Origin of the sequence: Streptomyces sp. WM6372, from assembly GCF_001279655.1 — a bacterium.
GTDB lineage: Bacteria > Actinomycetota > Actinomycetes > Streptomycetales > Streptomycetaceae > Streptomyces.
Map to the genome: position 1 here is coordinate 1 of NZ_LGDB01000182.1, position 57,671 is coordinate 57,671.

Below are 57,671 nucleotides of genomic sequence, written 5' to 3' on the forward strand. Positions count from 1 at the left end.
TCGCCACCAGGTACGACAAGACCGCCCAGGCCTACCAAGCAGCCGTCACCCTCGCATCGCTCCTGATGTGGGCGTGACACTTTGACGACAACTCCTAGGTCGCCAGCGGCTGCCCCCTCCGCGTCATCCGCATACGCCTCGCCCCCGGCGAGGGCTACGTAGCCCCGACCGAATACCTCCTGCACGACGGCTCCACCGAGGCTCAAGACCAGCCCTCGGCGGCCGCGTTCTGGCTCGGACACTGGCCCCGCGGCATCCTGCCCTCCCTCTTCTAACACTCCCGGATGCCCCCTCTCGAACACCGCGAGAAGGGGGCATCGTGGCCTGCCCGCTCCAGCCCTCCTAGCGCTGCGGCACATCGCGTCCGCGGCAACCTCACCCTCCTCCAGGCCACCGCCGTAACCGACCGCTGGGACACCACCTACTACGGCCGCCTCTCCGGTTTTCTGGACGCCCCAGCCCACTTCGCCGCTGCTCTGGCTGCCTCGGGGATCGGCTCTCCTTCACGAGTTGATGGCCCGGGTTCAGGACAGCGGCTCACGCTGGTAGAGGGCTGGTGGGACACTGCCCGGGAGTTCACCGGTTACCCCAACGTCCACTGGGTTCCGCGCACCTATGCCATGGGCTCGTTGTACGCCGGGAACGATCTGCTGCTGGTCCCCTCGCAGGTCGAGGATGCCTTTCCGCAGGTGATCGTGGAGGCCGGACTCCACGGCGTCGCCACGATCGGCTCGTCCCGGGGCGGCATTCCCGAGGCTGTCGGGGACGGCGGGGTAATTCTTCACCCGGACGACGTGGACGCGTGGGTGAAGGCGATCGAATCCGCTGACCGGTTCTGCCTCGGAGCGAAGGCACGCACGCGCGCGGTTCCGCTGGTACGTCCGTGCCTGCCCGAGCTGGCTGCCGTCGGGCTGATCCCGGCGGCAGCTACCGGTTAGCGCGCCGCATAAGCCGCTTGGACCTCATCAGCGCGGCTCGTCCACCAGTTCAGCAGTGCCTCGTCCGTCAGGAACATCTCGCCGAAGGTGGGGTCCTGGCGGTCGAGGTAGAACTCCAGCTGCCAGAAGTCGGTGAGCCGCTTCCACCGCAGCCGCTTCACGGCGTCGGCGAGGTCCCCCTCCGCCAGATCGAGCACGGACCGGTAGCCGGCGCAGAACGCGGCGATGCGTTCGAAGTCGAAGACGCCACCGACCCCGAACTGCACCTGCGCGGTCCGCGCGACCTCCTCCCCGTACGTCCGGACACCAAGCCGGTCCCAGTCCAGGACGGCCACCACCCGACCGTCCTGGCGCAGGAGGTTTCGGTACTGGAAGTCGCCGTGCGTCCACCCATACGGGCCGGCCGGGATTTCGCCGTCCGGCCGTGCACCAGCATGCCGCGAGAGGAGACCTCGCCGATCGTGCAGGGCCTCGGTGGCGGCCTTGTCGAAGTCGGTCACCGGGTCGGCCGGAAGACGGCTCAGGAGAGTGACGGCTGCCCGATCGGCCTCGGCCGCGTCGCGGACCTTCGCGGTCGGCGCCTGCTCCGGGACGGGGCCTGGGCCATGCCGATGCAAGCCCTCGTGCAGGCGGGCCAGGAGAGCCCCGAGATCGCGGGCCTCGTCGAGCGTGAGGTCGGTCCCCTGCACGTGCTCGCCGTCCACCCAGGGCAGGACGCAGTAGCCGTGACCTCCGACCTCCGCCACGAGCTCCCCTCCCTCGGTGGGCAACGGCGCCGGAACGGGAATGCCCTCACGAGCCAGGTCCACCAGCACCGCAAGGTTCCTGCGAACCTTGGCCAGGGGCACGTCGGTGATCTCCTTCAGCGCGTACAGCCCGGCACTCGTCTCCAGCCGCCAGTTCCGATTCATCAGACCGTGGGCAAGGAACACCCGGCCGTGCACCTCGCCAAGGCCGAACACGTGGGACAGGGTCGGCAAGGCCGCCACCAAATCATCTTCTCGAGTCGTTTCCGTCACCTCCAGCACGGTACGCCGACGCCGAACCGCGCATCGCAATTCGTCACCCGCAGTCGGGAACCGGCCGCATCCGCACCGGTGCCTAGACCCGCGCTCAACATCTGCACTCGGCCGGATGCTCAGGCTTTGCCAGGCACATGTCGACGTGGGCGGCCAGACCACCGCCGTGAGGTGCGTTCCCAAGAGCGGGGGCGAGTCCCGGACGCTCGCCCACATCGTTCGAGCCGAGCGCTGGAACCCCTCAGGGGCCCGCATCAGAGGTGGCGACCACCCAGCTGACCTTCGTCGCAATAGACGCCGAAGGCTAGGCCCCGCCCCCGTCCCCTCTCACGTGAACAGCCCTGCCGCCGCCACCCTCGTGACCAGTGCAGCCGAGGCTGTCAGCCGGGTTCCGGCCGACGCAGGGTCCGGTAGGAAATCCATGGTGCTGTCGTGTCTCCTTCCCGTAAGGCGGTGATGCGGCGTCGCCACTCGGCGCGCATCCGCGGGTTCGGCCCGAGGAGGGGGAGCACGACCGTGAGGACGTTGAGGGCGTGGACCCGGGCGAGAGCCGGGAGCCCGTCCCAGGAGCGGGGATCGAAGCCGTAGGCGTCCACGAGGTGCTGGTAGTCCGTCAGGGAACGGCCGTAGCGCAGGCATCCCATGAGTTCGGCCACCAGATCCCATTCGGGCGGCCCCACGCACATGAAGTCCAGGTCGCACAGGACCGGGCGCCCTCGCGCGTCGCGCAGCAGGTTGCCGATGTGGGCGTCGCCGTGGATCACCGAGCGTGGGAGTGTGAAGCGCACCTGCGGTAGTTCCTCCCCCAGTCGGTCGGCGAGGTGGTGCAGGTAGGCGAGTTCCGCCGCCGGCACGTCCTGCGGAGCCCGGCGCAGCCGGGCCCGGTCGACGGCCACGGGATCCCAGTCCGGGAGCGGGTACGCGGGCGGGCGCAGGCCATGCACGCGGCGCAGCGGGCCCGCCAGTTCGCCCGCTCCCGGCGGGTCGTCGTGCGGCTGGGGGAGGTAGTGCCAGAACGTGACGAACATCCTGTCATCCGTAGCCACCGGCTGGGGGCCGGGGAGACGAACGAGCCGGACGGCTGGTACGCCCTCGCGCTCCAGCCAGTGGGCGAGGGCGACCACGCGGGTGACGTCGTCAAGGCCGAGCTGCGGTCCGGCGATACGGGCGACGACGGGAGTACCGTGCAGCCGGTAGACGGCGTTCACGGTGAGGTGCATCAGCTGCGCCCCGGCCGACGGGAGGCCTGCCACCGCGCAGGCCTCGTCCAGTGCACGGCGGAACACCTCGGCCGTGTACGCCTCCGGCCGCACCGTCAGCCCGCCGCGAGGTCTCGACGCTGGAGGATGAACGGACCGAGGACGAGTAGGTCCATGGGGGTGGTCGCGAAGCACGCGACCGCGTCGCGGGGGTGGTCGGCGATGGGGCTCTCGGCCACGTTGAAGCTGGTGTTGATGACGACGGGGACGCCCGTCTCCCGCTCGAACTCCTTGAGCATGCGGGCCACCAGCGGTTCGTCGTCGTCGGCAATGGTCTGGATGCGGGCGCTGCCGTCGACGTGCAGGGCGGCGGGGATGCGCTCGGCCCAGCCAGGCCGGACCTGATGGGTGAAGAGCATGTACGGGCTGGGCACCGGTCCCTCGAATATCTCGGTGGCGCGTTCCAGCAGGACCATGGGGGCGACCGGGCGGAACTGTTCGCGGCCCTTGATGTCGTTGAGGCGTTCCAGGTTTCCGCGGTGACCGGGGTGGGCCAGGATGCTGCGGTGGCCCAGAGCCCGGGGGCCGAACTCGCTCCGCCCCTGGAACCAGCCGACGACCTTGTTGTCGGCGAGGGCGCGTGCCGCGACGGCCGCCACGTCCGGCGGGCGCGAGTAGGAGATCCGGTTGGTCTGCAGCCAGGCTTCGGTCTCGGCGTCGCTCCAGCCGCGCCCCAGAGCGGCCGTGGTCATGTGCTTGACGGGGTCGCCCGCGGCCTGGGCGACGTACAGCGCACCGCCGAGCGCGGTGCCGGCGTCGCCGGCGGCGGGCTGCACCCACACACGCTCGAACGGCCCCTCGCGGGCGACGCGCGAGTTGGCCACGCAGTTGAACGCGACGCCGCCTGCCATCGCGAGGTCCCGCTCGCCGGTGGCCCGGGCCAGCCAGCGCGCCAGGTCGAGCACGACCTCTTCGAGACGGCGCTGGACGCTGGCGGCCAGGTCGGCGTGGTGGGACTCCATCGCGTCCCCGCGCCGTCGGCGGGGCATCAGCTCGTCCAGGCCGAGGGGCTCGACCACGAACGTGCCGTCGGCCTGCGCGCGTACGCGTTCGCGGAACCGGCGCAGGTAGGCGGGTCGGCCGTAGGCCGCGAGCGCCATGACCTTGTACTCGTCGGCGCACCGGCGGAAGCCCAGGTGCTCGGTGACGTCCTCGTAGAGGAGGCCGAGGGAATGCGGCAGTTGCTGGCTGGCGAGGACCGTGAGGGAACCGTGGTCGGCGCGGCCGGCGAGGTGGGTGGCGATCTCGCCCCGGCCGTCGAGGACGAGGACTGCACAGCTGTCGTAGGGCGCCGCCAGATAGGCAGAAGCGGCATGGGCGAAGTGGTGGGGAACGAAGGTGACCTTGGCCGGATCGAGGTCGGGGAACATCCGGTGCAGGAATTCCGGAGCCGTCTGGGCGTATGTCTTGTGCACCTGTTCCCAGAAACCCCGGGGTTCACTCGTGTCCGGTTCCGGCACGAGTGAGGGCTCGTACGAGTAGACCACGGCGTCGAGATCACTCATGCGCAGTCCGGAATCGGCCAGGCAGCTCGCCACGGCCAACTCCGGGATTTCCCACCGGTTGAACGGAACCGGCGTCTTCCGCGCCTTCTTCCGTGTCAGTCGCTCCTCTTCCTGGGCGGTGACGATCTCACCGTCAACGACCAGAGCAGCGGCCGGATCATGGAAAATGGCATTGATCCCCAGAATTTTCATGCGCTCCCCTTCGTGCTTCTAGTGCGCCCCCGAAGTGCGCCTTACACGGGGTCGTCTGCTGCTCGTACTGTAAATGATCGCGAGTGCGTGACGTAAGGCCATGAATGCCAACAAACAAGACATATACCCTTGGGGTGATTCGTGCGAATACGGGATGTTTCAGCGGCCACGCGCATCCTGCCGACACGTGAGAAACAGCAAATGGGCGCCGGCGCCCTACTCGACTCCGTGACCAACGTATTCATTCGCGTCCGCAGCGACGATGGCGTCTGCGGCTATGGCGAGGCAGCCACCTGGAATCTCTTCTCCTCGGAAACGCCGGAGGGAATATGCCAGGTGTCCGAAAATCTCATCGGCCCCTCCCTCGCAGGGCGGGACGTTCTTGATCTGAACGGCTGCCGTTCGGTTTTGGACAGGGCCATCGTCGGAAATCCGGCAGCGAAAAGCGCGGTCGAGACGGCGCTTTACGACCTCGCCGCGCGCAGTCTCGGTGTCCCCGTCTACACCCTTCTCGGCGGACTTCGGCGCCACGACCTCGGCCTTTCCTATTCCGTTTCGGCCCAGGACGTCGCGCTGGAGGCCGACCTCGTCCAGGCCCGGTATGAAGAGGGCTACCGCATCTTCAAGCTGAAGACAGGGGTGAGGGACTGGCGCACCGACGCCGCCCGGATCGCGTCCCTGGCCGGCCGGTACGACGACGTGTCGATCCGGCTGGACTTCAACTGCGCCGGAGACCCCTTGGCCGTGCACCGCCTCCTCGGAGCGGTGGCGGACGTGCCGATCGACTACGTCGAACAGCCCTTCGCCCCCGAGCACCACCAGCCGCTGCGCCAGCTGCGCCGGTCCTTCCCGGTCCCCCTCTGCGCGGACGAGGGATGCCGCACTCCCGCCGACGCGCGCGCTCTGCTGGCGGACGGCTCCTACGACCTGATCAGCCTCAAGGCGGGCAAGCTCGGGGGCTACGGCACGGTCGGGCAGATCGCGGCCGCGGCGGCACTCCATGGGGTGTACGGGTATGCCGGGGCCTTCGAGGAGTCCCGGCTGGGGACGACCGCGGCGCTGCACCAGATGCTCACGCTGCCTCTTCTCGCCGATGGCTGCGACTACTACTTCTCCCTCGTCATCCTCGATCCCGAACAGGGTCCGCACGGCGGATTCGAGGTACGGGACGGACGCCTGAGCCTGCCCCGCGAACCGGGACTCGGCGTCACCGTCCCCGACAGCTGGTTCGACTGACACCCCCGCAACCCACCACCTCCGCCGCCGTAGCGACCTCATCCAGCGAAAAGAGGGAAAGTCCCGTGATCGCTGCCACGCACCACGACCTGCCGCTCGTCCGCCTCGCTGCAGGCCTGGGCGCCCGCGCCGGCCGGGCCGGCGCCTTCTCCGCCGACTTCGCCGACTTCGCCGTCGGTACGCGCCGGGTCAGACTGCTGAGCGACGACCCGGCCGTCGTCGGCTACGCCATCACCGCCCTCCGGTCGGTCCACGTGACCACGGCGGGTGCCGGGGCCGGACCGGTACCCGACGCGGTGTGCCTGGCCGTGCTCGCCGACCCGCCCGAACTGGCCCGGCTCACCGCCTCTGACGGCGAAGACACCGAGCCGCTGTCCCTCCACGGTGGCCGCTGCGGCACCTCCGCGACGCTGAGCGCCGCCGACGGGTTCCGGGTGGTGCGGATGCAGGGACGCGAGGACCGCTTCGTCACGGACACGGTCGCCCGGACCGTGCTGTACGCCGGCCAGTGCGGCGACCCCCACGGTCTGCGGGAACCCGCCCGCCTCGTCGCGGCGCTGCTGACCGCGCTCGCCGCCCAGGACGGGCCGGTCCTGGCGGGAGCGGCGGTCGGGTCCGCCTCGGGCGCCGCGCTCCTGCTCGACACCGGCGGGGGAACGGCCGGTGCCGTCGTCCCGCTGCTGCACCTGCACGGCGCCGCCCTGCTGTCCTGGTCGTCCGTCCAGCTCACGGCCGACCCGCGGGACCCGGACCGATTACGCCTGCGTCCCCTTCCCGCGGGGTGCGACGTACCACTCTCCGTACTGCGAGCCTCCCCCGCGCTGCGCCGGCACGTTCACCTGTCCGCGCTCCCGGCACTGGCCGCAACCCAACCCCCCGCCCGGGGCAGCGGCACTCGGGACACGGACCACCCAGGCCCGGCGGCGGAGTTCACCCCCGACGAGCTCGCCGAGGCCCTGGGGTGCCGAACCCTGGAACAGGCGCCGCCCGCGCTCCTCGTAGGGCTCCGGGGAACCGACCCGCAGGCGGCGCTGCACCGGGCGGCCGCCGTGTCGGCCGCCCGCTACCCGGCCTGGCACGGCATCGGCGCCACTCCCGGAATTCCCCAGCACGCCCCCCTCCTCAAAGAGGCGGCGACGCTCCCGTGGACCGCCGCCGACGGGTACGACGACGCCTGCGCCCGTACCGTGGCGGCCGCCCTGCGGCAGCGGCGGCTCACCGACGCCGTTCCCGACCTGCCCGACGCCGCGAACTGGCCGCGGGCCACCATGACCGGCCGCTGGGTCGCCGTCATGGAGCACCGCCGGTTCGACCGCGGCATGCGGCTGGAGCGGTGGCAGACCCGCGCGGTGCCCGCCGGCAGCGTGCACGAGCTCATGACCACGCCGGCGCCTCCCCCCGCGGGCGGCGACCGCGTCGACGAGGTGTCGTACCTGGGCTTCGCCGAGTTCACCGGCGGGCTGCTCGCCGTCGGTGACGCGGTGCACGCGGCGGACGGAGCGCTCCTCGGGCACGTCCTCGGCTTCGACGACACCCACCTTCCCAACCACATGAACGTGGTCCTCCTGTCCGGGGACCGCCGCACCGGCCGGCAACACGGACTGCCCGCGGGCGGCGGGCTGCGCGTCACGTCGCCCGTCGACGCCGCCGCGGCCGGAACGGGAGAGCGCCGGTGAGCGGGCAGCGCCGCACCGGCGCGCCGAACCCCGGCGACGGCAAGGACGTCCGGGCGGTGTGCGTCCGCTGCGGTACGGCCCGCCCGTACGCCGTCGCCGAACCCCGCTGCGCCTGCGGCGGGCTCCTCGATCCCGAATACGACCTGGCCACAGCGAGGGTGCGACAGGACGCCGAGACTCCTTCCGAGCGGTACTTCGACCTCCTGCCGCTGCGGCGGCCCGAATCCGCGCTCCACATCGGCGACGGCAACACCCCGTGCGTCCACGCCCGCGGCCTCGGCGCCCGGCTGGGTCTGGATCACCTCTACCTGAAGGACGAGACCCGCAACGCCACCCGGACCACCAAGGACCGGATGGCCGCGTGCGTGCTCGCGGTCTTCCAGGAGCAGGGCGTCTTCGAGTTCGTCGCCAGTTCCACCGGGAACAGCTCCACCTCCTTCGCCTGGGGCCTGCGCCACATCGACGGTATGAAGGCCCACCTCTTCGCCGGGCGGGACTTCCTGGACCGACACCAGTACACCGATCACCCGGGCGTGGAGCTGCATGTGATCGACGACGACTTCGTGGCCGCCGCCGCGGCGGGGCGGGCCTTCGCGGCCGAGCACGGACTCCTCTTCGAGGGTGGTTTCTTCAACTCCGCCCGACGGGAGGGCCTGAAACTGGCCTACCTGGAGGCGTACGACGAGATGCCTCTGCCCCCGGCCGTGGTGTTCCAGGCGGTCAGCAGCGGAATGGGCGTGTACGGAGCACACAAGGGTGCCCGGGAGTACCTGGCGATGGGCCGGCTGCCCGCCCTGCCGCGCTTCGTCTGCGTCCAGCAGGACAGCTGCGCGCCCATGTGGCACGCCGCCCGGGACGGCAGCGACCGCATCCAGCCGCAGCACATCCTGCGTCATCCACGGGGGCTCGCGAAGGCGATCCTGCGCGGCGACCCGACCAACACCTACCCCTACATGAGGGCGATCACGGACGACACCGGCGGCCGCTTCGCGGCGGTCTCCGACGACGAAATGATCCGGGCACGCCGTTGGCTCGCCGAGGACGAGGGCATCGAGGTGTGCTTCGCCGCTGCCGCGGCCCTCGCGGGCGCCGCCCAGCTCGCCGACCGCGGCGAGATCGGACGCGACGAGCCGGTGCTGGTCAATCTCACCGGCGGCGAACGGGACGAGCAGGCCGATGACTGATGCCCCGCACGACGTCCGCAACCTCCACGACGCGGAGCGCCGGCACCGCATCCGGGTCCGCGCCCTGAGCCTGAGGCTCACCTCGGTCCGCGCCGTACGCCGGGCCCGCTGGGGCTTCCTGGGTTCCTGCCTGTCGGTCTCCGACCTCCTCGCCGTACTGGTCGAACACCTGCGGCTCGCCGGCGACGGAGCGGAGACCCCCGACCACGACCGGCTCGTCCTGTCCAAGGGACACGCCGCCCCCGCCCTGTACGCCGCGCTCACCGGGTGGGAGGGGGACGGGACGTACGCACAGCTGGGCAGCCCCTACCAGGGCCACCCCAGCCTGCGCTTCCTGCCCGAGGCCGGGATGACCACCGGCTCCCTGGGCCTCGGGGTCGCCGCGGCGGCCGGCCTCGCGCACGGGCTCGCCCTGCGGGGCGGCGGCGGACGCGTCGTCGTCGTGACCGGCGACGGCGAACTCCAGTCCGGCATCGCCCTGGAGGGCTACCAGTGGGCCGTGCGGGCCGGGCTGGGCAACCTGCTCGTCGTCGTGGACGCCAACGGATACCAGTCGGGCGGAGCGACCCCCGCCGGGATGATCACGCGGCGGATGCTGGAGTCGACCGCTCCCTCCTTCTCCGCGGTCGACGGACACGACCTCACACGTCTCGACGCAGAGACCGGACGGCTGCTCGGCAGCGGCACGGGCCCGGCCGTGCTGTGGGCCTCCACCGTCCGCGGCAAAGGCGTCCCCACCCTGGAGGAGAAACCGGTACCGATGAGCTGGCTACCCGACGACGACACGCTCGCCCGCACGGAACACGCGCTCGCCTCGGCCCTGCGGGCGGCCGAGGAAGCCCAGGAACCACCACGGGACCGCTCCGGTTCCGGACGGACGATTCCCGGGAGGACCCTGTGAAGCGCACCGTAGCCGACGTCCTGGTGGATGCCCTGCGGGCCGCGGGAGCCGAGTCGTTCTTCGGCCTGCCCGGTGAGTCGACGCTGCCGTTGTACGACGCGTTCCGCCGGGCGGGCGTACGCCACGTCATGGCCCGCAGCGAGACCGCCGCCGGGTACATGGCCGACGCGTGTGCCCGGTACACGGGGAGAGTCGCCGTCGCCGACGCGCCCGGCGGGATCGGCTCGCCGCTGCTGCTGCCCGCCCTGCACGAGGCGTACAACAGCTCCATACCGCTGGTCGCGCTGACCAGCGGTGTGCCCCTGGGCCAGGAGGACCGGTGGCCTACGGCGGCCTGCCGCCACCAGGAGATGTTCCGGCCGTGCGTCAAGGCCACCGTCGCCGTGCCGGACGCCGCCCGGCTGCCCGAACTGGCGGCCCGCGCGGTGCGCCTGGCGATGCGGGGGCGCCCCGGCCCGGTCCACCTCGACGTGCCCTCCGACGTGCTGGCCGACCCCGCCGCCGCAGAGCCTGTGGTGACGGACGGGCCGGCCGTGCCCCCCACCACCTCCCGGACCCGACCCGGTCCCGCGGCCCTGGCCCAGGTCGTCGACCTGCTCACCAGGGCCCGGCGCCCCCTGCTGGTCGCCGGGGGCGGTGTCCACCTGTCCGGTGCGTACGAGCAGTTGGCGGCCCTCACCGAGGCCTTCCGCGTCCCGGTGGCGACGACATTCAACGGCAAGGGGGTCATCTCCGAGACCCACCCGCACAGCCTCGGCGTCATCGGCGCGAAGGGGTCGGCCGGGGCCAACGCCGTCGCCGAACGCGCCGACCTGGTGCTGTGGGTCGGCAGCAAGGCCGGGGACAAGTCCACCGGCTACGGGCGGCTGCCCGGTCCGGACGCGGTCTGCGTCCAACTCGACATCGACGAGGCGGAACTCGGCCGGATCCTGTCGCCCCGGTACGTCCTGCACGCCGACGCCGCCACGGCCCTGGAGGATCTGGCGGGCGCCCTGCGCGCGTCCGGCTGGCAGGGCGCTCCTGCCTGGACCGGATCCACCGGCGCCCTGATCGACGAGCCCCAGGGCGACGCCACCCCCACCCCCGGCCGGCTGATCCAGGCCGTGGAGCGGATCTGTCCGACCGACACCGCGCTGATCGCCGACGCCTCGCGCGCCTGCAGCTGGGCGGGGGCGCACTTCCGCTGTCGCAGCGCGGGCCGCTCGGTCATCGCACCGCGCGGCAGCGGCAGCATCGGCTACGCCCTGCCGGCCGCGATCGCGGCAGCGCTCGTACACCCCGGACGCACCGTCGTGGGCGTGGGCGGCGACGGCGGATTCGCCCTCTCCTGCCAGGAGATGGAGACCGCGGTCCGCACCGGCGCGCGCCTGGTCTTCGTCCTCCTCAACGACAACGCCTTCGGGTTGCTCAACCGGGTCGCCTCCGTCGGACTCGGGCAGGCGGACCTGCTCGGCTCCTTCACACCCACCGACTGGACGGCCGTGGCACGGGGCTTCGGCTGGCAGGCGCACACCGTGCGGGACGAAGCGTCCTTCGAACGGGCCCTGAAGACCGGAATCGAGGCGGACCGGCCCACCCTCCTCAATGTCCTGCTCTCCTCCGACGCCGCCTCGCCGGACTTCCAGATGTACGCCGAACGACACGCGGTCAGGAGGTGAGCGCGCTGTCGGCCACCGACGAAAGCCAGCTGGAGGCGTTCACCCACGCCTTGTGCGATGAACTCCTGCGCGGACCGGACCCGTTCGTGATCATCACCTGTGATGCCACCCTGTCGTTCCGGCTGGGTGACTTCGCCCGGCGTCACCCCCACCTCGTGGTGGACGTCGGGGTGGCCGAGGCGACCGCCGTCGCCGCCGCGTTCGGCATGTGGCGCGCCGGGTTCAAGGTCGTCGTGGCGGGCTTCGCCGCGTTTCTGTCGTTGCGCGCCCTGGAACCGATCCGCTCCCTCGTCGCCCTGCACGGGGCGGACGTCACCTTCCTGGCGGGCATGACCGGACTCAGCGCGGGCCGCGACGGCGCCCAGCACCACGCCACCGAGGACGCCGCCCTCCTGCGCGCCGTGCCCGGCATCGAGGTCGTCGCCCCCTCCGACGCGGACAGCGCGCGGGCCCTCGCCGCCTACTGCGCCGGCCGACCCGGACCGCGCTGGGTCCGGCTGGTGCGCCGTCCCGTACCGCTCGGGCAGACGCCGGACCCCGCCCACCCATGGAGCCCCGTCCGGCGGCTGACGCCTCAGGTCGGGCAGGTGCTGCTGTGTGCGCACGGCGCCCTGTGCGAGCAGGCACAGCAGGCGGCCCGGATCCTGATCGAACGCCACGGCATCGCCGCAGCTGCCCTCGAGGTCGGCCGCCTGTCCCCCACGCCCCGGGAACTCTCCGCCGCCCTGGCCGGGTTCCCCCTCGTGCTCGCCTGTGAGGACCAGTACCGCCCGGGCGCGCTCGCCTCCGCTCTGGACGAGGTCCTGGCGGAGGCGGACGGCCCTCGCTCCCGCGTCGTCCGCTGCGACCTCACCGCCTCGCCGGGCTCCGGCGACTACGCCGATCTGCTGTTCGCGGCCGGTCTGACCGCCGAACAACTCGCCTCCCGCGCCGTGCGGGCCATCTGCGAGACGAAGGACACGGCAGTACGAGAAACCCCGGAACCCCTACGGATCTCAGGAGGAGACGAATGATCCAGTGCGCGATCGTCGGAAGCGGATGGTCGGCGGGACGGCACGCCCGGGTCCTGCGCCGGGTCGAGCAGTCGCAGCTGGCCCGGGTCGTCGTCGAGCCCGGCACACCCACTCGGCTCCCAGCCGACTTCGGCGGCGTGGCGGCCACCGACCGCCTCGACGACGTCCTGACGGACCCGGAGATCGACGCCGTGGTGGTGTGCACGCCGCCCGACACGCACCTGGAGATCGCCGAAGCGGCCCTGCGTGCGGGCAAGCACCTGGTGATCGAGAAGCCGGTGGGGCTCGCCCCGGACCACATCCGGCCGCTCGCACACTTGGCCGACGCCCGGGGACTCACCGTCATGGTGCCGTACCACTTCCGTTTCGTGCCGCCCCTGCAGCGGCTGCGGCTCCGTGTCGCCGCGGGTGAGCTCGGCACCGTCGCCCACGCCTACCACCGCATGTACAGCCTGCGGGACCGGGAGGGCGCATGGCTGTGGGACGACGCCCGCAGCGGCGGCATCATCCTGGAATCCCTGGTGCACGGGATCGACCAGATCATCTGGATGCTGGGCGAACGGCCGCGCTCCGTCGCGGCGATGACGCACTCGGGCCGTGGCGGTGTCGCCGACGCCGCCACGGTGCTGATGCGTTTCCCGGGCGGCGCCGTGGGCACGGTCGAGGGCTCGTGGATCAGCGATCCCCACATCCCCTTCGGCAGCCTCGACATCGTCGGCTCCGCCGGTTCCGCCGCCTTCGAACGGGGCCGCTTCAACAACCGCCACTTCCGCGTCGAGACGGCCACGGCCGCCGCCGGTGTCCCGGCGCCGCACGCCGACGTACTCGCCGACGACGACGCCGGGTTCGTCGCCCTGCACGAGCACTTCGCGGAGTGCTGCACCCACGGCAAGCCGCCCCGCGCGGCCACGCTCCAGGAGGCCCACACGGCCGCCTACGTGGCCGTCACCGCCATCGAGGCGGCCAGGACCGGGCGGGAGTTGCCCCTCACCGACCTGTGGCAGGACGGTCCCTGACGAAGACGCGGCTCGGCCGCAGTCGCACCGTCACCCGCTGGGCGTCCGGATCGTCCGGGTAGGTGCGCCCCTTGTAGCGCATCGACAGCCTCTGGATGAGGTCGTCGGCACCTTTCTCCTGGAAGGCGACGGTGCCCTCGACGGACACGTACGAGTTGGGGTTCTCGCGCGGATACACCAGCAGTGTCGCGCGGGAATCCTGCTCCAGGAGACGGTACTTGAGCCGCTCGCGCAGGGTGCTGACCACGATGTCGTCCCCGTCCGTGGCGCACCACACCACCGAGAGGTGCGGCGGTCCGTCGAGCCTCGCGATGCCCAGGACCGCGAAGGCCCGGTCGTCGATCCACCGGCGCGCCGACTCCGGGATTGCCTGGTTCCCCATCGCTTCGCCTTCCGTCTGCCCGTCGCGCTGTGCGCGGCCGGCGCCGTCACTTGCGTACGGAACTGCGCTGAAAGCCTGCCCGACCACGCGTCCGGCCGCCAGAGCGCCCCCGGCCCGCCGACAGCACGTCGGCGTCGATCCGGTCCACCACGACCAGCAGCGCCAGGGCGCCGAGGACCGCGACCAAGGCGGCGGACAGCAGCCCGGGCACGAACGATCCGGTGAGGTCCTTGAGTACGCCCACGATCACGGGAGAGGCGATGCCGGCGATCCCGGAGAAGGTGTTCTGCAAGCTCTGCAGGGTCCCTGCCAGCGGCGTCCCCGGTGGTGAGATGTCCGCCGGAATCGTCAGCAGCACGGAGGTGGCGAACGACACCCCGGCGAAGGACAGTGACAGCAGCGCGAGCGCCGCCCCGGCACCGGGCACGACGGCGGCCGCGCCCACGGAGGCGCCCACCAACAACCCGCCGGCCCCGCAGCTCTTGCGCGCGAACGTGAGCGTCCTGCCGCGCCGTACGAGAAGGTCCGAGGCCCACCCGCCGAGCCAGTTCCCCACGATGGCGGCGAAACCGGGGAGCATGCCGAAGAGCCCGAGCTGGAGCAGGGTGAACCCGCGGGCGTCGACGAGATAGGAGGGGAACCAGGTGATGAAGAAGTAGATGACGTAGGACTGTGCGATCACGGCGAGCACCGTGCCCCAGACCGTGCGGTTGCGCAGCAGCTCGCCCCAGCCGGGCGTGGGCGCGGAGGCATCCGCCCGAACGGCTTCCGGGACCGGACCGTCCTCCTCCTCGTGGATGTGGCGCAGCTCCGCTTCGCCGACCCGCGCGTCTTCGTCCGGCCGGTCGCGGAAGAGCCTCCACCAGAACAGGGCCCAAACCAGCCCGACGGCTCCCGCGAAGACAAATGCCCCGCGCCAGCCCACGGCTGCCGTCAGCACGGCGAACAGCGGAAGGGTCACCAGCGTCCCCACGCGCGCCCCGCTGTCGTACAGCCCGCTCGCGGTCGCCCGCTCGGCGCGCGGGAACCAGTACGCGACGCAGCTGGTCCCCGCGGGGAACATCGCGGCCTGGGTGACGCCGAGCAGCAGGCGGGAGGCCAGCAGCCAGACCCAGCCGGAGGCCAGGCCCGTGGCGGCGGTGACCAGGGACCACGCCACGGCGGCGACGGCCAGCACGCGGCGCGGCCCGAATCTGTCAACCATCCGCCCGCATGGGATCTGGAACGCCGCGTACGTCCAGAAGAAGGCGCCAAGGAGCAGTCCGGACATGCTGTCGTCCAGGTGGAACTCCTCCTTCACCACGGGGAGCGCCACCGACAGGCTGGAGCGGTCCACGTAGTTGACGACCACGGCCAGGAACAGCAGGACGACCACCTGCCATCGAACCCGCGTCGTCGTCGGGGCGGTCCGAGCATCGCGCGTGCCGTCCGTCTCACGCAAGGGCGGGTCCTTTCACACCGGTGGTACCTGCGTACGTGCGTGCCGCGGCTCCAGGCTCCTCTCGCAGTATGGAGGTGCCCGGAGGGCGGAGCACCGCGAATTCAGGACAGCGGGATGCTGCGGGCCGGGCGTAGGCTCGGCGCGGTGGGCGGGGGGATCTCCAGCAGACCCTTGTCGGCGGAGCCGGCCGCGGTATCGGCGCCCACCGGGGTGGTCGTCATGGGGCGGGCGGCCGCGCAGCGCTGCTTCTCCGCCTCGGCCATGGGGCCGGTTCGCTGGAAGATGCGGTCCGGAACGGCGCGTGAGGGCGCGTCGACCACGGCGTGCAGCCGGTAGTCGTCCCTCTTGTTGACGAACCAGCCTTCGACGCGTTCTCTGCTGGGCTGCAGTTCCACCCAGCTGACCTCACCGGGCTGGATCTTCTCCACCACCGTCCGCTGGTCGCTGCTGAACCACTGGAAGGGCCGCTGCCAGGCGATCTCGTAGCCGAGGGCGAGCTGCCTGGCCAAGTGGCTGTCGGCGAGCCGTTTCTTGTCCTCCGTGCGATCGCCGGTGGTGGGCAGCCGGGCTGCCGGTTCGAGCAGGAGGTTCGCGGCGGCGTAGGTCTGGGAGATGCTGTCGTGGCCGCGTTCGGTGTAGGAGAGGACGCGGCTGTGTTCCAGGGCGTTTCGAGTGCAGTTGACGAAGGCCTCACCGATTACCCGGGCCCGGTCGTAGTAGCGGAAGGAGTAGCGCGGGTCGGGCCGGAAGGTGCAGATGTTGTCACCGTTGCAGTTGGAGACCGCGACCGTGAGCGAGGCCTCGCGTTCATTGTCCTTGTACGCCTCGGCGGCGCCGAGGGCGTACTTGTCGACCGTCTTGTCCACGGGCGGCGGCACCTCGACGGCCCGGACCCTGGTGACCATGGGTGAGCAGGGCACCTGGGAAGCGGCGCTGGCGATCCTGGAGGTGAAAGTGAGCACCGGCTCGTTCTCGTCCGCGATGAACTCATAGGTGCGCTCGGTCCAGCGCCCCCGGCCGGGCGTGCCCTTCGTTCGGTCCGGGTCGGGCGCGGTCCGCATCTCCCGGACGGGCCCGCCGGATCCCTGCACCGTGTAGGGCTGGCCGTCGGCGACCTCGTCGCGGGTGCATTCCTGGGCCACGGCGGGGCTGTCCTCGTAAGTGACGGTGACCTTGGACCCGGTGCGCACCCCGCGCAGCCGCTGCCGGAGGGTGTTGCCGGACTTGGACAGCCCGACGCCGGCCGCCCCGTCGGCCCGGCCGGAGGCGGAGGGGGAGAAGCGCTGGTTGAGCCCGGTCCAGTAGGCGAGGCCGACGGTGGACCGCTCGCCGGTGAAGGCGGGTGCGGTGAAGTCCCCGTTGAGGACCGGGACGTCGTTCTGTGCCGCGGCGGCGCCCACGGCGTCGGCCGCGAGCAGCGAGGGGAGCAGGAGGCCGGCCGCGGCCAGGGCGTGGAGGGCCGGACGGATGGAGCGGTGCATGACGGCGGGCTCCTCAGCGGGACCGGCGGGTGCCGTGTACGGGATGGGCGTTGTCCTCGTCGGGGGCGGTGTCGCCACCGGGGCGCTTGCGGCCGCAGAGGTTGTCGGGCACCGCGTACGTCTGGGCGATGAAGCGGCTGGTGTTGATCATGGAGGGGCTGTCCACCGCCACGTCGGTGATCTTCTTGCCCTGGTCGGTGACGAGGCTGCCGACGACCCGCCGCATGGCCGCGCTCGCGGCGAAGACCAGCATGTCGTAGGGCTTGACGGTCGTCCGGTAGGTGGTGGTCTCGGTGTTGTCGGTGGTCCAGGACCGCGCGTAGGTCGCCTTGAAGGCGGTCTCGAAGGCCTGTTTGGCGCTGGTCGAGCCGGTTTCCTTCGATCCGCTGGAGACCGTGTTCCTGGTGCCCTTCTCCGAGGTGGGACCAGTGTTCAGGAAGGGGGTCTTGTGGCCGTTGGAAGATTCGTCGGCGAGGTTTGCCGTGACCTCGCCGGTCGCGGTGACCGTGCCTTCGACCGTGGCCCGGCCCGAGATCTCCCCGCCGATGTTGTCGGAGCTGCTGGTGCGCAGGGTGACGGTACGGTCCACCGTCATGGGGTCGGTGGTGCAGTTGACGACGGCGTTGCCCAGCGAGGCGACGGCGGTCGCGTACTCGCGGGTGCGGGCGGTGTCGATCTGGAAGGAGCAAGCGTTGCGCGTGCTTCCGCAGTACTCCAGGATCTCCTCGATCCGTGTCTGGCGGTCGTCCGCGGTGCGCGCGTGAGCCACGGGCAACCTCCCCGGCCCCTGCCGGGCACTGCCGTCGGCGGCGGCCGGAGCGGGCGCTGAGGCGAGGCCAAGTGCGAGCACGGGCAGGAGCAGGGCACCACGGCGCAGGAAGTACGTGGTCATCGGAAGTTCCCCTCCTCAGGGGCTGTGGGCCGCTCAGGATCCGAGGTGGGAGCAAAGCTGTGTGGCAGGGAAGGGGGCCTGACCCTGTTCTGCGGCGCCGCCCGGCAGGGAACCCGGGAAGTTCGCGCAGGTGGTCGTGACGGCGGCGGTGCCGTTGTCGGCGGGTTCCGGCCGGAAGGCGGTGATGGTGTCTGCCATGCCCTTGATGCCGGCCTCCTCGCGCTCGCCCTTGCCGGCGAGCTTCTCCATACACGCGGCGTTGCCGGCCGGGCACTCGGCGATCTTGCTCCCGACGGCCTTGATGTCCTTGCCGGTCTGCTGCGCGGCCGCCTGGTTCGCCTCCTGGCGCGCGGCGATCCGCTCGGCGGCCTCGGCGTTGACCTCGACGTCGCTCTTGCCCTTGGTGCCCGCCCGGTCGCACACCGAGGCGGGGACGGCGAACGTGTCGGCCATGAAGGTGCTGTTGTTGACGGTGGACGGGCCGTCCACGACGACGTTGCGTGCACTGAGCCCGGTGCCGGTGGTGAGCGTGCCGGCGATCCGCTGCATGGCGGCGCTGGCGCCGAAGGCGAGGGCCTCGCCGGACCGGACGGTGGTGCTGTAGGTGGTCGTCTCGGTCTGCTCGGTGGTCCAGCTGCGCTGGTAGGAGAGCTTGAACGCGCCTTCGAAGGCCGCCTTGACGCCGAGTGACCCGCCGACCTTCCCGCTGCCGCTGACCCCGGCCTCGGCCCCTACCGTCGCATGGGGGCCCTGTTGTTTGTTCGGGGTGACGAACTCCCCCTTGCCCTTCGCGTCGACCCCGGCGCTCACTTCGCCCGAGGCGTTGATCTGGCCCTCGACGGCGAGCTTCCCCGTGATGTCGCCGCCGAGGTTGTCCGTGCTGCCCGTGCGGAGGACGATCTGCCGATCCACCCTGATCGGGTCCCGGGTGCAGTTGACGACGGCGTTGCCGAAGGATTTGACGGCGCTGTAGTACTCGCCGGACGCGGCGGCGTCGATCGTGAAGCGGCAGTCGTCGCGGTGCTTGGCGCAGTGCTCGCGGATACGGGCCGGCGAGGGCAGCGGCGTGTCCCCGTCGAAGGCCTGCACCGCGGGGAGCGGGGGTGCCTTCTTGGGCACGGGGGCGGCGCTCGCCGGAGCGGAAAGGGACACGGGCACGAGCATGAGCACGAGGAGTACGGCGAGTGCCGCTGCCCTCGGCATGGCGGTGCGCCGCGCGTGGATCTTCGTATCGGTCACGGGTTCATCAGCTCGCAGACACCGGTCATCAAGGGCGCCCCTCCGGAAGACGTGAGGCCTGCGGGCAGTTCGGCTGCAAAGGCGGCGCACGCCCCGTCCACTGCCGTCGCAGCGTTGTCGGCCGGTGCGGGCTTGAACTCGTCCAACCCCTTGCGGGCCTCGTCCAGGCCCTTGCGTTCCTCGGTCCCGGAACCGGCAAGGCCGGTCATGCACTCCTTCGAGCCCGGCCGGCACTCCTCGACCTGCTTCTTGGCCGCCGCGATGTCCTTTTCGGCCGTCTCCGTGCCCTTCTCGACGCCCTTGCGGTCGGCCTCGACATCGTCGCGTTCGGCCGGGGCGGCACCGCAGGGCTTCGGCTCGCCTCCGGGGCAGGGTGGATCCTCGTCGTCGGGGGCCGGCACCGACCGTGCGAGGGGGACGGGGGCCGGCGTGGCGTGTGCCCACGGGGCGGGGCCGCAGACGGCAGCCGCGGTCAGGGCCGACACGAGGAGGAGCAGCGGACGGGACGGACGGATGCGGTGGCGCATGGCCTTCTCCGGGACGGCGAATGGGGGGTCGGCGCCACAGCCGGGCGCCTACGCCAAGTATCCGGCTCGATTACGCATTGCGATCTCCGCTGGTCGGGTCACCGTCCGGGCTCACCACTTTGGCCGATCTTGACCTCAGCCCATCAGATTTTTCGGATCCACAGCCGCTTGGGCGAGCCGGACCACGACGGACACCGCCGTCCGGACCTCGACACGGCCGGACCGCCCGCACCCCGAAGGAACGACCGGGTAGCAGCACCGACCCCACGGGCGCGCACCGCACACCCCCGCGGCCGACGGCCGGACAGCCGCACCATCGCACTCCACGGTCCGCCACGCCGCCGGAGGTCGACTTCACCACAACAGGCCAGCGCCGCACCCCTTCCCCACAACCCGTGCGGCGGACGGGCACACGAGTGGGTTCGGCGATTCCAGCTCGCAGATATCGCCTAATTCAGACAATCTGCCTATATCTCCGATGTCCGTGACGGTGTCCCCCGGACATCGCCACGGGTGACGCACGCCCCCGGAGTAGCCCAAGTCCCGGAGTCCCTGGAGGCCGTGCCCGGAACGCGGCCCGGCCCCCGCCACGGCCTCCACCCTGCGCCTCACCGAAGGAGCCCCCATGGCCCGTCCACCCGGCCGCACCCTGCTCAACCGCACGCTCGCCGCAGTCACCGTCACCGCCGCCATCGCCGCTCTACCGGCCACCGCAACCACCGCCGGCGCCAACGAGGGCCAGCCGACCGTACTCGCCTGGGGAGCCGGGCGAACCGGCCAGCTCGGCAACGGCACCCTGGCCGACAGCCTCTCACCGGCCTCCGTGACCAGCCTCTTCCGGGGCGACGTGACGGAGATGTCCGCGGGGGGCACCTCCTCGTCGGACTCCTTCGTCCTTGCCCTCACCGACAAGACCGTCAAGGCCTGGGGGCACAACTCCTCGGGCCAACTCGGCAACGGCGGGCGCTCCAACCAGACCGTGCCCCTCACCGTCCCGAGCCTCGGCGGCATCAAGGCCGTCGCGGCCGGCGGCTCGCACGCCCTGGCGCTCGACGACCGCGGCCAGGTCTACTCATGGGGCGACAACACCTACGGACAGCTCGGCAACAACCGCACCGGCGAAAGCCGCACGGTCCCCGACCGGGTCCAGGGCTCGTTCAAGGCCAAGCGGATCTCGGCGGGGTGCGACTTCAGCCTGGCCCTGCTGGAGAACGGCAAGGTCTACGCATGGGGGCGCGGCGTACACGGTCAACTCGGCAACGGCAGCCGCGCCCTGAGCTCCGTACCCCGCCAGGTCCAGGGCCTGGAGGACGTCATCGAGATCGATGCCGGCTGCCACCACGCGGTCGCGCTCACCTCCGACAACACCCTCAAGTCCTGGGGCTACAACCTGTACGGACAGCTGGGCAATTCGAGCACCACCTCCTCCACCGTCCCCGTCGACGTCGACTGGCTGGAGGGCGTAACCGAGATCGAGGCCGGAGCCCACCACAACTACGCCCGCACCGGCGACAGCAGAGTCTTCGGCTGGGGCAGCAACCAGTACGGCCAACTCCTGGAGCCCGACGCGGCCTTCGAAGCCAACGTATCGCGCACCAACCGCACCTCCCCCGTCGAGATCCGCCGCCTGGAGGGCGTCCAGAGCCTGGCCGCGGGCGCACGCCACGGCATCGCGGTCACCGCCGGCAAGGTCTACACCTGGGGCGACAACGGCGAAGGCCAGCTCGGCAACGGCACCACCATCGCGCGCTACGAGCTGGTCACCGTCCTCAACGAAGGGTCCGCGATCACGAAGGTGGCGGCATCACTCGGCGGCAACACCTCGTACACGTACTGACGTCAACCCTTCGAAAGGACCGGGCCATGACCCTCCTGCGCACCACCCCGGCAGTCGCCCTCACCTCAGCTATCGTCCTCACCACACTCACCGCACTCACCGCCTCCGCCCTACCGGCTCATGCGGGGAGCAGCGACCCGTGGGTCCGCAGCTGGGGCGCGAACACCGTCGGCCAACTCGGCAACGGCAACACGGTCCAGCAAACGACCCCCACCGCCGTCCAGGGCATCGCGCGCGCGGACGTACAGGAACTCTCCGCGGGCGGCACGGAGGCCGTCACCACTCCCGCCGCCCCCGCCACGACCTTCGCCATCGCACTGCTCAAGGACGGCACCGTACGGTCCTGGGGCTCGAACAGGGACGGCCAGCTCGGCAACGGCACCACCACGAACGACGACCATCCCGCCGCTGTCGCCAAGCTCTCCGGCATCAGCCATGTCTCCGCCGGTCTCAACCACGCACTGGCCGTGCAGGGTGGTCGCGTCCTGTCCTGGGGCGGCAACGGCTCGGGCCAGCTCGGCAACGGGACGACCAGTGCGACAGCGTCGACCACCCCGGTGGCGGTTCAAAGCCTGAGCGGGATCGACAAGGTCGGCGCGGGCTGTGACTTCAGCGTCGCCCTGCACAAGAACGGCACGGTGTGGGCCTGGGGGTCGGGTGCCGACGGCCGCCTCGGCAACGGCGCCACCGCCGCCAGCAATATCCCCAAACAGGTCAAGGACCTGGCCGACGTAGAGTCCATCTCGGTGGGATGCAGGCATGTGCTGGCCAGAACGACGGACGGCACCGTCAAGGCCTGGGGTCACAACAACAAGGGTCAGCTGGGCAACGACACCATCGCCACCACAGGCGCGGAGAACCACAGCAAGGTCCCCGTCGACGTCCAGTTCCTCGACTCCGTCGCCAAGGTGTCCGCGACCGCCTCCAGCAGCTTCGCCATCCTGAGCGACGCCAGCGTCAGCGCCTGGGGGGACAACGCCGGCTTCCTGCTCGGTGACCGCACCACCATCGACCGCACCACTCCCGTCCCCATCGAAACCCCTCTCGGTGTGAAGGACATCGCGGGCAGCGCAGAGCACACCCTGGCCGTGCTCGACAACGGCTCGGTGGTGGCCTGGGGTACCAACGCCGGCGGACAGCTGGGCAACGGCAGCACCACCTCCAGCGCCGAGCCCGTCCAAACCCTGCCCCCCGGCAGCGACGTCTCCCGTGTCGCGGCCGCCATCAACGCCAGATCCAGCTTCGCGTACTGATCCCGCCGACTGACACGAAGACATTCGAGGGCACCACCGGGCGGCGGGGCCGGTCTGCACCGCGCCCGAGCCCACCCGTATCCGGCGCGTGCCGGCGGCCGCCGCACCCAGCAGCACGACGGGTGCGGCGGCGACGACGCTCGGGGTCAGGTGGTGCTCGGCGATCCAGTAGCGGGCGTATCCCAGACGTTCGGCATGTCGGGCCAGGTCGACCGTGCGGTGCAGCGCCGGGCAGGGGTCGAGTCCGAAGCAAGGGGTGCGAGGTCCAACACCGACAGCGGCACGGCTCTTCGTGACGGCACGTCGGCCCACACCTCTCACAGTTAACTGCCGGTCGGTGATGTGCCCGGGGGCCGGATGCCGGACGGCAGAGCAGGGCAGGATACGGATGCGGGTGTCGGCCCGGGACCGCGGGATCCGGTAACCGGCCCCGGGCAAAAGCCAGTGAACCAACGCGCCAGGTGTGAGAACGACTGGTTGCGCCTACGAAAATCGGCCACAGCAGGCGGCCGGGTCCTATCGAATCGACCTAGTGACCTGAGTCAGAGATTCGGTGGCAGTAGGCCGCGACTTTGTCGAGGATCTCGTCGGCGGTCTTCGTCCAGACGAAGGGCCTGGGCTGGTCGTTCCAATCGGTCAGCCAGGCCCGGATGTCGCGTTCGAGGGCCTGGACGGAGCGGTGGACTCCACGCTTGAGCTTCTTCTGCGTGAGCTCGGCGAACCACCGCTCGACCAGGTTCAGCCAGGACGCGCTGGTCGGCGTGAAGTGCAGGTGAAAGCGAGGGTGCGCCAGCAGCCACTTCTTCACGTCCGGCGTCTTGTGGGTCGCGTAGTTGTCGAGGATCAGATGGACCTGGAGACCGGCCGGAACCTCCTTGTTGAGCTTGGCCAGGAACTTCTTGAATTCGGCAGCCCGGTGGCGGCGGTGGAGCGATCCGATGACCTTGCCGGTCGCGACCTCGAGGGCGGCGACGAGGGTGGTGGTGCCGGCGCGGATGTAGTCGTGGCTGCGGCGCTCTGAAACACCGGGCATCATCGGCAGAACCGGCTGGGACCGGTCCAGAGCCTGGATCTGCGACTTCTCGTCCACGCAGAGGACCAAAGCCTTCTCCGGCGGATCGAGGTAGAGGCCGACGACATCACGGACCTTGTCGATGAACAGCGGATCCGTCGACAGCTTGAACGTCTGCGACCGGTGCGGAGCCAGGGCGAACGCCCGCCAAATCCTTGAGACCGTCGACTGCGACATCCCGGTCACCGCGGCCATCGACCTGGTCGACCAGTGCGTCGCGTCGCAACGGTCGCTGTCGCTGGTGCAGCACTGTCGATGTCCGGCGTCGCGCATGCTGGACCTGATACCGACACCGCCTCGGGCAGCCCTCTCAACGCCTTCAAGGTCGTTCCGGGATTCGACCTGGTCAACCCCAACTCCCCGAGCAACCCCGTTAGGCCCCTCACCGGCGCCCTGGGCTGCTGACCTCTCCCGAGCCTCGGTGGGACCTTCGGCCCTGCCGGCCCCGGTACCTGAGTCCCTTCGGGACCGTGAAGAGCCCCCGCCGACTACTGCCGGAGAGGGCTCTTCTTGGTGTCCAACCCGTGTACTGCGGGCCGTGTCGGACCAGGTGAAGCTATCAGGCCAGCCACTGCTCCGGACCATGACCAGGAGGGCGGCGGAGTTCGGGGACGGCTGGCTGGTACCCAGGAACGGGGCGCGTTCGGCTACCCGCGACCTGGTTTGCGGCTGGTGTCTGAGTTAGGACTCCAGGGCCACGATGCAACTGCCATGCCTTCGATTCGGCGTTCTGATCGCGAAGGCGCCCGTCTGTTGCAAACGACGCCGGCCTCGCCACCCAGTCCAACGCCTTCGACAAGGTCAAGTCGGCCCTCCTCGACGCCTACCGCCTCGGCCTCTGCACCGAGAACCCGGTCCTGGGCGTCAAGCCCCGCAGTACGACCCCGAGTGCGATGACCGTCAACTCTGCTGCCAGGACGCGCCCGGGCCGCCCGGGGGGAGGACCAGGGCGCGCGATGTGGTTGCCTCACTGGATCAGGCCGATGTGCGGATGTTCCGGGGATACCGGGCAGACGTGCAGTTGCAGGTCGTAGCCTCGGGCGAGGTCGAGCCGGGTCGGGTTCCACGGTTCGGGATCGTCGAGGGACCCGGTGGCGAGGGCTTGGTCTTCGGAGGGGATCCAGCTCTCGGTATGGGATCTCCATTCGGACGAGGCGATGGTGAGCAGCGGGTCCATCCCGGTGCCGCACACGGGGCAGAGCCGGGCGACGGGATCGGTGAGGCCCCAGCGGGTCCAGCCACCGACCTTCCAGCCGGGAGCGACGGACAGCTCGTTCCAGTAGAACTCGTCCGGGGCGAGGACGTAGCGGTTGTCCACTCCGGCCGCCCGCCACCTGCCCCCGTCCGCCAGTTGCTGCTGCAGCTCCTTGTCCAGCTCCAGGGGGTTGGGGTATTCGGTGATCTGCTCCGGCGCGAGCAGGCACGGCTTGGGCACGTAGCCCTCGTACTCCACGTCGAACGGCTCGGGCGGCGCGGCAAGGACCTCGGTGACGTCGGCGGCGGTACGCCGGAACAGGGCGGTGAGCGGCTTGTCGTCCGGCTCGTGGTCGAAGGGACACCACAGCACCTGGAGCAGATCGGCCCGTCCGGGCGTGCGCAGGAGGGGTATGTCCCGCACGTACAGCTGGGCGACGGGCACCATGGCGACCGGGCCCGGTCCCCCGTGCCACTCGTCGCAGTGCGGCCACGGCTCGTCGGCGGGCCACAGCAGTGGCCCGCCGACCGAGCTGTCATGCGGTGTCGCGGACCCGGGGCGGGGATGCAACCGGGTCGCTGTGCGCGCCAGCGGGGCCAGTTGAGGGAAGACCGCGGTGACGTCGAGCGGCCGCGGCGGGGTGGTACGGCTCATTCTGGCTCCCGATGGCGCATATCAGATGGGACTAGTTTCCGAGGTTCAGCAGACCGGTGTTCTTCTGGGTGTTGGTGATGTAGACGTCGGGGAACAGCGGCTGCGAGGTTCCGTCCGAACGCTCGACCCTAGCGGTCATCTTGACGCCCACGGGAATCGTGCTGTCGCTGTTGCGGTAGTCGGGCGTCACCTCGTAGAAGATCGCGTCGTTCGGCCCGAGGATGCCGCCCTCCTTGACGGGCTTCACCGCCAGTTGTGCGACGGCCTCGTAGGTCCGCATGCTGGGCGTTCCCGTGTTCATCCCCGACTGCCAGCACGGGACCAGATTGATCTGTCCGCCGTCTTCGACCATGCCCTTGCCGCCGAGGATGTTGGCGATCAGGTGGCAGCGGGCGAGCCCTGCCGTGGACGAGTTGGCCGTGCGGAACAGATCGGCGTCCAGCCAGCCCGTGATGTCCCCCTTCGCGTCGCTGCCGTTCCCCTTCACCGTACCCAGGCAGGCCTGGGCCATGGCCGCCCGGACACCGGCCGGCCCGAGCGGGTTGGTCTTGATGTTGATGTGCGGGACGGGGTCCGTGGTGTTCTTGATCCACCCGTTGCCACTGGGGACAGCCCCGGCCGGAGTGTTCTGCCGGCAGACGGCCTGCGGCTCGGTGATCGAACCGGCGATCTCCAGGTTGAACTGGTCGCCTTCCACCACGCGCTGGTTCGCGAAGCCTTCGGCGAGCTGGCCCTCAGCAGCCTGCTTGTCCGCGAGCGGGACGTGAGCGCGCGTGCAAGGGCTGCCCGTGCCGCCGTCCAGCACATCGACGACCCACCCGCCACTGCTGTGCCGGGGGAGGAGTTCGGCGCACTGAGCGCCGTCGGTTCCGCCTTCGCGAGTGACCGCGAAGGGGAAGTCGTCGCAACTGTCGGTCGCCACGAGGTCCGTCCGGGCCTGGAACGATCCGCAGGTCCGAGCCGCCCGGCCGGCGATGTCGCCGCGTGCCCGGGTCAGCGGCTTGCCGCGTCCCCAGCCGTCGGGGAGGGTGTTCTGGGCCCACAGGTAGCCGGCCGCCGCGGCCCCCGCGCCCGACGGGCTCTGCTGGTCGCTCATCTTGACGACCGGCATGATGCTGGGCACGACGCAGCCGGGGTCGGACGCGCCGGTGGTGGTGTCCCGGACCGCGTCGTCGCAGCGGATCTTAGCCGGGTTGCTCCAGGAGGCGTTCGGGTCCGTGATCTGGGCGCCGGGAGCAGTCACGTACATCTGGTACGACGTCGTGAAGTCGACCGTCGTGCCGGCGGCCGGGGTGGAGGCGTAGGACACGTTGCCCTTGAGGACCTGGTCCTTGACCATGGTCTTCCCCTGCCAGGGGGAGGCGGTGGTGACCTTGCAGCCGGCCGAACAGGCGGCCCTGAACTTCACGTTCAGGGAGGTGACGGCCCCGGTCGCACCGGTCATGGTGACCACGACCATCTCGTTCCACTTCGTGCCCTTGGCGGGCAGGACGGCACTGCTCGACACGTTCAGCGTGCCGGTGCCGATCTCCTTGTCGTTGCCGTCCTTGAGCGTGTACAGCACGGTCAGGCTGTACACGCAGTACCCGAAGCGGCTGTGCCACCACGTCCCGGGGGTCGTGATCGCACAGCTGCCCGAGTCGGCGGCGGCAGCAGGGGCCGCCGCCGGCGGCGCGGCCGCGAGGGACTTCCGCAGTGCCGTGGTCACCGGCGTGGCGATCGTGGTGACACAGGCCCGCACGGCGCCCGCCTTGCGCTCACGGGAGTCGGCGTGCGTGGGCTCGCAGCTCTCCTCGGAACTCAGCGTGGCGGGGCGGGTCTTGCCGGGGGCGGCTGTGCCGGCCGGACCGTTCGGGTCGACGCCGCCCGCCTTGCGGGGGGACGCCTGCGCCGCCGACGTCTTGCCGACGTCGCCCGGGGCGGGGGCCTGGCCGTCGGCGGCGGCAGCGGTGCCGGTCGCGGTGAGGCTCAGAACGAGGAGGAGAGCGGGAAGTATTCGTCTCCTGCGAGGTGAAATCATGTCTTCTCTCTGTGGAAAGCCGCCCCGGGCGGCATCTGGCAGCACATGCGATCAGTTGCGCCGCATCGCCTTCTGCCGCCCGGGGCGGGAATGCAACCAACGGCCGTTCCGGTCGGGCGTTCCGATCTGACGAAACGTTTCGCCAGTCGATTCGCCCTTGCTCGGATCAGATGTCAGTGAACGAGGTCGTAGAACATCTTCGATGCGGCCCCGGCGGCCTTCTCCACGGTGCGGGCGACCGGCTTGGCCACGCTGGTGGCGGCACGTCCGCCGCCTCGGGTGAGCAGCCCCAGTGCCGCGCGGCCGGCGGAGGACACGAATTCGCCGCTGGTAAAGCCGTATTCGATTCCGGAGGCGATCGCGCTGACTCCGGCGGCGACGACGGAGACGCCGAGGCAGACCGCGGCGATGCTGCCGAGGACGGGTGCTGCCGGGAAGAACACGCACGAGACGGCGAAACCTGCCGCCAGGAGCCCGGCGGCCATACTCACCTTGTCGGCGGTGTCAGCCCACCACTTGGCGTCGTTCCACCATTCGTCCTTGCCGGACTGGCTTCCCTTGGGGTTGACCGTGTCGTTGTTCGTCGTGTCGGAGGGGTTGCGGTTCGCGTCCCGGTCCTTCTGTGCCTGCTCGGCGGCCACGCGCGCGGCTTCCCGCACCTCGGCCGTCCGCTTGTCCGCGGCGATCTGGCGCGCTTCGGCGGCGGCAGCGGCAGCGGTCTTGGCGTCCTGCCCGGCGGCGAGCGCGGACTGGTGGGCGTTGGCGGCGGAGGTCTGGGCGCTGTACGAGGAGGCCAGGGCGCTGCGGGCCGCGTCGATGGCGCGGTTGGCGGAGTGGTTGGCCGCGCGGGAGGCGCTCTGGGCGGTGGCGGCGGCTTCCTTGGCCTTGTTCGCCGAAGCCTGGGCGTCGGCGGCGGACTTGTCCGCCGCGTCCGCGTGCTCGCGGGCCTTGTCCGCGAAGCCCTGGGCCAGGTTCGCCGAATCGATCGCCTTCTGGGCCCACTCCTGGGCCTTCTCGCCGGCGTCCCGGGCCACTGCCGCGACCTGGGAGGCGAGTGCCGCGTCCTTCTGCGCGTCCTGGGCGATCTTGGCCGCTGCGGCAATGCTCGCCTGCATGGCTGCGGCGTGGCTGAGGGAGTCGTAGTCGAGCTGGGCGGCACGGTGCTGGACGGCCTCCACGAAATGCCGGCGCATCCACGCGGGGCCCGACATGGCGACCTCCGCGTAGGCCTTGGAGTACGCGTCGCCGCTGGCGATGACCTTCATGGTCCTGACGGCGTCGTCCTCTTCGACCGCCTTGGGCAGGTCCTCGTCGAAGAACTTCTGGAGGGCTTGCGGGGTGTTGGCGTTGAGCGCGTCGTTGGCAGCCTTGGTCACGGCCTTGCCGGGCTTCTCGTTCAGGATCTTCAGGATGTTGACCCTGTTGTCCTCGGCGCGCGACTTGAGGACGCCGGAGGTGTTGAAGTCCCCTTCCGCGGGGATGCCGCCGGCAATGGCCTGAACCGCTGCCTTCGCCACGGCCGGCTCGGAGACCTGGGCGATGAAGAGGATGGTCTCGCGGTCGTCCTGGGACTCGGCGAGCTGCCGGTCGAGGTCGATCCAGGAGTGGACGTCGTAGTCGGACCCGGCGAGTGCGAAGCGGGCGGCCTGACGGGTCCAGGTGCCGCTGGAGTTCAGCAGTGCGACGGCCGCCTGGCGGCCGAGGGCGGCGGCCGCGGTGAGGTCGTCGTTCCCGAGGGCCTGCTCCGCCTTGGCTATCAGGTCCTTGGTGGCCTGGGCGGTCTTCTGCGCCTGGGTGCGCTTGTTCAGGTCGGCCGCACGTTCGCTCTTGTCCAGGAGGGCGAGTTGCGCGGCCTCCTTCATGCCTTGCAGCTTGTCCGCCACAAGTGCGGCCGCCTCGGCGTCCCGGGCGTTCTTCTCCACGAGAATCGCGTCCGCGATGGCCTGGGTGGCGGTATTGGCGGCCTTGACCGCCTCGTTGGCGTAAGCGGTGGACCGGTTCGCGAAGTCGATTGCCTGGCCTGCGTACTTGACCGCCTCTTCCGCGGCGTCCGCCGCCTTCTCGGCATGCCCTGCCGCGGACTTGGCCGCGCTGTTGGCGGTACGTGCGGCGCGCGCGGCGGTCGAGGCCAGCGCCTGGGCCGAGGAGGCCGCGTTGGTCGCCTGGTTGGCGGCGGAGGAGGCGATCTCCGCCTGGCGCTTGGCCTCCGCGGCCTCGCCCTGGGCGACACCGGAGGCCTCGGCCGCCTGGGCGGAGGCCTTGGCGGCGGCAGCCGCGTCACGTGCCGCGTCCGCGGCGGCCAGGCCGGCGTTCGCGGACTGCTCGGACGCGACGGCCGCTTCATCGGCCGCCTTGGCCGCGGAGTAGGCCTTCGCGGCGGCGTCGCGCGCGGCCACGGCCGCGTTCTTCGCCTCGTTCGTCTTCGAGGCGTCCTTGGACGCGGCGATCGCGGCGTTGTAGGCGCGCGTGGCGGCCGATCCGGCAGCGGCGGCGGCCTGTGAGGCGGCCGTTGCCGCCCAGGAAGCACGCTGCGACGCCTGGACCGCGGCGGACGAGGCACGGATGGCCGTACGGGCGGCGGACGCCGCGCCGCTCGCGGCGGTGGCGGCCTGCCGGGCGGCCTCCGCGGACCTCCGGACGTCGTCCCTCGCCTTCTCGGCTTCGGCGGCGGCCGCCTCGGCCTTCTCCTTGGCCTTGCTGGCGGCTGTCGTCGCACGCTCCGAGGCCTCGACGGCCAGGTCGGTCTGCTCCCGTGCACGCGCGCTCTCGCGCTCGACGATGGCGACCAACTGCCCGATGGTGGCCGCCTCCTGGTCACGGGCCCGTGCGATGTGCTGGCCGGTGTCGAGGTACCACTGCACATCCTCCGCGGTCCCGCTCAGCGCCCGGTTCGCGTACTTCTTGAGCTCCGGGCCCGCTGTGGTGAGGCTGCGGATGATCTCCACCCGCATGTCCTCCAGCCTGGCGTTGTACTGGCCGGTGAGCAGGAACTGCTCCAGCGCCTGGTCCGTGCCGGCACTCAGCGCGGCGTTGCCGTCCCGCTTGATGCTCTTCCCGCCGTTGGCCATGACGCTGAGAGTGGAGACCCGCATGTCCTCGGTGACCGACGGGCGGAAGCCGTCCTTGACGAAGGCGGATACCGCCTCGTCCCCGCCGCTGAGGGCGGCGCCCACGTCCCTGCGGACGCTCTTGCCCCCGTAGCCCAGGTAGGTGAACGCGGCGACACGGTTGTCGATCCGCGTGACCTTCGGCAGCTGCTCGGTCAGGAAGGTCGTGATCTCCTGATCGGTACCGCCGAGTGCGTAGGCGGCCGCCTCCTTGACCGAACGGCCTCCCAGGATCCACGCCTTGACGACCTTGGCCCGATCCGTGTCCGGAAGCGCGAGCGCGTCACCGGTGGGGGCGGCCGCGCCGGGGGCTGCGCGGACCGGGGTGGTGAACAGCAGTGGGGTTGAGACAGCTGCCGCGCCGGCCGCCATGGCGGACACGAATCGGCGCCGACTCCAAAATGTTTCCTGCACAGAAACCTCTCTGACTGTGATCCCGCGTAGAGGCCGGGGATAAAACCCGTCCGGGATTCTCCACCGGACGTCGATGACCCGACCCTATGCAGCGCACACGCCCGGAACACACTCGGCTCCATCCCAATCATCACCGCCACCCAAAGATGGCTGGATCTCGACCATGGATTTTCGAAAAATCGTTGCAACCATTCCGCGGAGTGGCGCAAGTCACGCCCAGAGTGGTGGGTATGTCCTGATATCAGAGATACATCCCATTGGCTGGAACGCGAATGTCTTGGTTTCATTCAGAAGATCGTCAGCCACTTGAGCAGACCTCGAAGCCATCTCGTTTCGAGTGCGCAGATCAGCCATGCCCGGGGATAGCAGCAATCACAAGTTCACGCCACATTCGGGCTCACCGATTTCACTCGCGAGCACACCCGCGAGCACACCCGCGTGCACTCGCGAACCACCTGGATCGACACTAAGGACGAAAATGAAGGCACGTAGCACAATTCTGCGGATCGTCGGCTCGGCTCTCGCAGCCGGCGCCCTGACCTGGGGCGCTGTGAGCGGAGTGACCGGCGGAACCGGAACGGAGGGTCTCACGACGCAGTCGATTGCCGACGAGGGTCCGGGTTACGCCATCGAGGACTTCTCCTACCCGAACGCCGACAAAATCCTCGCGGAGCAGAAGATCAAGCTCAAGAGCGGAGACGGCCACATTCTCCTCGCCGAGTGCACGGGCGCACCCGAACAGATGGAGGTCTTCTCCCACAAGAACGAGAAGGTGTGCTTCCGGACAACCGGAAACAAGGGGTACCTGAGCCTGGAGATCCCGGCAGTATTCGGAATCAAGGGCAACGAATATGCCTCGCAGGTGAACATGACCACGGGTACCGAGGAAAAGACTTTCAACGTCGACAAGAACGCCTGGACGGCCGTGGGCGAGACCGCCGACGAAAAGGGCCGCGATTTCATGCTTCTGGAGATCAGGACTTCCAAGTAGCCGCGGCCGGGGAAACCCCCTCCGTGCGTCGGACGTCACACCCGGCGACATCGGCAACTTTTCCTACTCCGAAAGAAGACCATGCCTGAAACTCGTCTCCCCGCGCGGGCGGCCGGTCTGCTCGTCACGGCCACCGCCGTCGCGGCGGGCCTCGTGTCGGCTGTCCCTGCACAGGCCGTCACGGGTCCCGAAGCACCGGCCGACCGGTACGCCTTCACCGCGGCACTCGCCATCGGCGACGAGACCAACGGCCGCGGCTGCACCGCGGTCCTGGTCGACCCTCGCTGGGTCCTGACGGCCGCCAGCTGCCTGGCCACCACGCCCGGCAGCCCGGTCCCGGCCGGGAAGCCCGCCCTGAAGACCACCGCCACGTTCTCCGGACAGGTCCGCGACATCGTGGAGGTCTCCGCGAGTGCCACCGATCGCGACCTGGTCCTGGGCCGGCTGGCTGCCCCCGTCACCGACATCGCTCCGGTCAAGCGCGCCGCCGCCGCTCCCGCGGCCGGCATCGACCTGGCCTCGGCCGGCTTCGGGCGGACGAGGACGGACTGGGTCCCGGGCAAGGTGCACACCGGCGCGTTCACCGTGAACTCCACCGACTCGGCCACCCTCTCGATCACCGGCAAGGGCACCGACGCCCTCTGCAAGGGGGACACGGGCGGCCCGCTCCTCAACGCCGCCGGCGAGCTCGTGGGCATCAACAGCCGCTCCTGGCAGGGCGGCTGCCTCGGAGCCCCGGCCGGCGAGACCAGTACCGGCGCCATAGCCGCCCGCACCGACAACCTCGCGGCGTGGATCGATCCGGTCATCGCCCCGCGCACCGGCAACCAGGTGTCCCTGCTGGCCGGCGGCGGCGGAGCGATGTGGTCCCAGTTCGGGGACCTGGGCTACGGGGAGTACGGCCAGTCCTGGGCCAAGGTCGACGGCAAGGACGTGTCCCGGGTGGCGACCGTCCGCGACGGCGACACGGTGCGGGCCTACGCGATCGCCGGCGGCCGGGTCTACGGCCAGGACCTCGACCTGGCGGCGAACGGCAAGTGGTCCGGTTGGGGCGAGGTACCCGGTGGTGCCGCCGGCGCCAAGGACATCGCCGCCTCCCTGGTGGGCACCAGCGTCCACGTGCAGATCGCCGGCGCCGACGGCAACCTCTACTCGCAGGTCGCCGACTACAGGGCCGGCCGCTGGAACGACCTGTGGACCGCGGTCGGAGCGTCCGGGCTGACCCGCGTCACCAGCGCGCCCGCCGGGCCCATCGTGCGCGTACAGGCCGTCGCGGACGGACGCGTCTACGGTCGCGACTTCGACACCCGCAACAGCAGTTGGACCCCGTGGGGCGAGGTGCCCGGTGGGGCGAGCGGCGTCAAGGACATCGCCTCCAGCATGATCGGCAACAACGTCCAGGTGCAGATCGTCGGCGGTGACGACGCCCTGTGGACCCAGTTCGGCAACTACGACGCCGGCCACTGGAACGACGCGTGGAGCAGGGTCGGCGGCAGCGGTCTGACGAACATCACCAGCGCTCCCTCGGGCAGCGCCGTCGAACTCTACGCAACCGACACCGCGGGCAGGATCAACACGGCCCGGCTCGACACCGGAACCGGCACCTGGAGCGCGTTCCAGGAACTCAAGGGCGGCATCTCCGCCACCACCGACGTGTCCGCCGCGATCATGGCCGCGCCCTCCAGGGCGACCGTGGCCGCGACCGCGCCCAACGCGCTGGCCATCCAGAACGGAAACCTGGCCACCGGCGCCTTCGGGGCCCAGTGGAACAGCGTCGGCGGCCTCCCCATCACCAACCTGACCAGCGTCGACACCGGCAAGTCGATCCGCTACGTCGGTGTGGCCGGCGGCCAGGTCTACGACCGCGAGTACAACCCGGCCAGCAACGTCTGGGGCAGCTGGAACGAGGTACCGGGCGGGGCCGTAGGCGTCAAGGACGTCTCCGCCACCATGATCGACAACGTCCTGTACGTGCAGATCGTGGGCTCCAACGGCGACCTCCACACACAGGTCGGCGACTACAACGCCGGCCGCTGGAACACCCAATGGACCGCCGTCCCGGGATTCACCGGACTGACCAGCCTCACCTCCGTGAAGGCCGGCCCCTACGTCCGCCTCTACGGGATCGCCGGCGGCAAGGTCTACGGCCGCGACCTCGACACCCGCAGCAACACCTGGAACAACTGGGGTGACATCCCCGGCGGCATCACCGGCGCCAAGGACATCACGGTCTCCCGCGTCGGAGCCACCGTCCAGATCCAGGTCATCGGCTCCGACGGTGCCCTCTACGGCCAGGCGGGCGACTACCTCGCCGGCGCCTTCAAGCCGTCCTGGACCAAGATCGGCGGCACCGGACTGACCCGCCTCTCCAGCAACTCCGCCGCCGGCAACGTCAACGTCTATGCCATCGGCGCCGCCGGAAAGGTCCAGAGCACGACCCTCGACACCACCCTGGGCAAGTGGACCGCCTGGCGCCAGGTTCCCGGCACCCTCAACACGCCGACCGACCTCACCGCCACCGCCACCCGGTAACACCGCACCGCCACCCGTCCGCGCCGCGACCGCCTTCCGGCGCGGACGGGCACCGGCCGGACACTCCTCCTCCCGCACCATAAGGATGACCATGCCCGTACACGGTTCACGCCTCGCGTGGGCTGCCACGCTGATCACCGCCACGGTGGGAAGCAGCCTTCTCACCGCGAGTCCCGCCACGGCCCTCCACGGGAGCGATGCTCCGGGCAACGACTACGCCTCGGCGGCGAAGCTCAACATCGATGGCAGGGCCGCCTGTTCGGGCGCGCTGGTCGACGCCCAGTGGGTGATCACCGCCGCGTCCTGCTTCCGCAACGGCTCCGCGCAGGTCCCGGCCGGCAAGCCCGCGGCGAAGACGACGGTGACCGTGGGGCGCACCGATCTCACCCGGTCCACCGGCACCGTGGTCGACGCCGTGGAACTGGTCCCCCACCCGGACCGGGACCTGGTGATGGTGAAGCTCGGCTGGCGGGTCGTCGGAGTGGAGCCGGTCAAGATCGCCACCACCGCCCCGGCCATCGGTGAGCAGCTCACTTCGCTGGGGTTCGGGCGGACGAAGTCGGAATGGGTCCCCGACAAGGCGCACACGGGCGCCTTCACCGTGGCCTCCGTCGAAGGCGGTGCGCTCGGACTGGACGCATCGGGCGACGCGGTGGTCTGCAAGGGTGACACCGGTGGCCCGGCCCTTCGTCGGACGGACGGCGGTCTGGAGCTGATGGCCGTCAACTCGCGTTCCTGGCAGGGTGGCTGTCTAGGCACGGATCCGGCCGAGACCCGCACCGGGGCGATCGCCGTCCGTGTCGACGACGTGGCGGCCTGGGTGGACCAGGTCCGAAGGACCACCCCTGCGGTACGCCTGGCGGCCCTGGTGCCGAACGTCACCAAGGTGATGGCCTCGGGCGACTTCAACAACGACGGCCGTACCGATGTCGCCGCCGTCACCACCGACGGAAACCTCCACACGTTCGCCGGCCGCCCCGACGGCACGTTCGAGTACGGCCGCCCGCTGTGGCGGGCCGACGGCAGCTGGGGTCCCGCCAAGAAGATCATCGGGGGTGACTTCAACGGCGACGGGTTCACCGACATCGCCTCCGTCTGGGGTGACGGTGCTCTGCGCATGTACGCGGGACAGCCCGACGGCAGCCTGGCCGTCGGCAAGGCGATGTGGACGGGCGGGAGCACCAACTGGGATGCCATGCACCAGCTCGAACGGTACCGGGCCGCCGGCTCCGATCGCGACGGGCTCCTCGCCGTCTGGGGTACGGGCGATGCCAAGGGCTCTCTGTACGCCTACTCCACCGGTCCCGATGGCGTGCTGAACGGCCAGAGCCGCAAGATGTGGCCGGACACCACCTGGATGTCGATCCAGAAGATCGCCTCCGGTGACCTCGACCACGACGGCCGGGACGACGTCGTCGCCATCGCCTCCGACGGCGCCCTGCGCCGCTACAGCGGCAACGCCGCCGGTGGCCTCGACGCCGGCGCCTCCATGTGGCCCGACAAGACCTGGAACAACATGCCCGTCGTGTTGGCCGGTGACTTCGACGGCGACGGCAGGACCGACCTCGGCGGCCTGTGGAGCAACCAGCAGCGCTTCAACGTCTACAAGGGCAACGGCCAGGGTGGCGTCGCCTTGGGCACCAACGCCTGGCCCTCGCCCTTCCCCCTGCCCGCCGGCGGTCAGATGCGCAACGCGAACAGCGGCAAGTGCCTGGAGATCACCAACTCCAGCAAGGACAACAGCGCCGCCGCCCAGCAGTGGACCTGCGGGGCGCAGGCCGGCGCGAAGTGGGAGTTCCGCCCGACGGCCACCGCCGGTGTCTACCAGATCGTGAACGTGAACAGCGGCAAGTGCCTGGAGATCGTCAACTCCAACAAGGACAACGGGGCCCGTGCGCAGCAGTACACCTGCCACGACATCTCCACCATGCTCTGGACGATCAAGCAGGCCGGCAGCACCGTCAGCCTGGACATCCGCAACGTGAACAGCGGCAAGGCCCTCGAGATCGGCGATTCCAGCCTGGCGAACGGGGCCCCCGCCCAGCAGTGGACGCACTCCTCCGACCCGTCCTTCGCGACCCAGAGCTGGTACCTGTAACCCGCCCTGCCGACAAGCCGTGACCCATCCGGCTGACCCGGAGCACTGGACGCTGCCTACGCCGCCTTTGCCTGCTCCCCCGCCCAGCCCACTACTTGAGGAAACCCGTATGTCTGCTCCCCGTCCGCGAACCGCCCGGATGACCGGCTTGCTCGCAGCCGCCACCGCCGTCGCAGCCGGTCTCACGTCCGCCGGACCCGCCCAGGCCCTCACGGGCCCCGAGGCCCCGAACGGCCAGTTCTCCTCCGTCGTCAAGCTGAACATCGGCGACGAAGCCAACAGCCGTGCGTGCACCGGGGCGCTCGTCAACGAGTGGTGGGTCGTCACCGCTGCCAGTTGCTTCGCCACCACTGCGGGCCAGCAGGTCGCGGCCGGAAAGCCCGCCCTGAAGTCGACCGTAACCCTCGCGGACGGCCGGGCCCTCGAGGTGTCCGAACTCGTTCCGCGTACCGATCGTGACGTGGTCCTGGCCCGTCTGGGAGTGCCCGCCCGGGGCGCGGCCGCGGTCAAGCCCGCCGCCACCGCCCCCACCACCGGTGCGGACCTCACCGCTGCCGGTTTCGGCCGGACGAAGACCGAGTGGGTGCCCGCCAAACTCCACGCAGGCGCGTTCACGGTCAATTCCAGCGACGCCACCACCCTGACGATCACCGGCAAGGGCACCGACGCGATCTGCAAGGGCGACACCGGCGGCCCGCTGCTGAACGCGGCCGGCGAGCTCGTCGGGGTCAACAGCCGGTCCTGGCAGGGCGGCTGCCTCGGTGCCAACCCGGCCGAGACCCGCACCGGTGCCGTCTCCGCCCGCACCGACGACCTCGGCCAGTGGATCGCCACGGCGACCGACCCGCTGCTGGTCCGCCCCGGTCAGACCATCGCGTCGGGCACGACCCTCGTCGGCAAGGACCTGAAGCTCTCCATGCAGGCCGACGGCAACCTGGTCATCTACCACAACAGCGGTGGTGAGGGTAAGGGCTCTGCGCTCTGGTCCTCCAACACCTACGGCAACCCGGGCGCCTACGCCATCATGCAGGCCGACGGCAACTTCGTCGTCTACACGAAGGACGGCGGGGACGGCAAGGGCGGCCACCTCTGGTCCACCGCCACCTTCGGCAACCCCGAGGCCTACCTGCGCTTCCAGAACGACGGCAACCTCGTCGTCTACAAGAAGGACGGCGGCGAGGGCACCGGCGGCGGCCTGTGGTCCTCGGAGACCGGAGTGCGCCCGAACACCCTGCCCAGTGACGGCCGCTACCCGGCCGGCTTCTGGGTCGACAGCCCCAGCAAGATCTTCGTCATGGCCCGCGACGGCCGCCTGTACATCTGGGACAAGAACCAGGCGAAGCAGGTGTGGAGTTCCGACGTCGCCGGCGGCGACGGCTCGTACCTCTCCATGCAGCGCGACGGCAACCTCGTCGCCTACCGCAAGGGCGGTGGCGACGGAATCGGCAACTCCTACTGGTCCACCGCCACCTTCGGCAACCCGGGCGCGTACCTCACCTTCCAGAACGACGGCAACCTCGTCGTCTACAAGAAGGACGGCGGCGAAGGCAAGGGCGGCGCCCTGTGGGCCAGCGGAACCGTGCCCACCGACCCGCGTCCTTCCGCCGCGGTGAACGAGGCCGGCGGAAGTGACCGCGTACGCTGGGCCGACTTCGACGGGGACCGCAAGCCCGACTACATCACCATCGCCGACAACGGTGCCGTGTCCGTGTGGCTGAACCACGGCGGCGACCCCGCCGGTGCGAACGGCTGGCAGGGCCTCGGCCAGGTCGCACCCGGTACCACCACCGACCGCTCCCGGGTGCGTCTGGCCGACTTCGACGGGGACGGCAAGGCCGACTACCTCGTCATCAATGCCAATGGCTCCGTGAACGTGTGGCTCAACCGCGGCGGCGACAAGGTCGCGCCGTGGAAGGCGCTCGGCCAGGTCGCCAGTGGCCTCACCACGGATGCGAGCAAGGTCCGCTTCGCCGACTGGGACGGCGACGGCCGCACCGACTACCTCGTCTTCAACGACGCGGGGGCCGTGGACGTCTTCCTCAACCGGGGCGGCGACCAGGTGGCCCCCTGGCAGGGCATCGGCCGTGTGACGGCGGGTGCCACCACCGACCGCAACCGGGTGCGGTTCGCCGACAGTGACGGCGACGGCAAGGCCGACTACTTCGCGGTCAAGCCCGACGGCAAGGTCGACCTCTTCCTCAACCGGGGCGGCGACGTCGTCCCGAACACCGGCTGGAGCGTCGTCGGCCAGGTCACGGGCGGACAGACCACCGACCACACGAAGGTTCAGTTCGTCGACTTCAATGCCGACACGCACGCCGACTACGTCCTCGCCGGTGCCGGCAGCAGCGCCTCCGTCCTCGCCTGGAACGGTGGTGACCCCGTCGGCGGCAAGGGCTGGATCGATCTCGGCAAGGTCGCCAGCGGCGCCTGATCCCACATCCCGGGGCCATCGGCGCGCGTGCCGCGCCGATGGCCCCGGGATGCCCTGCCCGCCGTCCGTTCCCTCGCCATTGCCCTGAGGACGGCCGTCGGGCTCCTTCGTTTCGCAGGCCCGTCGGGGGTGTTCGCCGCCGACAACTGCTCGGCCCCGCCCTTTCCCTGAAGGACCGACACCCATGACACAGCGCATCACCTCGCTCGGCCTCGCCCTGCTGGCGGGCGCCACCGCACTCGGCCTCGGCGCCGCCCCGCCGGCCGCCGCCGCCGTCCGACCCGCCCCACCACTGGTGAGGATCATGCCGCTCGGTGACTCGATCACCGCCGGCGCGGGCAGTTCCCACGGCGCCGGATACCGCTCCGAGCTCTGGCGCCTGATGGAGGGCCAGTCACGCTTCACCCCCGACTTCGTCGGCTCCGGGTCCTTCGGCAACGCCGGCGACCCCGACAACGAGGGGCACAGCGGCTGGACCATCGACGACGTCCGCTCGAACATCGACCGGTGGCAGACCGCCGCCGACCCGGACGTCGTCCTCCTGCACCTGGGCATCAACGACCTCAACACCCACCATGCGGACCCCGCGGACGCCGCACGGCGCCTGTCCGGACTCGTCGACCGCATCGTGGCCAACCGCCCCGGTGTGACCGTCATCGTCCAGGGCCTGTTCGTCGACACTCCGGGCCTCGGGCAGCAGACGCGCGACTTCAACGCCGCCCTCCGCGGCCAGGAAGCGGAGCGCCGCGTCCGTGGCGAGCGGTTCCGCTACGTCGAACCGCCCCGCCTCGACGTAGCGGCCGAGCTGCCCGACCACCTGCATCCCAATGACGCCGGCTACCGCAAAATGGCCCTGGCCTATCAGGCCGGCCTGGACCAGGCCGTCAACGACGGCTGGACCGAGCGGCCGCGTGCACCGCGGGCCGGTACGGAGACGGGCGGCACCGGCCCGGTGCGGTGGGGGGACTTCGACGGCGACGGACGCCCGGACCACCTCACCATCGCGGACAGCGGTGAAGTGCGGGCATGGCTCAACCTGGGCGGGAAGCCGGGCGGTGGCTGGAAGGCGCTCGGCGCTGTCGCCACCGGCACCACGACGGACCGGACCCGGGTGCATCTGGCCGACTTCGACGGCGACGGCAGGACCGACTACTGGGTCGTCAACTCCAACGGGTCTGTCAACGTGTGGCTCAACCGCGGCGGCGACCCGGTGGGAGCCGGCGGGTGGAAGAGCATCGGCCAAGTCGCCACCGGCACCACGACCCGTGCCGACCAGGTCCGCGTCGCCGACTTCGACGGAGACGGCAGGGCCGACTACCTCACGATCGCCGACAACGGCGCCGTCCACGCCCACCTCAACCGCGGTGGCGACGCGGCGGGCAACACCGGCTGGCATGACATCGGCCAAGTCGCCACCGGCACCACGACGGACCGGACCCGGGTGCGCCTGGCCGACTACGACGGCGACGGCAGGGCCGATTACTGGATGATCGGCCCCAGCGGCAGCGTCACCACCTATCTCAACCACGGCGGGGACGGTCACGGCGGCTGGCAGTACCTCGGGCAGACGGCGACCGGCCTCACCACCGACCACGGCAAGGTCCAACTGGCCGACTTCGACGCGGACGGCCACGCCGACTACATCCTCACCGGCTCCGACGGCAGCGTCGGAGTCCACCTCTTCGACGGAGGCGACCCCTCCGGCCCCCACGGCTGGAACCCCATCGGCACCGTCATCGACGGCAGGTCAACGAACCCTTCCCCTGGGCAACAGGTGGGTCGGCGGTAGTTCAGGAGAGGGAATCGGAGGCCCGTCGTAGCCCTTCACCTCACCGAACCTCGTCCCGCTCGTCCAGTCTTCCCGGGCCTGTGTGATCTCCTCGTGCGACCGCCCGATCCAGTCGGGCGCAACACGCCGGCGATGAAAGCCGTGGCTCGCCCCGACGCGCTCAAGGTGCCGTGTTCAATCTGGGAACCGGTGCCGTCGGCCTGGTGATCGCCCGCACGATGATCAAAGTGGGCTGCGGACAGCTGCCTACCGACGTGCCGCAGGGCGCGCACCATGCGCACCATGCGCTCCCTGCCGCGCCGGGGCCCATTGGGCCATCCTGGTGACATGGCGACCCTGGGAGCACGAGATCGAGCCCAGGGCACTGGTGCTGTGCCCGGGCAGCATTGTGGTTCATGAGGGTCGAGTACTGCTCGTACGGCGACGAGTTGTAGAGGGCCGACTCTCATGGCAGTTCCCGGCGGGCAAAGTCGAACCGGGCGAGTCCTGCGAGGAAGCCGCCGTCCGCGAGACGAAGGAGGAGGCCGGCCTGGACGTGGTCACCGTTGGTCGGCCGGGCGAGCAGATCCATCCGATCCTGACGTGATGGACTCGTGTCGGAACAGCCGCCAGGCCAGCGGGCACGAGACGGGAGCCGGTTTCGTCCACCCACACCTGCGGCCGCACGAGCCGCACGGCCCGCCACACCAACCGGGGCCCGCACCTGATCGACCGGCCAGGTCGAGGAGGTCATGAACTGCTGCAACTGCTCGTGGTCCACTGCCAGGCGTTCGGCCATCGGCTGCATCGACTTCCGGCGGCCGTCCAGCGGCTGCCCCGCAGACACAGCCCGCCCTTGGCCCGCTGATCCCGCCGGACCAGTGGGGCGAACACGTCCCCGGCGAAGTCCTCCAACCGACCTCGACACACAGCAAGTTTCCCAGCCCTCATACAACTCGACCGACATCCCACCCCAAGCGACCAACGCCGAGGAAAATCTCGGGAGAGTCAGAAACAAGACACTCCCTGACCGCCCCAGGACTCACGAAGAGACCGTGCGGGACGGCCAGGAGCACACCGTGAAACCGGGAGTGTGGCTGTCGAACACCGAGACCAGACGCACCAGACTCACCACCGAGCAGCTCCAGGCGCTGGCCGCAGAGTCCAGGTCCGCCAGCGAGTCGGCTCTACCGGCGTGCCACGTCCTGAGAGGAAGGAGGAACGATCCTGTCGCCGCGCAGGAGTCCGCTGCCCTGCGGGGCCTCCGCGGGGTCATGGCCGGCACTGACGATTCGGTTGTCCTCGTCAACGAAGACGACATGGGGCTTCATGTCGCGGGCCTCCTCATCAGATACCTGCGCGTAGGCGATGATGATGACGAGATCTCCTGGGCTGATGAGTCGCGCAGCGGCACCGTTGATGCCGATGATTCCTGTGTTCCTCGGCCCTTCGATGACGTAGGTGGAGAGGCGGGACCCGTTGTTGATGTCGACGATGTCGACCTTCTCGCCGGGCAGTAGATCTGCGGCCTCCATGAGGTCGGAGCTGATGGTGAGCGAGCCAACGTAGTGGAGGTCGGCCTGTGTGACTGTGGCTCGGTGGATCTTGGACTTCATCATGGTGCGATGCACGGCGGTTGATCCTCGTCGTTCCTGTTCAGGCAGCAGCTGGGAAACGGCTGCGGTATGTACTTATGATCTTGGTCAACAGGCCGGTGGCTCAGATGCTTGGAGCGCGCCCCTGATGACAGCACATCGTCGGATATCGCCAGCACATCGCCGATCAGCACCGGCAGTTCAGTCTCGTCGTTCTCGATCCGGCGGGACAGCAGCCACTCGTCCTCCTCGTTGATCACCACGACATGGTGTGCGTTTCGCAGATATCGACCCCGGCCCAGAACTTGGCCACGTCCTCGCCCGCCAGCTCGGCACACATCGATCCCACGGACGACCTCGCCGGCGTTGTCCTGCAGCAGCGATCGAGTCGCGTAGCCCAATCAGCGGTCGAGCCGTCACGGGGCTCCGGGTGGCCAAGTCCCGTAAGCCATCCGGCGACTCAGCCCTCATAGCCATGCCGGGGCCTCTGGGAGCCTTGAGATGTCGTCATAGTCCAGCGTGGGCATGCTGGAGACTGTCGGATTGCTCTTCCTGGACAGTAACTACGGCAGCATCATTGCGGGCCCCACCCCAGCGTTTCTCGGTCTCCCTGTGAATGTGCCAGATGTCGTCCTCGGTGAGGAGGACGGAGACAACACCGGGAAAAGCTTCCTCGAAATAAATATAGGGCTTTCGGTTGTCGATGCGCGGGGAGTGGTAGTCGAGTTGGTCCTGCATGCCGTGCTCGCGCGTGACCGGTGTCGCGGGGTGATAGGTGAGTATATTCGGGCTAGCCAGATCGATCAGCTTGTCGTCGACGAGACGGCCCACCTCATGTATGGTCTCGTCGATACTGGCCCGTGTCTCACCGTCGAGGCCGAAAAGGACGGAAGTTCCCAGCTGCAGGTCTTGCTCCTTGACGAGGGCCGCAGCTTCCCTGACCTTTTCCCTCCAGGGCTTACGTTCGTCCCGGCGGATATTCTTGTGGATGTTGTTCATGACCTGCGTCGACATGCTCTCGATGCCTATGTAGATGTAGCTGCATCCGGCATCCTTCATCTTTCGCAGGATCTTTGACGACTCTTCAGCCGAATGTAGCGCGACGAGGGTGTCCACGGTCAGCTGAGCACCCCACTGGAGGTCGCGCAGCCGCTGGACATCGCCTTCCTCGCGAACGAATCTGCGGTAACGCGGGTCGAGTGACCCACTCTCGTCCCGGCGGATCCGGCTGAGCTCTTCGCAGAAATTCTCGATGTCCCGATAACGACCGCTCCAGAAGACGGAGTCGTCGAAGAAGAGCGACTCGGCTCCGTAGCTGACGTACTCACAGACCCGCTCCGCCGCCGCACCTATAGCATCGTTCTTGAACCGCTTGAGACCAGAGCCAAGTTGCGACGACTCGGAGCAGAAATTACATCGGTACGGACAGGCGTTGGACACCATGAAGTGCGCGGTGCGCATCACCTCCCCCGTCCGAGGGCGAGTGAAGATGGGAAATCGGGATCGGATCGCGAATGCCTCGTACGGCGATGGCAAAGACGCGAGGTCGATCGTTGGGCCACGGAGCGGAACGGCGTCGAAGGTCTCCCCCGCCGCCAGGACCACGACCGACGTGCCGGGCACGGGACCCTCTTCAGCGAGCAGCCCCTGTAGGCACGGCAGAACCTGGTCACGGTCCACCCAACGCCCGTCGAGATCGGTGGCAAGGGCAAGGGCCCGCATGAGCAGGTCCACAGCGAAGTAGGCCTCGCCGCCGACGACAGCGTCGACCACTCTGGGAGCCTTGCCCTCCTGAATGACTGCCACCGTGCTGCTGGGTTTGATCACGAGCGCCTGGCCATCGGGGGTGCACGTGATGGTCTCGTCCGCATGACGGCCTCCGAGTATCACGAAGGCATCCGGGACCTCACACTTGGCCAACCTCGCGATTTCGAGCGCGTAGCGATGCGCGGGTGACACGGCGCTGATGAGCACGACCCTGGGCTGGACCTCGCGCAGTAGCCTCAGCCATCTCGTGCGCGCGGCGTCGTCCCAGACCCGGGGGTCGAACACCGTCTGGTCGGTGTTGGGTGACGTGCCGTAGGACCGGTATCCGTCATCACTGGCGGAGAGCCGGTACTCCTTGGACGGGAACCGGGTCCACTCGGGCGCGAGGTCGCTGTAGTGCACGGCGTCCTCCAGAGGTCCGGCGTCCGCCACAGCACGGTGCACGGCAGCACTCAGCGCTGTATAGAGACACATCGGGTCGCCCGGATAGGTGATTTCACCCTCGGATTGGGTCATGACGGGTGCCAGTACCGACAGCACAGGGAAATAGCGGGTGTCCGTTTTCGCGCTCGCCAGGTCATCTAACAGCCCGCGTCTGCGCGTCAGACGCCGTTCCCGAAACGCGTCCAGATCGGACACTTCCCCGGGGCGATGCATCTGAATGCCGCCGCCCCCCGAATGTATCTTCTGAATAGCGTGCGTGGCCATCAGTCCTCCGGATTCTGGTTCTTCCGGGATCTTATCCCCGAACACGGACATCGATGACGCAATTACTCCGGCGGGCCATCGAAGGAAATGCCCGTCCTTCTGTCTTCCCGAAAGGCACATCACAATCCGTCACGGATTGGGACATCCTCAGAGACTGGCCGCATTCCTTTGGCGGTCCAGCAGCTCTTCAATCGAGGGGCCACCCGGCACGACCTCGATTTCCCCGTTGATCTTACTCGACCTTACTAGGTCGTGCCTTAAAATGTCACGTCCGAATCACTCCTCATTCATTCACGTGCGCACGCCGGCGTGAGGGCTTCGACCAGGGTTTCCGTGAACGCGAACTGGACGACCGAGCCAGGCAGTTCCAGGCTTGTTCGCCCGCCACGACGCCTGCGGGCCACCTCCCACCCGCGACCAGTGGGCCTTCCCCCACCTCAACCACAAACGGACAAGAGCTCACGTTCCGCAGCAGTTGTCGAGGTGTCCGTCGTCGCTCCGTGCCCGTTCCAGTGAGCAAGTCCCCTCTCTGACCGCGCAGATCGCGCGGGCGAGCAACCCGGGCTGTAAGACGGCGATGTGGGTGAGGCGCCGGCGGTACGGGCCGTGGTGCGACGAGAACTTCACAGGCTGGCACCCGCGCGACGGACACCCGGGCATCTGGCCCGCCGAGCCGGCCGCCGACGAGGACTGGGAGCGCCGCTACGCCGTCAGGTCCGTCTGGGCAAGAACCCCACGCAGCCCAAGACCAGGATCCTCGCCGCCGCCGGCGACGACGCCTGCCGACCCCTGGAACGCCTCCACCGGCACGGACCGTGCGCTGCTCGACTACTGGCTGAGGCCCGACGGGGCCTGGCGGACAGCGCTGCATCCACCCCTTGTCCACCAGGCCTGTCCGTCACGCTGCGCCGCTCTGCCCGGGGTCAGAGGTCCCCGCCACGGGCACAGCGGCCGTGGCCTGGAGATACGCGGCCAGGCTCTGCAGCGTCGGGTGGCGGTACAGAGCCACCAACGTCAGCTCGGGCACCTGCGCCGCACTGCGCATGGCCTTCATCGAGTCGCCCCCCAGGGCGAAGAAGTCGTCGTCACGCCGGATCGCTTCGATGCCCAGAACGTCCCGCCATGCCGCGGCGATCCGCTTCTCCCACGGATTGCTGGGCTCGGCACCCACGGGTACCGTCCCGCCACGGCGCTCCTCGTGCGGTGAGGGGGCCGTGGGAAGTGACTTGCGGTCCAGCTTCCCGTTGGGGCTCAGCGGCATGGCCGGCAGCACGAGCACAGTGCCAGGAACCATGTGCGCCGGGAGGCTGGCCGCGAGGCTCCTGCGGATGTCCTCCGGGTCCAGGACTTCGCCGTCGCGCGGCACGGCATATCCGACCAGGACCGGGACCCCGACAGCATCGGTCTGTGCGGTCACCGCCGCTTCTTTGACCTGCGGATGGTCGCGGAGTACGGACTCGATCTCGGTCAGCTCCACCCTCAGCCCGTGAATCTTCACCTGAAGGTCGGTCCGGCCGATCAGTTCGATCAGTCCGTCGGCACCGAACCTCGCCAAGTCGCCGGTGCGATACAGCCGCTCGTCGACCACTGTGCCATGCGTCCACTCGATGAATCGCTCGGCGGTCAGGGCGGGCTGGTCCAAGTAGCCAAGCGCGAGACCGACGCCGGCGAGGTACAACTCGCCCGTCACGCGCGGCGGAACGGGTTGAAGTGACTCGTCCAGGATGTATGTGCGCTGATTGGCCATCGGGCGCCCGTACGGAATGCTCCTCCAGGTCGGTTCGGTGGCCTCGACCTCGAATATCGTCGAATAGATCGAGGCCTCGGTGGCCCCACCGAGGGAGATGAACCTGGCATCGGGCGCGGCTCCGCGGGCACGTCCGGGCAACTTCAGCGGGATCCAGTCTCCGGCGACCATGATCAGCCGCAGTGCGTTCACCGGCGAGGGCTCGCCACCCCCGCCACGCTCGACATGATCGAGTACCAGTTCCAGCAGCGCCGGTGCGGTGTTCCACACCGTGACGCCGTGGTCCCCCGCCAGTTTGGCCCAGTGCGCCGGATCCTTGGCCCGACCGGGCACGGGAAGGATGAGAGTGCCGCCTGCCGCCGTCATCCCGAGGTATTCGTAGACCGACATGTCGAAACTCTGGGATGACAGGCCGAGGACGCTGTCGCCGATGCCCACAGCGAAGCGGGAGTTGAGGTCCTCGATGTTGTTCACCACGCCCCGGTGGCGCAGCGCGATCGGCTTCGGCTTACCGGTGGAACCGGAAGTGTGGATGACGTAGCAGAGGTTGTCCGGCCCGGCCTGGGCCTTCGGATCGTGATCGGGCTGAGCGGACAGGGCGGCGGTCTCGCGGTCCAGTAACACCAGGAGTTCCTGCCGTACGGAGTCCTCCCCGGTCAGAGCGGCAGCGAGCTCGCTATGGCTGATCAGAGCCACGCAGGAAGCACCGGTGATCATGGTGGACACCCTGGCCTGCGGATAGGCGGGGTCGAGCGGCACATAGGCCCCGCCGGCCTTGAGTACCCCGAGCATCGAGATCAGAAGGTCGGGCGAGTGCTCAAGGTAGAGGCCGACGCGGTCGTCGGGGCCGACGCCCAGGTCCCTCAGATGGTGTGCCAGCCGGTTCGCCGCGACGTTGACCTCCTGGAACGTCAGCCGGGTCGCTCCTTGGATCACGGCGACGGCCTCGGGTGACCGCGCGGCCCGCTCCTCGAACGCCTCGTGCAGACAGCTTTCCTGGCGGGACAGCTGGGCAGCGGTGTCGTTCCATTCCATGAGGATCCGGTGCACCTCGGGCCCAGTGAGAATCACGAGATCCGCCAGCGCCTGGTCCGGCCGGTTCGCGCCGTCCTCAAGCAGGTTCTGGAAGTGGGCGAGCAGCTGGTCGCCGGTCGCCGTTTCGAAGAGCCGCTCGTCGAAGTGGAGAGCGGCCGACCGGGACTCCGCCTCGGCCACAGGCAGCACGAGTTCGACCTCGTACGGCTGATCGCCCTCGGCGGTCCGGTCCGCACCGAAACGTACGCCGATGCGCGCGGGCTCCGCCCCGGGGGCCGCCACGGTGCTGGCGGCACTGGTCAGTTCGCGGAGCGTGCTCTCCCCGGTGACGGAGAAGCGGAGCAGCGAGTCCCCGCCTCCTTCGCGGTGCACGTGGAACTCAACCTTGTTCTGGCCGGAGTACCGGTACAGCAGCGCGGCTAAGCCGGCGAGCAGCACGCTCTCCGGGGCGGTCACACAGGACACCGCCACATCCTTGACGGCGCTGCTGTAAAGACCGGGAATGTCTCGGCGTACTACCCCCGTGCAACGGGGCGCGTCGACACCACGCGGCCGGTCCGCAGGCATTTGGGCGGCATGGGAGGACAATTCCTGTCTCCTGTCACAGATTCTCGACATCGCAGATGTAATTCGACTGTGAATATCGGATGGGCGCACGTGCGCACCGACTGCCGGGCCAGGAAGCTCCGAGCTCTGCGAGCGACCAGCCTCAGCGTCTGATCCGGGCTGAGGAAGGCGCTGTTGGCGACATTAACGGCGTGTTGCGAACGCCGCAATATGGCCGACATCACACGTCGCGGCCGAAGGCTGCCGCATAACCTTGTGTGCTCCCCCATAGGGCAACCACGACGTACTCGGGGAACTCCCCCTGTGGCCCAACAGGACTGTGGGGATGCGACTGGAGGGCTAGGGGGACCCGCAGGAGTTCGCCGAGCGATCGGCTTCCTGCCGCAGCCTCTCCGTACGAGCCTCCTCTCCGTCGTGCGGCACCGCACCGACATTGGTCCGCACAGCGCTGTGCCATCCAACCAACACGGAACAGGACTATGAACGCCGACACTTCGTCAGCTGCTCTCGACTCCCTCGATCTGAGCCGCCTGTCACAGCGGGACGGGGAGAAATGGGCTACTGCGGGCGACGGCATGCTGTCCTCTTGGGTCGCGGACATGGACTTTCCGACCGCACCCGCGATACGCCGGGCCCTGCTGCGCCGCGCCGACGGCGATCTCGGCTACCCCTCATGGTTCGACGAGAGCCGCGGTGGCCCGCTCGGCGAGTTGTTCGCCGAGCGGACGCGGCACCGGTACGGCCACAGGCCTGATCCCACGCACGTCCGGCTGTTCACGGACATCAACCAGGCGATGCTCGCGACGCTCCAGGTCGCCACCGACCCCGGCGATGCGGTACTTCTGCACAGCCCCGTTTGCCCGCCGTTCGTCGATGTCATCGAGAGGATCGGCCGCAGGGCGCTGACCGTTCCGATCCAGGAGGGCGAGGACGGGTGGGAGTTCGATCCCGCGCTCATGGAGCGGACCGCGGCGGACGCGGGCTCGGGGCGCTGCCGTGTGCTTTTCCTCGTCAACCCCCACAACCCCACCGGCCGGGTGTTCCGCCGTGACGAACTGGAGTCACTCGCGGAACTCGTGCTCAGGTTCAACCTGTTGGTGATCTCCGACGAGGTGCACGCGGATCTGACCCATGCCCCGCACCAGCACACTCCCTTCGCCTCACTCAGTCCGGAAATCGCTGCCCGCACCGTCACCCTCACCTCGGGGAGCAAGGCATTCAACCTCGCCGGGATCCGCTGCGCGGTGGCGCACATAGGACCGCAGGCCGTACGGGATGCCGTCGACGCCCGGCGCGGGCTGCTTTTCGGCCAAGTAGGAGTGCTCGCGGTCGAGGCACTGAAGGCCGCCTGGACCTCGGGCGATGCCTGGCTGGACGAAGTGCTGGCCATCTTGGACCGGAACCGGCGGCTGCTGGCCGAGCGGCTCCCGGAGAGCATCCGATGCCGGACTCCGGAGGCCACTTTCCTGGCCTGGCTCGACTGCCGGCAGCTAGAGATCGGTCCGGACCCCATGCCCTTCTTCCGCGACGAGGCCAAGGTGCTCCTCTTCTCCGGTCCGGCCTTCGGAGCTGGCGGCGACGGATTCGTACGGCTCAATTTCGGTACGTCCCCGCAGGTCCTGGAAGAGACCCTGGAACGCATGAGCGCCGCGTTGCGACGGCGGGGACGTGACTGAGAACCGCCTTGGCCTCGATCGAGAGCGCCGCACCGGTCGGCATCCTGGTGACGGTCCTGGCGATCCACCGGCATCGGCCTGCGTTGGACGCTTCTCGCCTTGGGTGCCAGTTACCTCGTCTTGGTCCTCATAGCCCTGCGCAACCGCGAGCTGCGCGACATAGACGTTCCGATCAGCACCAACAACCCCGCAGGCGCGGACAAGGAGCTTTCCTGTGACTAACCACGCGACGGTGCGGGTCCAACTGGCCTCCGCTCTGGAAATGCAGTTCTGGCTCAGTGAGCAGATCGACCCGGCGAGCCACGCCGGCTGGATCCTCGCCCAGGTCCGCGTCGACGGCCCGCTCGATCTCCCTGCCCTCGACGCAGCACTGTCGGCAGTGGCGCGCCGCCAGGAGGCGCTGCGCACCGCCTTCGTCTTCGAGCACGAGCAGGTGGTCCGCAAGGTCCTCGCGGAGCCGGTCGCAGAGCCGCTGCTGCGCCTCGGGGCCGGCACCGGCTTCGAGGAGGCGGCCGCCACCCTGCTGAACGCCGACACCTTCGATCTCGCCGCGGGCCGCGTCTACAGGGCCGCAGTCGCCCCGGACGCACAGGGCGCCACCGTCTTCCTGGCGGTCCATCACGTCGCTTTCGACGGTCTCTCCCAGGAGGTGTTCGCCGCGGATCTGGCGTGCGCCTACGCACGGGCCGTCGACGGCGTCGCGACCGATCTGCCCGTACTGGAACGACCGGAGGCCGCAGAACTCACACCGGAGCAACACGCCGAACTCGCCACACACTGGCGCGCCTTGCTGGCTGGGGCGGCCGACCTTCCTACCCCGGACGGCGGCCCGGCGCCGAACCAGCACGAGCTCGCCGTGGGCGGGTCGGCCGAGCTCCGAACCACATATCCGCCCACCACCTGGCAGGCGGTGCGCGACCGGGCCAGGCGCAGCGCCTGCTCACCCTTCGCGGTGCTGCTGGCCGCGTACGGCCGGGCTCTGGCCGAGATCACCGGCGGCTCCGACTTCTGCATCGGCACACCGGTGGCCGCCCGCTCGGCCGGGCAGGAGGACGAACTCGGCTGCCTGATCAACGTCCTGCCGGTGCGGATGCCCGAGCTGTCCGGGCCCGGGGTGGTCGAGCGGGTCTGGGCTGCCGTGCGGGAGAGCATCCTGGGCTCGGCGCTGCCCCGTTACGAAATCGTCCGGGCCGTACATACGGTCGCCGGCGGTCGGATGCCCGTCTACCAGGCGCTATTCGCCTTCGAGAATTGGCGGCGCGTCGAGCATGCGGCCGGTCCGGTGCGGATGCACGCCGTTCCGGTGCCGCCGGTCGGCGCGGTCGCCGAGGTTCAGCTCCAGGTGTGCGAACTGCCCGACGGGACCCTGAAATGCATCGTCCAGGCTCCGCTGACCGGATCCTGGCCGCAGCGGCTCCGTGATCTGCTGCGCGCCTTCGACAGCCAACTCGCCGAAATCGCCCCGTCGGCCACGACGTCAGCCACGCCTCACTCCTTCTCCTCGGAAGCTCCCGCATGACCACCACGTCCAAGGTCGCAGCCGGTGCAGCGGAACCGGTAGGGGCAGGACTGTCCGCCGGCTAGGCGTCAGCGGTGATGAGGTCAAGCCACCGGGAGCCCCCTCGCCGAGGTCGAAGTCTCGGAAGTCCCCGTCGGTGATGTGCGGCCTGACCAGTGACCAGGCGAGCATCGACGCGCGGCAGGGTCATGCGTCAAGCGAGAACGGGGCTCCGTCGGATCCATGGGCCAGCAGTTCGGCGAAGGCGGCCACTGTGGGGGCCTTGAACAGGCTCGGGACGGTCACTCCGATACCCAGCGCCTCACGGATCCGGGCCACCAGGCGGATCGCGTCGAACGAGTTGCCGCCCAGTTGGAAGAAGTCGTCATGGATCCCCATGCCGGGTGCGGCAAGCACGTCGGCGAACAAGGAGCAGAGCAGCACCTCGGTCGTGTCGCGCGGAGCGGCCGTTCTCCCGGTCGGTCGTCGCCGGGGCGCAGGGAGTGCCGCCCGGTCGAGCTTGCCGTTGGCCGTCAGGGGAAGCGCGTCGACGATCACGAAGTGGTCCGGAACCATCTGTGGCGGGAGCCGGAGCTCCGCTTCTCGCCGCACGTCCTGGACATACAGATCCGGAGACGACCAACCCGACCCACGGTGCGCCGCTGCGGCGCTCTCCCCGTCACCGGAGGCCGGCCGCTGCCCGCCGCGGACTGCGTAGAGGGTGACCAGACCGGTCTCCGAGAGCATCGCCAGCCCGTCGACGGTGACCCGGTACCCCCGCTCCTCCAGTTGGCCCCGGATCCAGTCGATCCGGCCCGGGGCGTTGTGCGCTTCGATCACCAGCTGGCGGACCAGGTCCCAGTGCTCCTCACGGAGACCCAGAAGCACCGCGCGTTCGCTCTTCTCCGCATCGATCTTGAGCAGGTCGATCCGTTCCACACCCGTCTCGTCGATGACGTCCGACAGCGTGCGCAGCTCGCAGGTCACGTCGGTGTGTTGCAGCCGCTCTGTGAGCAGACCGTCGAGATCCGCCGCACCGCTCTGCGGAAGGGCATCCTGCATCGGCTGCTCGTTGCGGACGAAGGCCTCCAGGACACCGCGCTCCTCGGCGATGTCACCGAATCGCCCCGACATGATCGAAAGTTGCGGATAGTAGGTGAACGACGCCGTACCCGCCGCTTCGGCGAGGCCACACGGGAACAGCCTGGCGTCTACTCCGTGCAGCCGGGTGTTGAGTTCGAGCATGCGGAACAGCTGCGGAATCGGCTCGAACGAATGGACCACACTGCCGGGCCGGGAGCGGGCCACCGCGAGCGAGAAGAACCCGATGTGCGCGCCCACGTCGAAGACGCAGGCGCCGGTGTCGGGCAGCGTGATCCCGTGCCGCAGATACTCGCCCTCCTCGAAGATCTCGCGGTACAGGAAGTCCGCCTCCGACCGGTTGGACGCGACGACGGCCATGCCGTTCGGCAGGGTTTGCAGGTCCTTCCGGTCGAGGAGCCCCGCCTCTTCAAGGCGGCACAGGTTCCGCAGCGCGGCGGCCTCGTCGGGATCGGGTACGAGGTAGGCGGTCAGCCGCGTCTCGCCGGCCTCGTCGGGCCTCGCGGCCACCACCGCGTCGGCGACCGCGGCGTGCCGGGCCAACGTCGCTTCGATCTCGCCGAGTTCGATGCGCACGCCTCCCACCTTGACCTGGTGATCGTTGCGGCCCAGGTAGTGCAGGACCCCGTCAGGGTCCCGCCGGGCGAGATCCCCGGTTCGGTACATCCGACTGCCTTCGGGGCCGTAGGGGTCGGGGACGAATCGCGCTGCTGTCAGCGCCGGTCGGTTGACGTACCCCCGGGCCAGCTGGACACCCGATATGTAGAGCTCGCCAGCCACCCCGGGCGCGGCCTGGTTCAGTTGCTCGTCCAGAACGTACAGCCGGGTGTTCCGCACCGGGGCACCGATCGGTACCGGGCCGGGTGGGTCGCCGGGGCCACAGCGCCAGTAGGACACATCCACCGTAGCCTCGGTGGGCCCGTAGAGGTTGTGCAGTTCGGCGTTCAGGAGGCGGAGGAACCGTGACCGCAGATCGGCCGAGAGCGCCTCGCCGCTGGCGAACACCCGCCGCAGCGACTCGCATTGGGTCGCCGTCGGCTCTTCGAGGAAGTGTCGCAGCATGGACGGGACGAAGTGCACGGTCGTGATCCGCTCCGCCCGGATCAGCTCGGCGATCCGGGCGGGATCCCGGTGCTCGTCCGGCCCGGCCAGGACGAGGCGCGCACCGACGCACAGCGGCCAGAAGAACTCCCACACGGAGACGTCGAATCCGGCGGGGGTCTTCTGCAGGACGTGGTCGTCGTGGCCCAGCGGATACTCCGCCTGCATCCAGCGCAGGCGGTTGACGATGGCCTCGTGTGACACGGCCACCCCCTTGGGCCGGCCGGTGGATCCCGAGGTGAAGATGACGTAGGCGGTGTTCGACGGGTGCAGCGAGGGCCACCCGGTCTCGTCTGTCTCGGGCGCGCCCTCCTCCGACATCCGCCGGACGTCCTCGCTGTCGAGCATCAGCACGGGCCGTGCGTCCTCGGTCATCTCCCGTACACGCTCGGCGGGCAGCAGCGGATCGACCGGAAGATACGCGGCCCCGGCCTTGTGCACCGCGTAGAGGGCGACCAGGAGTTCCACGGACCGCGGCACCGCGACCGCCACGATCGTTTCGGGCCCCGCCCCCTTGGCCATGAGCAACCGCGCCAGTCGGCCGGCCCTGGCATCCAGCTCGGCGTACGTGAGAGATGCGTCGGCGCCGACGAGCGCGACGGCGTCAGGGGTACGGGCCACCTGGGCCGCAAACAGATCGGGCAGAGTCTCTGCCGCCATGTCGTGAGCCGCTGTGTCGCTCATGACGTCACTTCCCATCGTTGTCGAACTGACCGTCGGACCGGGACAGGCACCGACGAGGCCGAGAAAGATTCGTCGCCCCACGGTGGACCCGCAGGTGCGTATGGCTTGCCGGGGACTCGGCTCTCGCCGTTCCGCGACCGCCACAGCTCGACAGTAGGTCCGCCCGCGCCGACCGACTCATCGTGGGTGCCCGACTCGACGACGCAGCCGGCCTCCAGGACGGCGTCGCGGTCCGCGAGGTCCACGGTCTGCAGCCGGTGGGCAATGCAGACGCCCATGCCGTCCGATCGGACGGAGGACGTTGCCGGCTGCACCTTCCGGACCGTTCCCCGGAGACCGCCCCCAGCCCACTTCCGACGATGTCCCCGGAGCCTTCCCTCTTCTCCCCGCCTCAGACGACGAGCTCCGCCGCCCGCACCGGGAGATCGTAGGTGCGCCTGATGCTGGAAGCGCTCCTGCGCAGGTCGGTTCCGTACACGTGGATGGACACGCTGGTGCGACTGGCCGAGTTCCGGACCTCGTGGATGTCGCCCGGAGGAACGATGAAGTCCACCGCTCCGGCTTCGTTCGCCGTGACGCCGGCGGGGACCAGATAGGGCTGCTCCTCGTCTGCCATCAGGTGGTAGCGGGTTTCCTCCTCGACCCCGAGGTGGACGCCCGTCACGCACCAGGCGAGGTGATCGTGAATGGCGGTCCGCTGCCCCGGCAGCCATACCAGCGCGACGACCGAGAACGTACCGTCGGGCTCCACATGCAGGACGTGCTGCCGGTACGACCGCCGGTCCGGCTCCAGCTGCTCCGGCGTCAGCAGGCCTTCGCTCCGCAGGTGGGAGGCGAGGGCCCGCGCGACGCGCCGACCGGTCTGCTTCGGGTCGTCGGTGCCCCCCGTCCGCACCGCCGCGCGGACGTCGGTGAGGAGCTGGGCCAGTGGCGACGGGGCGGTCCTGTTCTCGGGGTGTCCACTCACGCGGATCGTCCTCTCCTCAGGTCGGCTACGGAAGGGGCGCTGCGGCCGGACGGAAGGCCGCCCGGCGCAGTGCCTCGATGTGCTCGGCCAGCGTCTCGACGGTCGGCGCGTCGACCAGGGCGCGCACCGGGATGTCCAGCTCGAACTCGGCCCGCAGTCGGCTGACAACCCCCAGCAGGGAGAACGAGTCCCCTCCGGCCTCGAAGAAGTTGGTCCGCACGTCCACCTCGGCGACCCCGAGCACCTCCGCCCAGGCCGCCGCGACGGTGCGCTCCGTCTCCGTGCTCGGCGGCGTCACGGCCGTCGGAAGCACGGGAATCGGCTCGGGTCGGGGCAGCCGCTGGCGGTCCACCTTGCCGGTCGGGGAGAGCGGCATGGCCTCGAGCCACATGAACACGGCCGGCTGCATGACGATGGGCAGCTTCGGGGCGAGGTGGGCACGGAGCGCGGCCTCGTCGAGCCCGCTGCCCGGTGTCCTGACCAGGTGGGCGACCAGCCGCTGGTCGGGCTCCAGGACCACCACGGCGTTCGCCACCTCCGGGTGGCCGCGCAGCACCGATTCGATTTCCTCCAGCTCGACCCGCACACCGCGGATCTTGACCTGATTGTCGACCCGGCCCAGGAACTCCATCTCCCCATTGGGCAGGCGGCGCACCAGGTCACCCGTCCGATAGAGGCGTCGGTCGGGCCGGGCCGGGTCCGGGGCGAACCGGTCGGCGGTCAGGGCCGGCTGGTTGCGGTAGCCGCGAGCGACGCCGTCACCACCGATCCAGAGCTCGCCGGGCACGCCGATGGGCTGCAGGTTCCCCCAGCGGTCGACCACCGCGCAGGAGGCGTTGGCGATCAACTCACCCAGCGGCATGGAGCTGCGCTCCAGCGGCTCGTCGCCCATCCGGCCGACCAGGGCCGCGCCCGCTGTCTCCGTCGGCCCGTACTCGTTCCAGATCTCGCACCCGGCGGAGACGACCGCACGGGTCCGCGCCACCAGGTCGGCGTCCAGGTTCTCGCCGCCCATGGACACGTGCCGCAGCGTCGGCATGTCGAGGCCGGCGTCGGTGATGCCCCGCATTTGAGTCGGTGTCAGGTACAGCATGTGGATCGACTGCTCGTTGATGAACCGGGCGGTGGCCCGGCCGTCGGCCTTGACCTCACGGGGCAGCATGACCAGGCAGGCGCCCGCGGTCAGCGCGTGGAACATTTGCTCGACAGACCAGTCGAAGTGGTAGGAGAGGTTGTGCACCACCCGGGTGCCGGGCCCGATCGGGCGGATGTCCTGGGCCCACTGGATCCACGGGGTGATCGCGGTGTGCGGCAGGCCGACGCCCTTGGGCCGGCCGGTGGTCCCCGAGGTGTACATCAGGTACACCAGCTGCGAGGGGTGCAGCGCCGACCCCGGGGCGCCGCCCCGCGCGCCGTCCTGCGCGGTGCTCACCACGTCCACGCTCTCCAAGACGGCCGTCGGCAGCTGGTCCCGCAGCTCCGGGGTGGTGACCAGGATCTTCATCCCGCTGTCCGCGACGGCGTAGGACATCCGGTCGACGGGTGCGAGCGGATCGATCGGCACGTAGGCGGCACCGGACTTCAGGATGCCGAGAATGCCGACGATGAGGTCCACCGAAGGGTCCGCGCACAGGCCGACCAGATCGTCCGTGCCGATGCCGCGCGCCGTCAGCTCGTCGGCCAACCGAGAGGCCCTGCCGTCGAGTTCGTGGTAGCTGACCCGCTCGTCGCCGCTCTCCACCGCGTCCGCGTCCGGGGTCCTGAGCGCCTGAGCCTCGAACAGCCGGTGCAGGAAGAGGTCCGTGGGGTAAGGGCCGCAGCCGGCGGTGGACCACTCCTTGAGCTGACGACGCTCCTCCTCGGGAAGGATGGTGAGCTCGGAGAGGCGCTTGGCGGGAGCGGCCACCGCGTCGGCCGCGAGCACGGCCAGGTGGTCGAGGATGCGCCAGGCCTTGTCCTCGAGGAACAGGTCGGTGTTGTAGTCGACCGCGAGCCGGTACGTGAATTCGGTCTCGACGACTCGGAACACCAGGTCGAACTTGACCGCCTTCAGGCTCAGGCCCAACTCGACGTCGCTGACGGTGATCCCGGCCAGCTCCGGCGCCGGGACCTCGTGCTGGTACGCCAACATGACCCGGAACGGCCCCTGCCGGGAGGAACGGTCGGTCGAGACCGCGTTGGCCACCCGCTCATAGGGGACGTCCTGGTGGGCGAAGGCCTCCAGGATCCTGCCCCGGACCCGGCCGAGCAGCTCGGCCAGCGTCGGGTCGCCGGACAGGTCGCTGCGCACG

At 69.8% G+C, this 57,671-nt stretch carries 36 protein-coding genes and 7 pseudogenes (1 of these 43 running past the window's edge); 20 read left to right on the forward strand and 23 right to left on the reverse strand.

Going from position 1 to position 57,671, the window contains the following annotated elements; genetic code table 11:
- Positions 1-344 precede the first annotated feature (344 nt).
- Together ADK52_RS41540 and ADK52_RS41545 are read left to right on the forward strand one after the other, a co-directional pair.
- A pseudogene (locus tag ADK52_RS41540) lies at positions 345-482 on the forward strand (MFS transporter); the annotation flags it as partial.
- Between the two features lie 138 nt (positions 483-620).
- On the forward strand, positions 621-938 hold the full coding sequence (locus ADK52_RS41545; protein ID WP_053690710.1) for a glycosyltransferase: 318 nt from the start codon (positions 621-623) through the stop codon (positions 936-938).
- On the opposite strand, the gene ADK52_RS17260 is transcribed toward ADK52_RS41545, so the two are convergent.
- From ADK52_RS17260 to ADK52_RS17270, 3 genes are all read right to left on the reverse strand, one after another.
- Positions 935-1,957 (reverse strand): phosphotransferase, encoded by a 1,023-nt coding sequence (locus ADK52_RS17260; protein ID WP_234343915.1) that lies wholly within the window; start codon positions 1,955-1,957, stop codon positions 935-937. The two genes, ADK52_RS41545 and ADK52_RS17260, sit on opposite strands and share 4 nt — an antisense overlap.
- A gap of 380 nt (positions 1,958-2,337) precedes the next feature.
- Positions 2,338-3,243 carry a phosphotransferase enzyme family protein gene (locus ADK52_RS17265; RefSeq protein WP_147420110.1) on the reverse strand — a complete coding sequence of 302 codons (906 nt, stop codon included), beginning with the start codon at positions 3,241-3,243 and terminating at the stop codon, positions 2,338-2,340.
- Positions 3,244-3,272: 29 nt separating this feature from the next.
- Complete coding sequence (locus ADK52_RS17270; RefSeq protein WP_053690712.1) at positions 3,273-4,913, reverse strand: carbamoyltransferase; 1,641 nt, start codon at positions 4,911-4,913, stop codon at positions 3,273-3,275.
- Positions 4,914-5,114: 201 nt separating this feature from the next.
- Between ADK52_RS17270 and ADK52_RS17275 the strand changes: the two genes are divergently transcribed.
- The 7 genes from ADK52_RS17275 to ADK52_RS17305 all read left to right on the forward strand — a co-directional run bounded on the left by ADK52_RS17275 (position 5,115) and on the right by ADK52_RS17305 (position 13,597).
- Complete coding sequence (locus ADK52_RS17275) at positions 5,115-6,149, forward strand: mandelate racemase/muconate lactonizing enzyme family protein (protein ID WP_078988395.1); 1,035 nt, start codon at positions 5,115-5,117, stop codon at positions 6,147-6,149.
- A 65-nt stretch (positions 6,150-6,214) separates the two neighbouring features.
- On the forward strand, positions 6,215-7,825 hold the full coding sequence (locus tag ADK52_RS42985) for a DUF6917 domain-containing protein (RefSeq protein ID WP_199828517.1): 1,611 nt from the start codon (positions 6,215-6,217) through the stop codon (positions 7,823-7,825).
- Entirely contained in the window at positions 7,822-9,009 is a 1,188-nt protein-coding gene (locus tag ADK52_RS17285) for a threonine synthase (protein WP_053690714.1), read from the forward strand. The genes ADK52_RS42985 and ADK52_RS17285 overlap by 4 nt, the downstream gene beginning before the upstream one ends.
- The gene (locus ADK52_RS17290; RefSeq protein ID WP_053690715.1) at positions 9,002-9,910 is read left to right on the forward strand and encodes a 1-deoxy-D-xylulose-5-phosphate synthase N-terminal domain-containing protein; all 909 of its coding nucleotides are present in this window, start codon (positions 9,002-9,004) and stop codon (positions 9,908-9,910) included. Before ADK52_RS17285 ends, ADK52_RS17290 begins: the two co-directional genes overlap by 8 nt.
- Positions 9,907-11,568, forward strand: a complete 1,662-nt coding sequence (locus ADK52_RS17295; protein ID WP_053690716.1) for a thiamine pyrophosphate-binding protein — start codon at positions 9,907-9,909, stop codon at positions 11,566-11,568. The genes ADK52_RS17290 and ADK52_RS17295 overlap by 4 nt, the downstream gene beginning before the upstream one ends.
- The gene (locus ADK52_RS41550; protein WP_053690717.1) at positions 11,565-12,581 is read left to right on the forward strand and encodes a transketolase C-terminal domain-containing protein; all 1,017 of its coding nucleotides are present in this window, start codon (positions 11,565-11,567) and stop codon (positions 12,579-12,581) included. The genes ADK52_RS17295 and ADK52_RS41550 overlap by 4 nt, the downstream gene beginning before the upstream one ends.
- On the forward strand, positions 12,578-13,597 hold the full coding sequence (locus ADK52_RS17305; protein ID WP_053690718.1) for a Gfo/Idh/MocA family protein: 1,020 nt from the start codon (positions 12,578-12,580) through the stop codon (positions 13,595-13,597). The genes ADK52_RS41550 and ADK52_RS17305 overlap by 4 nt, the downstream gene beginning before the upstream one ends.
- Here ADK52_RS17305 and ADK52_RS17310 read toward each other — a convergent pair.
- The 6 genes from ADK52_RS17310 to ADK52_RS17335 all read right to left on the reverse strand — a co-directional run bounded on the left by ADK52_RS17310 (position 13,569) and on the right by ADK52_RS17335 (position 19,559).
- Positions 13,569-13,979, reverse strand: a complete 411-nt coding sequence (locus tag ADK52_RS17310; protein ID WP_053690719.1) for a TIGR03618 family F420-dependent PPOX class oxidoreductase — start codon at positions 13,977-13,979, stop codon at positions 13,569-13,571. The genes ADK52_RS17305 and ADK52_RS17310 overlap by 29 nt on opposite strands.
- Positions 13,980-14,025: 46 nt before the next feature.
- Positions 14,026-15,420, reverse strand: coding sequence for an MFS transporter (locus tag ADK52_RS17315; RefSeq protein ID WP_063783866.1), 1,395 nt, complete (start codon positions 15,418-15,420; stop codon positions 14,026-14,028).
- A gap of 101 nt (positions 15,421-15,521) precedes the next feature.
- Complete coding sequence (locus ADK52_RS17320) at positions 15,522-16,901, reverse strand: hypothetical protein (protein WP_053690721.1); 1,380 nt, start codon at positions 16,899-16,901, stop codon at positions 15,522-15,524.
- 13 nt (positions 16,902-16,914) lie between these two features.
- Positions 16,915-17,793 (reverse strand): hypothetical protein, encoded by an 879-nt coding sequence (locus tag ADK52_RS17325; protein WP_234343918.1) that lies wholly within the window; start codon positions 17,791-17,793, stop codon positions 16,915-16,917.
- Between the two features lie 33 nt (positions 17,794-17,826).
- Entirely contained in the window at positions 17,827-19,032 is a 1,206-nt protein-coding gene (locus ADK52_RS17330) for a hypothetical protein (RefSeq protein ID WP_053690722.1), read from the reverse strand.
- Positions 19,029-19,559: a hypothetical protein gene (locus tag ADK52_RS17335; RefSeq protein ID WP_053690723.1), complete on the reverse strand. Its 531-nt coding sequence runs from the start codon at positions 19,557-19,559 to the stop codon at positions 19,029-19,031. The genes ADK52_RS17330 and ADK52_RS17335 overlap by 4 nt, the downstream gene beginning before the upstream one ends.
- A gap of 625 nt (positions 19,560-20,184) precedes the next feature.
- Between ADK52_RS17335 and ADK52_RS17340 the strand changes: the two genes are divergently transcribed.
- Both ADK52_RS17340 and ADK52_RS17345 read left to right on the forward strand, forming a co-directional pair.
- On the forward strand, positions 20,185-21,396 hold the full coding sequence (locus ADK52_RS17340) for an RCC1 domain-containing protein (protein ID WP_053690724.1): 1,212 nt from the start codon (positions 20,185-20,187) through the stop codon (positions 21,394-21,396).
- Between the two features lie 26 nt (positions 21,397-21,422).
- On the forward strand, positions 21,423-22,649 hold the full coding sequence (locus ADK52_RS17345; RefSeq protein WP_053690725.1) for an RCC1 domain-containing protein: 1,227 nt from the start codon (positions 21,423-21,425) through the stop codon (positions 22,647-22,649).
- A 114-nt stretch (positions 22,650-22,763) separates the two neighbouring features.
- Here the strand turns inward: ADK52_RS17345 and ADK52_RS43705 are convergent.
- From ADK52_RS43705 to ADK52_RS17365, 5 genes and pseudogenes are all read right to left on the reverse strand, one after another.
- Positions 22,764-22,970 (reverse strand): annotated as a pseudogene (locus tag ADK52_RS43705) (LLM class flavin-dependent oxidoreductase); the annotation flags it as partial.
- 208 nt (positions 22,971-23,178) lie between these two features.
- Positions 23,179-23,943 (reverse strand): annotated as a pseudogene (locus ADK52_RS17350) (IS630 family transposase); the annotation flags it as partial.
- Positions 23,944-24,688: 745 nt separating this feature from the next.
- Positions 24,689-25,570, reverse strand: a complete 882-nt coding sequence (locus ADK52_RS17355) for a hypothetical protein (RefSeq protein ID WP_053690726.1) — start codon at positions 25,568-25,570, stop codon at positions 24,689-24,691.
- A gap of 31 nt (positions 25,571-25,601) precedes the next feature.
- Positions 25,602-27,590: a DNA/RNA non-specific endonuclease gene (locus ADK52_RS42990; protein ID WP_063783867.1), complete on the reverse strand. Its 1,989-nt coding sequence runs from the start codon at positions 27,588-27,590 to the stop codon at positions 25,602-25,604.
- Between the two features lie 173 nt (positions 27,591-27,763).
- On the reverse strand, positions 27,764-31,069 hold the full coding sequence (locus ADK52_RS17365) for an ALF repeat-containing protein (RefSeq protein WP_053690727.1): 3,306 nt from the start codon (positions 31,067-31,069) through the stop codon (positions 27,764-27,766).
- A gap of 520 nt (positions 31,070-31,589) precedes the next feature.
- On the opposite strand from ADK52_RS17365, the gene ADK52_RS17370 reads away from it, so the two are divergent.
- The 5 genes from ADK52_RS17370 to ADK52_RS17390 all read left to right on the forward strand — a co-directional run bounded on the left by ADK52_RS17370 (position 31,590) and on the right by ADK52_RS17390 (position 40,955).
- Positions 31,590-32,102 (forward strand): hypothetical protein, encoded by a 513-nt coding sequence (locus ADK52_RS17370; RefSeq protein WP_182508772.1) that lies wholly within the window; start codon positions 31,590-31,592, stop codon positions 32,100-32,102.
- Between the two features lie 81 nt (positions 32,103-32,183).
- The gene (locus ADK52_RS17375) at positions 32,184-34,634 is read left to right on the forward strand and encodes a trypsin-like serine protease (RefSeq protein ID WP_053690729.1); all 2,451 of its coding nucleotides are present in this window, start codon (positions 32,184-32,186) and stop codon (positions 34,632-34,634) included.
- Between the two features lie 91 nt (positions 34,635-34,725).
- Complete coding sequence (locus tag ADK52_RS17380) at positions 34,726-36,732, forward strand: RICIN domain-containing protein (RefSeq protein ID WP_053690730.1); 2,007 nt, start codon at positions 34,726-34,728, stop codon at positions 36,730-36,732.
- A 109-nt stretch (positions 36,733-36,841) separates the two neighbouring features.
- Positions 36,842-39,166, forward strand: a complete 2,325-nt coding sequence (locus tag ADK52_RS17385) for an FG-GAP-like repeat-containing protein (RefSeq protein WP_078988399.1) — start codon at positions 36,842-36,844, stop codon at positions 39,164-39,166.
- Between the two features lie 184 nt (positions 39,167-39,350).
- Positions 39,351-40,955, forward strand: a complete 1,605-nt coding sequence (locus ADK52_RS17390) for an FG-GAP-like repeat-containing protein (protein WP_053690732.1) — start codon at positions 39,351-39,353, stop codon at positions 40,953-40,955.
- Here ADK52_RS17390 and ADK52_RS42995 read toward each other — a convergent pair.
- Positions 40,914-41,069, reverse strand: a pseudogene (locus ADK52_RS42995) (pirin family protein); the annotation flags it as partial. The gene ADK52_RS17390 and the pseudogene ADK52_RS42995 overlap by 42 nt on opposite strands.
- 235 nt (positions 41,070-41,304) lie before the next feature.
- Here ADK52_RS42995 and ADK52_RS40165 point away from each other — a divergent pair.
- A pseudogene (locus tag ADK52_RS40165) lies at positions 41,305-41,529 on the forward strand (NUDIX domain-containing protein); the annotation flags it as partial.
- Positions 41,530-41,588: 59 nt separating this feature from the next.
- Here ADK52_RS40165 and ADK52_RS43710 read toward each other — a convergent pair.
- The 5 genes and pseudogenes from ADK52_RS43710 to ADK52_RS17410 all read right to left on the reverse strand — a co-directional run.
- A pseudogene (locus ADK52_RS43710) lies at positions 41,589-41,885 on the reverse strand (transposase); the annotation flags it as partial.
- A gap of 236 nt (positions 41,886-42,121) precedes the next feature.
- Positions 42,122-42,565 carry an aspartate 1-decarboxylase gene (panD, locus tag ADK52_RS17395; protein ID WP_078988401.1) on the reverse strand — a complete coding sequence of 148 codons (444 nt, stop codon included), beginning with the start codon at positions 42,563-42,565 and terminating at the stop codon, positions 42,122-42,124.
- On the reverse strand, positions 42,550-42,789 hold the full coding sequence (locus ADK52_RS44800; protein WP_182508770.1) for a hypothetical protein: 240 nt from the start codon (positions 42,787-42,789) through the stop codon (positions 42,550-42,552). The genes panD and ADK52_RS44800 overlap by 16 nt, the downstream gene beginning before the upstream one ends.
- A 247-nt stretch (positions 42,790-43,036) precedes the next feature.
- Positions 43,037-45,004: a B12-binding domain-containing radical SAM protein gene (locus tag ADK52_RS17405; RefSeq protein ID WP_199828518.1), complete on the reverse strand. Its 1,968-nt coding sequence runs from the start codon at positions 45,002-45,004 to the stop codon at positions 43,037-43,039.
- Positions 45,005-45,902: 898 nt separating this feature from the next.
- The gene (locus ADK52_RS17410; RefSeq protein ID WP_159045963.1) at positions 45,903-48,251 is read right to left on the reverse strand and encodes a non-ribosomal peptide synthetase; all 2,349 of its coding nucleotides are present in this window, start codon (positions 48,249-48,251) and stop codon (positions 45,903-45,905) included.
- Between the two features lie 581 nt (positions 48,252-48,832).
- Between ADK52_RS17410 and ADK52_RS17415 the strand changes: the two genes are divergently transcribed.
- From ADK52_RS17415 to ADK52_RS17420, 3 genes are all read left to right on the forward strand, one after another.
- Entirely contained in the window at positions 48,833-50,029 is a 1,197-nt protein-coding gene (locus ADK52_RS17415) for a MalY/PatB family protein (protein WP_053690736.1), read from the forward strand.
- A gap of 99 nt (positions 50,030-50,128) precedes the next feature.
- Entirely contained in the window at positions 50,129-50,251 is a 123-nt protein-coding gene (locus ADK52_RS44495) for a hypothetical protein (RefSeq protein ID WP_267887268.1), read from the forward strand.
- Positions 50,244-51,548, forward strand: a complete 1,305-nt coding sequence (locus ADK52_RS17420) for a condensation domain-containing protein (RefSeq protein WP_159045964.1) — start codon at positions 50,244-50,246, stop codon at positions 51,546-51,548. The genes ADK52_RS44495 and ADK52_RS17420 overlap by 8 nt, the downstream gene beginning before the upstream one ends.
- A 186-nt stretch (positions 51,549-51,734) precedes the next feature.
- On the opposite strand, the pseudogene ADK52_RS17425 reads toward ADK52_RS17420, so the two are convergent.
- The 3 genes and pseudogenes from ADK52_RS17425 to ADK52_RS17435 all read right to left on the reverse strand — a co-directional run.
- Positions 51,735-54,389: pseudogene (locus ADK52_RS17425) on the reverse strand (amino acid adenylation domain-containing protein); the annotation flags it as partial.
- 415 nt (positions 54,390-54,804) lie between these two features.
- Entirely contained in the window at positions 54,805-55,380 is a 576-nt protein-coding gene (locus ADK52_RS17430; RefSeq protein WP_234343921.1) for a cysteine dioxygenase family protein, read from the reverse strand.
- 25 nt (positions 55,381-55,405) lie between these two features.
- Positions 55,406-57,671: the 3' portion of a non-ribosomal peptide synthetase gene (locus tag ADK52_RS17435; protein ID WP_053690739.1), read on the reverse strand. It continues 1,175 nt past the right edge of the window; 2,266 of the gene's 3,441 nt are visible here — the last part of the coding sequence; its start codon lies off the right edge, out of view; its stop codon occupies positions 55,406-55,408.

Excerpts from the sequence above, each read along its gene's own strand:
- ADK52_RS41545 (WP_053690710.1), top strand. The coding sequence starts at position 621 with ATGGGCTCGTTGTACGCCGGGAACGATCTGCTGCTGGTCCCCTCGCAG.
- ADK52_RS17270 (WP_053690712.1), bottom strand. The coding sequence starts at position 4,913 with ATGAAAATTCTGGGGATCAATGCCATTTTCCATGATCCGGCCGCTGCT.
- ADK52_RS17275 (WP_078988395.1), top strand. The coding sequence starts at position 5,115 with ATGGGCGCCGGCGCCCTACTCGACTCCGTGACCAACGTATTCATTCGC.
- ADK52_RS17290 (WP_053690715.1), top strand. The coding sequence starts at position 9,002 with ATGACTGATGCCCCGCACGACGTCCGCAACCTCCACGACGCGGAGCGC.
- ADK52_RS17305 (WP_053690718.1), top strand. The coding sequence starts at position 12,578 with ATGATCCAGTGCGCGATCGTCGGAAGCGGATGGTCGGCGGGACGGCAC.
- ADK52_RS17310 (WP_053690719.1), bottom strand. The coding sequence starts at position 13,979 with ATGGGGAACCAGGCAATCCCGGAGTCGGCGCGCCGGTGGATCGACGAC.
- ADK52_RS17320 (WP_053690721.1), bottom strand. The coding sequence starts at position 16,901 with ATGCACCGCTCCATCCGTCCGGCCCTCCACGCCCTGGCCGCGGCCGGC.
- ADK52_RS17325 (WP_234343918.1), bottom strand. The coding sequence starts at position 17,793 with ATGACCACGTACTTCCTGCGCCGTGGTGCCCTGCTCCTGCCCGTGCTC.
- ADK52_RS17335 (WP_053690723.1), bottom strand. The coding sequence starts at position 19,559 with ATGCGCCACCGCATCCGTCCGTCCCGTCCGCTGCTCCTCCTCGTGTCG.
- ADK52_RS17340 (WP_053690724.1), top strand. The coding sequence starts at position 20,185 with ATGGCCCGTCCACCCGGCCGCACCCTGCTCAACCGCACGCTCGCCGCA.
- ADK52_RS17345 (WP_053690725.1), top strand. The coding sequence starts at position 21,423 with ATGACCCTCCTGCGCACCACCCCGGCAGTCGCCCTCACCTCAGCTATC.
- ADK52_RS17355 (WP_053690726.1), bottom strand. The coding sequence starts at position 25,570 with ATGAGCCGTACCACCCCGCCGCGGCCGCTCGACGTCACCGCGGTCTTC.
- ADK52_RS42990 (WP_063783867.1), bottom strand. The coding sequence starts at position 27,590 with ATGATTTCACCTCGCAGGAGACGAATACTTCCCGCTCTCCTCCTCGTT.
- ADK52_RS17365 (WP_053690727.1), bottom strand. The coding sequence starts at position 31,069 with ATGGCGGCCGGCGCGGCAGCTGTCTCAACCCCACTGCTGTTCACCACC.
- ADK52_RS17370 (WP_182508772.1), top strand. The coding sequence starts at position 31,590 with ATGAAGGCACGTAGCACAATTCTGCGGATCGTCGGCTCGGCTCTCGCA.
- ADK52_RS17375 (WP_053690729.1), top strand. The coding sequence starts at position 32,184 with ATGCCTGAAACTCGTCTCCCCGCGCGGGCGGCCGGTCTGCTCGTCACG.
- ADK52_RS17380 (WP_053690730.1), top strand. The coding sequence starts at position 34,726 with ATGCCCGTACACGGTTCACGCCTCGCGTGGGCTGCCACGCTGATCACC.
- ADK52_RS17385 (WP_078988399.1), top strand. The coding sequence starts at position 36,842 with ATGTCTGCTCCCCGTCCGCGAACCGCCCGGATGACCGGCTTGCTCGCA.
- ADK52_RS17390 (WP_053690732.1), top strand. The coding sequence starts at position 39,351 with ATGACACAGCGCATCACCTCGCTCGGCCTCGCCCTGCTGGCGGGCGCC.
- ADK52_RS17405 (WP_199828518.1), bottom strand. The coding sequence starts at position 45,004 with ATGGCCACGCACGCTATTCAGAAGATACATTCGGGGGGCGGCGGCATT.
- ADK52_RS17415 (WP_053690736.1), top strand. The coding sequence starts at position 48,833 with ATGAACGCCGACACTTCGTCAGCTGCTCTCGACTCCCTCGATCTGAGC.